This window comes from Kribbella sp. CA-245084 (genome assembly GCF_050942355.1).
Lineage (GTDB): Bacteria > Actinomycetota > Actinomycetes > Propionibacteriales > Kribbellaceae > Kribbella.
Window position 1 is genome coordinate 4,066,023 of sequence record NZ_CP192053.1, and the last position, 55,771, is coordinate 4,121,793.

At 67.8% G+C, this 55,771-nt stretch carries 51 protein-coding genes, 7 tRNA genes and 1 riboswitch (2 of these 59 only partly in view); of the genes, 28 read left to right on the forward strand and 30 right to left on the reverse strand.

Annotated elements, in window-relative coordinates; genetic code table 11:
* Together ACQPYH_RS19505 and ACQPYH_RS19510 are read right to left on the reverse strand one after the other, a co-directional pair.
* Positions 1-780, reverse strand: partial view of a carbohydrate ABC transporter permease gene (locus ACQPYH_RS19505; RefSeq protein WP_432893214.1) — the 5' portion only. Its footprint begins 183 nt before the window's first position; the window shows 780 of its 963 coding nt (coding positions 1-780); the start codon lies at positions 778-780; the stop codon falls past the left edge of the window.
* A gap of 4 nt (positions 781-784) precedes the next feature.
* Positions 785-2,095, reverse strand: a complete 1,311-nt coding sequence (locus ACQPYH_RS19510; RefSeq protein ID WP_432893216.1) for an ABC transporter substrate-binding protein — start codon at positions 2,093-2,095, stop codon at positions 785-787.
* A 105-nt stretch (positions 2,096-2,200) separates the two neighbouring features.
* On the opposite strand from ACQPYH_RS19510, the gene zapE reads away from it, so the two are divergent.
* Genes zapE through ACQPYH_RS19525 form a run of 3 tightly spaced genes read left to right on the forward strand, consistent with a single transcriptional unit; the run spans position 2,201 to position 4,777 of the window.
* Entirely contained in the window at positions 2,201-3,211 is a 1,011-nt protein-coding gene (gene zapE / locus ACQPYH_RS19515) for a cell division protein ZapE (RefSeq protein WP_432893218.1), read from the forward strand.
* Positions 3,212-3,236: 25 nt separating this feature from the next.
* Entirely contained in the window at positions 3,237-3,893 is a 657-nt protein-coding gene (locus tag ACQPYH_RS19520; RefSeq protein WP_432893220.1) for a hypothetical protein, read from the forward strand.
* Between the two features lie 14 nt (positions 3,894-3,907).
* Complete coding sequence (locus tag ACQPYH_RS19525; protein WP_432893222.1) at positions 3,908-4,777, forward strand: PPK2 family polyphosphate kinase; 870 nt, start codon at positions 3,908-3,910, stop codon at positions 4,775-4,777.
* Positions 4,778-4,780: 3 nt separating this feature from the next.
* Here the strand turns inward: ACQPYH_RS19525 and ACQPYH_RS19530 are convergent, their stop codons facing one another.
* On the reverse strand, positions 4,781-5,869 hold the full coding sequence (locus ACQPYH_RS19530) for a Clp protease N-terminal domain-containing protein (RefSeq protein WP_432893224.1): 1,089 nt from the start codon (positions 5,867-5,869) through the stop codon (positions 4,781-4,783).
* Positions 5,869-6,096: a ribbon-helix-helix protein, CopG family gene (locus tag ACQPYH_RS19535; RefSeq protein ID WP_198681390.1), complete on the reverse strand. Its 228-nt coding sequence runs from the start codon at positions 6,094-6,096 to the stop codon at positions 5,869-5,871. Before ACQPYH_RS19535 ends, ACQPYH_RS19530 begins: the two co-directional genes overlap by 1 nt.
* 50 nt (positions 6,097-6,146) lie before the next feature.
* On the opposite strand from ACQPYH_RS19535, the gene solA reads away from it, so the two are divergent.
* Entirely contained in the window at positions 6,147-7,274 is a 1,128-nt protein-coding gene (gene solA / locus ACQPYH_RS19540) for an N-methyl-L-tryptophan oxidase (protein ID WP_432893227.1), read from the forward strand.
* A 70-nt stretch (positions 7,275-7,344) separates the two neighbouring features.
* Here solA and ACQPYH_RS19545 read toward each other — a convergent pair whose 3' ends face one another.
* From ACQPYH_RS19545 to ACQPYH_RS19565, 5 genes are all read right to left on the reverse strand, one after another.
* Entirely contained in the window at positions 7,345-8,139 is a 795-nt protein-coding gene (locus ACQPYH_RS19545) for a sirohydrochlorin chelatase (protein WP_432893229.1), read from the reverse strand.
* Positions 8,136-9,422 (reverse strand): sulfate adenylyltransferase subunit 1, encoded by a 1,287-nt coding sequence (locus ACQPYH_RS19550; RefSeq protein WP_432893230.1) that lies wholly within the window; start codon positions 9,420-9,422, stop codon positions 8,136-8,138. Before ACQPYH_RS19550 ends, ACQPYH_RS19545 begins: the two co-directional genes overlap by 4 nt.
* The gene (gene cysD, locus ACQPYH_RS19555; RefSeq protein ID WP_432893232.1) at positions 9,422-10,321 is read right to left on the reverse strand and encodes a sulfate adenylyltransferase subunit CysD; all 900 of its coding nucleotides are present in this window, start codon (positions 10,319-10,321) and stop codon (positions 9,422-9,424) included. Before cysD ends, ACQPYH_RS19550 begins: the two co-directional genes overlap by 1 nt.
* Positions 10,318-11,001 carry a phosphoadenylyl-sulfate reductase gene (locus ACQPYH_RS19560; protein ID WP_432893234.1) on the reverse strand — a complete coding sequence of 228 codons (684 nt, stop codon included), beginning with the start codon at positions 10,999-11,001 and terminating at the stop codon, positions 10,318-10,320. The genes cysD and ACQPYH_RS19560 overlap by 4 nt, the downstream gene beginning before the upstream one ends.
* Positions 11,002-11,143: 142 nt before the next feature.
* Positions 11,144-12,835, reverse strand: a complete 1,692-nt coding sequence (locus tag ACQPYH_RS19565) for a nitrite/sulfite reductase (RefSeq protein ID WP_432893236.1) — start codon at positions 12,833-12,835, stop codon at positions 11,144-11,146.
* A gap of 412 nt (positions 12,836-13,247) precedes the next feature.
* On the opposite strand from ACQPYH_RS19565, the gene ACQPYH_RS19570 reads away from it, so the two are divergent.
* The 5 genes from ACQPYH_RS19570 (at position 13,248) to ACQPYH_RS19590 (ending at position 18,709) form a co-directional block, all read left to right on the forward strand.
* Positions 13,248-13,814: an ArsR/SmtB family transcription factor gene (locus ACQPYH_RS19570; RefSeq protein ID WP_432893237.1), complete on the forward strand. Its 567-nt coding sequence runs from the start codon at positions 13,248-13,250 to the stop codon at positions 13,812-13,814.
* Positions 13,811-15,010, forward strand: coding sequence for an MFS transporter (locus ACQPYH_RS19575; protein WP_432893239.1), 1,200 nt, complete (start codon positions 13,811-13,813; stop codon positions 15,008-15,010). Before ACQPYH_RS19570 ends, ACQPYH_RS19575 begins: the two co-directional genes overlap by 4 nt.
* Before the next feature lie 144 nt (positions 15,011-15,154).
* Positions 15,155-16,879: a glycoside hydrolase family 9 protein gene (locus ACQPYH_RS19580; protein ID WP_432893242.1), complete on the forward strand. Its 1,725-nt coding sequence runs from the start codon at positions 15,155-15,157 to the stop codon at positions 16,877-16,879.
* A 10-nt stretch (positions 16,880-16,889) separates the two neighbouring features.
* Entirely contained in the window at positions 16,890-17,483 is a 594-nt protein-coding gene (locus tag ACQPYH_RS19585; protein WP_432893243.1) for a hypothetical protein, read from the forward strand.
* A gap of 50 nt (positions 17,484-17,533) precedes the next feature.
* Positions 17,534-18,709 carry an amidase family protein gene (locus ACQPYH_RS19590; protein ID WP_432893244.1) on the forward strand — a complete coding sequence of 392 codons (1,176 nt, stop codon included), beginning with the start codon at positions 17,534-17,536 and terminating at the stop codon, positions 18,707-18,709.
* Positions 18,710-19,609: 900 nt separating this feature from the next.
* Here the strand turns inward: ACQPYH_RS19590 and ACQPYH_RS19595 are convergent.
* On the reverse strand, positions 19,610-20,080 hold the full coding sequence (locus ACQPYH_RS19595) for a GbsR/MarR family transcriptional regulator (protein WP_130438491.1): 471 nt from the start codon (positions 20,078-20,080) through the stop codon (positions 19,610-19,612).
* A 62-nt stretch (positions 20,081-20,142) separates the two neighbouring features.
* On the opposite strand from ACQPYH_RS19595, the gene ACQPYH_RS19600 reads away from it, so the two are divergent.
* Positions 20,143-21,696 carry a DHA2 family efflux MFS transporter permease subunit gene (locus tag ACQPYH_RS19600; RefSeq protein WP_432893246.1) on the forward strand — a complete coding sequence of 518 codons (1,554 nt, stop codon included), beginning with the start codon at positions 20,143-20,145 and terminating at the stop codon, positions 21,694-21,696.
* A gap of 54 nt (positions 21,697-21,750) precedes the next feature.
* On the opposite strand, the gene ACQPYH_RS19605 is transcribed toward ACQPYH_RS19600, so the two are convergent.
* Entirely contained in the window at positions 21,751-23,199 is a 1,449-nt protein-coding gene (locus ACQPYH_RS19605; protein ID WP_432893248.1) for a glycine hydroxymethyltransferase, read from the reverse strand.
* A 28-nt stretch (positions 23,200-23,227) separates the two neighbouring features.
* A riboswitch (ZMP/ZTP riboswitch) is annotated at positions 23,228-23,310 on the reverse strand.
* Positions 23,308-24,915 (reverse strand): acyl-CoA dehydrogenase family protein, encoded by a 1,608-nt coding sequence (locus ACQPYH_RS19610; protein ID WP_432893250.1) that lies wholly within the window; start codon positions 24,913-24,915, stop codon positions 23,308-23,310. Its footprint overlaps the riboswitch before it by 3 nt.
* An 18-nt stretch (positions 24,916-24,933) precedes the next feature.
* Between ACQPYH_RS19610 and ACQPYH_RS19615 the strand changes: the two genes are divergently transcribed.
* The 4 genes from ACQPYH_RS19615 (at position 24,934) to ACQPYH_RS19630 (ending at position 29,183) form a co-directional block, all read left to right on the forward strand.
* Positions 24,934-26,205 (forward strand): YihY/virulence factor BrkB family protein, encoded by a 1,272-nt coding sequence (locus tag ACQPYH_RS19615; RefSeq protein ID WP_432893252.1) that lies wholly within the window; start codon positions 24,934-24,936, stop codon positions 26,203-26,205.
* Between the two features lie 148 nt (positions 26,206-26,353).
* Positions 26,354-27,421: a ribosome small subunit-dependent GTPase A gene (rsgA, locus tag ACQPYH_RS19620; RefSeq protein WP_432893254.1), complete on the forward strand. Its 1,068-nt coding sequence runs from the start codon at positions 26,354-26,356 to the stop codon at positions 27,419-27,421.
* A 16-nt stretch (positions 27,422-27,437) separates the two neighbouring features.
* Positions 27,438-28,181: an SDR family NAD(P)-dependent oxidoreductase gene (locus ACQPYH_RS19625; RefSeq protein ID WP_432893255.1), complete on the forward strand. Its 744-nt coding sequence runs from the start codon at positions 27,438-27,440 to the stop codon at positions 28,179-28,181.
* 216 nt (positions 28,182-28,397) lie between these two features.
* Positions 28,398-29,183: an EamA family transporter gene (locus ACQPYH_RS19630; protein WP_432893256.1), complete on the forward strand. Its 786-nt coding sequence runs from the start codon at positions 28,398-28,400 to the stop codon at positions 29,181-29,183.
* 492 nt (positions 29,184-29,675) lie between these two features.
* On the opposite strand, the gene ACQPYH_RS19635 is transcribed toward ACQPYH_RS19630, so the two are convergent.
* From ACQPYH_RS19635 to ACQPYH_RS19650, 4 genes are all read right to left on the reverse strand, one after another.
* Positions 29,676-29,747 (reverse strand) — tRNA-Val (locus ACQPYH_RS19635).
* Positions 29,748-29,774: 27 nt separating this feature from the next.
* Positions 29,775-29,845 (reverse strand) — tRNA-Cys (locus tag ACQPYH_RS19640).
* Between the two features lie 30 nt (positions 29,846-29,875).
* A tRNA-Gly gene (locus ACQPYH_RS19645) sits at positions 29,876-29,948 on the reverse strand.
* 178 nt (positions 29,949-30,126) lie between these two features.
* Positions 30,127-31,002 (reverse strand): sigma-70 family RNA polymerase sigma factor, encoded by an 876-nt coding sequence (locus ACQPYH_RS19650; protein ID WP_432893258.1) that lies wholly within the window; start codon positions 31,000-31,002, stop codon positions 30,127-30,129.
* A 96-nt stretch (positions 31,003-31,098) separates the two neighbouring features.
* Between ACQPYH_RS19650 and ACQPYH_RS19655 the strand changes: the two genes are divergently transcribed.
* Positions 31,099-31,539: a pyridoxamine 5'-phosphate oxidase family protein gene (locus ACQPYH_RS19655; protein WP_432893260.1), complete on the forward strand. Its 441-nt coding sequence runs from the start codon at positions 31,099-31,101 to the stop codon at positions 31,537-31,539.
* 1 nt (position 31,540) lies between these two features.
* On the opposite strand, the gene ACQPYH_RS19660 is transcribed toward ACQPYH_RS19655, so the two are convergent.
* Entirely contained in the window at positions 31,541-32,467 is a 927-nt protein-coding gene (locus ACQPYH_RS19660; RefSeq protein ID WP_432893262.1) for a hypothetical protein, read from the reverse strand.
* A 116-nt stretch (positions 32,468-32,583) separates the two neighbouring features.
* On the opposite strand from ACQPYH_RS19660, the gene ACQPYH_RS19665 reads away from it, so the two are divergent.
* Positions 32,584-33,492 carry an aldo/keto reductase gene (locus tag ACQPYH_RS19665; RefSeq protein ID WP_432893264.1) on the forward strand — a complete coding sequence of 303 codons (909 nt, stop codon included), beginning with the start codon at positions 32,584-32,586 and terminating at the stop codon, positions 33,490-33,492.
* 103 nt (positions 33,493-33,595) lie between these two features.
* Here the strand turns inward: ACQPYH_RS19665 and ACQPYH_RS19670 are convergent, their stop codons facing one another.
* The 3 genes from ACQPYH_RS19670 to ACQPYH_RS19680 all read right to left on the reverse strand — a co-directional run bounded on the left by ACQPYH_RS19670 (position 33,596) and on the right by ACQPYH_RS19680 (position 38,295).
* Positions 33,596-34,738: a M20/M25/M40 family metallo-hydrolase gene (locus ACQPYH_RS19670; protein WP_432893265.1), complete on the reverse strand. Its 1,143-nt coding sequence runs from the start codon at positions 34,736-34,738 to the stop codon at positions 33,596-33,598.
* Positions 34,739-35,281: 543 nt separating this feature from the next.
* Positions 35,282-37,396, reverse strand: coding sequence for a hypothetical protein (locus tag ACQPYH_RS19675; protein ID WP_432893266.1), 2,115 nt, complete (start codon positions 37,394-37,396; stop codon positions 35,282-35,284).
* Positions 37,397-38,223: 827 nt separating this feature from the next.
* Positions 38,224-38,295 (reverse strand) — tRNA-Val (locus tag ACQPYH_RS19680).
* Positions 38,296-38,419: 124 nt separating this feature from the next.
* On the opposite strand from ACQPYH_RS19680, the gene ACQPYH_RS19685 reads away from it, so the two are divergent.
* Complete coding sequence (locus ACQPYH_RS19685; RefSeq protein ID WP_432893267.1) at positions 38,420-38,986, forward strand: CGNR zinc finger domain-containing protein; 567 nt, start codon at positions 38,420-38,422, stop codon at positions 38,984-38,986.
* Positions 38,987-39,188: 202 nt separating this feature from the next.
* On the opposite strand, the gene ACQPYH_RS19690 is transcribed toward ACQPYH_RS19685, so the two are convergent.
* Complete coding sequence (locus ACQPYH_RS19690; RefSeq protein ID WP_432893269.1) at positions 39,189-40,001, reverse strand: aminotransferase class IV; 813 nt, start codon at positions 39,999-40,001, stop codon at positions 39,189-39,191.
* Between the two features lie 166 nt (positions 40,002-40,167).
* On the opposite strand from ACQPYH_RS19690, the gene ACQPYH_RS19695 reads away from it, so the two are divergent.
* From ACQPYH_RS19695 to ACQPYH_RS19710, 4 genes are all read left to right on the forward strand, one after another.
* A tRNA-Gly gene (locus tag ACQPYH_RS19695) sits at positions 40,168-40,240 on the forward strand.
* Between the two features lie 61 nt (positions 40,241-40,301).
* Positions 40,302-40,372: transfer RNA gene (locus tag ACQPYH_RS19700), tRNA-Cys, on the forward strand.
* Positions 40,373-40,399: 27 nt separating this feature from the next.
* Positions 40,400-40,471, forward strand: a tRNA-Val gene (locus ACQPYH_RS19705).
* Between the two features lie 403 nt (positions 40,472-40,874).
* Positions 40,875-41,456, forward strand: coding sequence for a hypothetical protein (locus ACQPYH_RS19710; protein ID WP_432893270.1), 582 nt, complete (start codon positions 40,875-40,877; stop codon positions 41,454-41,456).
* Here ACQPYH_RS19710 and ACQPYH_RS19715 read toward each other — a convergent pair.
* Together ACQPYH_RS19715 and ACQPYH_RS19720 are read right to left on the reverse strand one after the other, a co-directional pair.
* Positions 41,434-41,823, reverse strand: coding sequence for a GNAT family N-acetyltransferase (locus tag ACQPYH_RS19715; RefSeq protein WP_432894433.1), 390 nt, complete (start codon positions 41,821-41,823; stop codon positions 41,434-41,436). The genes ACQPYH_RS19710 and ACQPYH_RS19715 overlap by 23 nt on opposite strands.
* Positions 41,742-41,969 carry a GNAT family N-acetyltransferase gene (locus tag ACQPYH_RS19720; RefSeq protein ID WP_432893272.1) on the reverse strand — a complete coding sequence of 76 codons (228 nt, stop codon included), beginning with the start codon at positions 41,967-41,969 and terminating at the stop codon, positions 41,742-41,744. Before ACQPYH_RS19720 ends, ACQPYH_RS19715 begins: the two co-directional genes overlap by 82 nt.
* Before the next feature lie 138 nt (positions 41,970-42,107).
* Here ACQPYH_RS19720 and ACQPYH_RS19725 point away from each other — a divergent pair, with 138 nt between their 5' ends.
* Positions 42,108-43,055, forward strand: a complete 948-nt coding sequence (locus ACQPYH_RS19725) for a zinc-binding dehydrogenase (protein ID WP_432893274.1) — start codon at positions 42,108-42,110, stop codon at positions 43,053-43,055.
* On the opposite strand, the gene ACQPYH_RS19730 is transcribed toward ACQPYH_RS19725, so the two are convergent.
* Genes ACQPYH_RS19730 through ACQPYH_RS19740 form a run of 3 tightly spaced genes read right to left on the reverse strand, consistent with a single transcriptional unit; the run spans position 43,045 to position 45,833 of the window.
* A complete protein-coding gene (locus tag ACQPYH_RS19730) occupies positions 43,045-43,647 on the reverse strand; it encodes a formylglycine-generating enzyme family protein (protein WP_432893276.1) in 603 nt (200 codons plus the stop codon). The genes ACQPYH_RS19725 and ACQPYH_RS19730 overlap by 11 nt on opposite strands.
* Positions 43,647-45,098, reverse strand: coding sequence for an ArnT family glycosyltransferase (locus tag ACQPYH_RS19735; RefSeq protein ID WP_432893277.1), 1,452 nt, complete (start codon positions 45,096-45,098; stop codon positions 43,647-43,649). Before ACQPYH_RS19735 ends, ACQPYH_RS19730 begins: the two co-directional genes overlap by 1 nt.
* A 12-nt stretch (positions 45,099-45,110) precedes the next feature.
* Entirely contained in the window at positions 45,111-45,833 is a 723-nt protein-coding gene (locus ACQPYH_RS19740; protein WP_432893279.1) for an SDR family NAD(P)-dependent oxidoreductase, read from the reverse strand.
* 79 nt (positions 45,834-45,912) lie between these two features.
* Here ACQPYH_RS19740 and ACQPYH_RS19745 point away from each other — a divergent pair, with 79 nt between their 5' ends.
* From ACQPYH_RS19745 to ACQPYH_RS19760, 4 genes are all read left to right on the forward strand, one after another.
* A complete protein-coding gene (locus ACQPYH_RS19745) occupies positions 45,913-46,995 on the forward strand; it encodes a GntR family transcriptional regulator (protein WP_432893281.1) in 1,083 nt (360 codons plus the stop codon).
* Positions 46,996-47,029: 34 nt separating this feature from the next.
* The gene (locus tag ACQPYH_RS19750; RefSeq protein WP_432893282.1) at positions 47,030-48,586 is read left to right on the forward strand and encodes a sensor histidine kinase; all 1,557 of its coding nucleotides are present in this window, start codon (positions 47,030-47,032) and stop codon (positions 48,584-48,586) included.
* Positions 48,583-49,248 carry a response regulator gene (locus ACQPYH_RS19755; protein ID WP_432893284.1) on the forward strand — a complete coding sequence of 222 codons (666 nt, stop codon included), beginning with the start codon at positions 48,583-48,585 and terminating at the stop codon, positions 49,246-49,248. The genes ACQPYH_RS19750 and ACQPYH_RS19755 overlap by 4 nt, the downstream gene beginning before the upstream one ends.
* Positions 49,249-49,437: 189 nt before the next feature.
* On the forward strand, positions 49,438-50,991 hold the full coding sequence (locus ACQPYH_RS19760) for an AAA family ATPase (RefSeq protein WP_432893286.1): 1,554 nt from the start codon (positions 49,438-49,440) through the stop codon (positions 50,989-50,991).
* Here the strand turns inward: ACQPYH_RS19760 and ACQPYH_RS19765 are convergent.
* Positions 50,975-51,835, reverse strand: a complete 861-nt coding sequence (locus ACQPYH_RS19765; RefSeq protein WP_432893288.1) for a sigma-70 family RNA polymerase sigma factor — start codon at positions 51,833-51,835, stop codon at positions 50,975-50,977. The two genes, ACQPYH_RS19760 and ACQPYH_RS19765, sit on opposite strands and share 17 nt — an antisense overlap.
* A gap of 65 nt (positions 51,836-51,900) precedes the next feature.
* On the opposite strand from ACQPYH_RS19765, the gene ACQPYH_RS19770 reads away from it, so the two are divergent.
* Entirely contained in the window at positions 51,901-52,563 is a 663-nt protein-coding gene (locus ACQPYH_RS19770; RefSeq protein ID WP_432893289.1) for an FMN-dependent NADH-azoreductase, read from the forward strand.
* Here ACQPYH_RS19770 and ACQPYH_RS19775 read toward each other — a convergent pair.
* The 3 genes from ACQPYH_RS19775 to ACQPYH_RS19785 are packed head-to-tail and all read right to left on the reverse strand — an operon-like array spanning position 52,522 to position 54,811.
* Positions 52,522-53,265, reverse strand: a complete 744-nt coding sequence (locus ACQPYH_RS19775; RefSeq protein WP_432893291.1) for an ABC transporter permease — start codon at positions 53,263-53,265, stop codon at positions 52,522-52,524. The two genes, ACQPYH_RS19770 and ACQPYH_RS19775, sit on opposite strands and share 42 nt — an antisense overlap.
* Positions 53,262-53,903 (reverse strand): DedA family protein, encoded by a 642-nt coding sequence (locus ACQPYH_RS19780; RefSeq protein WP_432893292.1) that lies wholly within the window; start codon positions 53,901-53,903, stop codon positions 53,262-53,264. The genes ACQPYH_RS19775 and ACQPYH_RS19780 overlap by 4 nt, the downstream gene beginning before the upstream one ends.
* Positions 53,900-54,811, reverse strand: a complete 912-nt coding sequence (locus ACQPYH_RS19785; protein ID WP_432893293.1) for an ATP-binding cassette domain-containing protein — start codon at positions 54,809-54,811, stop codon at positions 53,900-53,902. Before ACQPYH_RS19785 ends, ACQPYH_RS19780 begins: the two co-directional genes overlap by 4 nt.
* A gap of 178 nt (positions 54,812-54,989) precedes the next feature.
* Between ACQPYH_RS19785 and thrS the strand changes: the two genes are divergently transcribed.
* Positions 54,990-55,771 carry the 5' end (the start) of a threonine--tRNA ligase gene (thrS, locus tag ACQPYH_RS19790; RefSeq protein WP_432893295.1) on the forward strand. It continues 1,240 nt past the right edge of the window, so the window shows 782 of its 2,022 coding nt (coding positions 1-782); its start codon is at positions 54,990-54,992; its stop codon lies beyond the right edge, outside the window.

A 55,771-nucleotide genomic window follows, 5' to 3' on the forward strand; every position in this document is an offset into this window, starting at 1 on the left:
CGTCATCACGAAGATCACGTCGAACGCCTTGAACCCGTTGAGCAGACCGAGGCTGACGATCAGACCGGTCACGATCCTCAGGCTCGGCACCGTGATGTGGCGGAACTGCTGCACAGTGTTGGCGCCGTCCATCTCCGCGGCCTCGTACAGGTTCGGGTCGATGCTCTGCAGGCCGGCGAAGTAGATCAGCATGTTGAAGCCGAGCCCGCTCCAGACAGTCACGACGACGATCGCCGGCAGCACGGTCTTGTGGTCGGCCAGCCACGGATGCTGCAGGCTGTCCAGACCGATTGCCCCGAGCAACCGATTGAGCGTGCCGATGTTCGGGTCGTAGATCAGCTTCCAGAGCACTGCGGACACGACGAACGACACGATGCCCGGGATGAACAGGATGGTCCGTACGACGACGCCGACCTTCGACCAGATCACGTTCACCAGCACCGCGGTGACGAGGCCGAGGAACGTCAGGATCGCGGTCGTCACGCCGGTCAGCACCAGCGTGACGATCAGTGCCCGGCGCGCGACCGGGTCGTGCAGCATCCGGCTGTAGTTGTCGAAGTGCACGAACCGCGGCGACCCGAACCCGCCCCACGAGGTCAGGCTCAGGTACGCCGTGTAGAGGATCGGCCAGAGGACGAACGCCAGGAACAACGCGAACGTCGGCAGCACGAACAGATAGCCAGCGACCCGTTGCGACTTCCGCAGCGGCGATCCGAACCGGTACGACGTGCGCGCGCCGGCGCGCTCGACGACGCGCTGGCGGGAGAGCGCTGTCGCCATCCGATCAGCCGCCCTTGGCGTTCTGGACCGCCTGCTGCATCGCCTTCGCGACCGCGGCCGGCTCGCCGCTGCCGTCGAAGATCTTCGCGAGCGGATCGCCCGCCGCGACCGAACCGGGACCGAACGGGATGTGCGGGCATCCGTCGCCGTCGAGCAGCCAGGACGTCATCTGCTTCATGATCGGCAGCTCGATTCGGGCCGCGGCGCTCTTGGTGGCCGGCATCGAGTTCGAGTCGTTCATCGTGGGGGAGTACTGCTCCGCGGAGTACATGAACTTCAGGAACTCCAGCGCGGCGTCCTTGTTCTTGCTGTTCGCCGCGACCGCCCAGCCGGCGCCGGCCTGGTTCGCGGTCCAGTGCCGCTTGCCCGGCGCGATCGCCGGGGTCTTCATCACCTTGTAGAGCTTGTTGAACGCGGGCGTCGCGTCCTTGGTCAGGCCCTGCGGCGTCCAGCTGCCGTTGAACAGCATCGCGGCCTTGCCGGTGTAGAAGATCTGCGGTGCCTGGTCGCCGCTGGTGCCCGTCGTACCGGGCTGGAAGACGCCGCCCTTGACGATCTTCTGCTGCAGCTCGATCGCCTGGATCACCTTCGGATCCTCGTACGTCGCGCCGTCCTTGAGCTGGTCGAGCTTCAGGTAGTACGTCGGGTCGTCGGCGACCTGCGTGATCAGCGGCAGGAAGAAGTCGAGCGAACTCGTCGTCGGGTTGCAGCTCAGCGCGACGGGGAACTTGCCGGTCGCCTTGATCTTCTGCGACGCCGCGATCAGGTCGTCCCAGGTCTCGATCCCGTCTTCCTCGACGCCGGCCTTCTTCAGCATGTCCGGGTTGTAGAAGATGCCGAACGTCTGCGCCATCCAGCCGACCGCGTACTGCTTGCCGTCCAGGGTGTACTCCTGGTTGGCCGAGTCGAAGAAGTCCTTCAGGAAGTCGTCGCCGAGCTCCTGCTTCAGGTCGGCCGAGATGCCGCCGGTGCCGTAGGTCAGCGCGCGCGTGTGCGGCGCGAAGATCTCCGGTACGTCGCCGCCCGCGACCGCGGCCTGCAACGCCGGCAGGTACTGGTCCGGGGTGCCGAAGATCCGGTTCTCGATCTTGATGTTGCTGTGCGCGGCCTCGAACGCGCTGATCAGCTTGGGGAACTGGTCCTCCTGGTCGTTGTACCACGACCACATCCGGACCACGGCCTTCCCGCCGCTGGTGGTCCCGCCACTGTCGCTTCCCCCGCACGCGGCCAGCGTGGATCCAAGGGCGGACCCGAGGCCGAGCGCACCCACCGCCCCTTTGAGAACTGTCCGCCGCCGCACGTGCTGTTCGCCCATCGGAGACTCCTCATCGATCGCCTACCAACTTCCTAACTGAAAGTAAGAAAGCGGTCAAGGCCACAGCTGAGTTTCCGGAGATTTCCCTGATCTAGGGTTGGCCGCATGGTGATCCGGCTGAGCGAGCAATGGCCGGAGGTGAGCCCCGACCGCCTGTTGTCGGAGTGCGTCCCTCCGCCGAGATTCGCCGACGCACGCTTCACCACCTACACGCCGAACCCGGACGAGCCCTCGCAGTCCGAGGCCCTGGCCGCACTGACAGACCGTGCCGCCAAACTGGCTCAGCCCCGCCAGACTGCCTCGCTCTGGGCAAGGCTTCGCCGTAAGGCGCCAGCCCCGGACAAACAAGGCGTCTACCTGGACGGCGGATTCGGGGTCGGCAAGACCCACCTCCTTGCCTCGCTGTGGCACGAGTCCGCCGGCCCGAAGATGTACTGCACCTTTGTCGAGCTCACCAACCTGGTCGGCGCCCTCGGTCTACGCACAGCGGTCGACGAACTCTCGTCGTACCGCCTGATCTGCATCGACGAGTTCGAGCTCGACGACCCCGGCGACACGATGCTGATCTCGCGACTGATCGGTCAGCTGGTCGACGCCGGCGTCGAGTTCGCCGCCACGTCCAACACGCTCCCCGACAAACTCGGCGAGGGTCGCTTCCAGGCGGTCGACTTCCTCCGCGAGATCCAGGCCCTGGCAGCGCACTTCGACGTACGCCGGATCGACGGCCCGGACTATCGCCACCGCGGCGTCCCTGTCGCGCCCGACCCGTGGCCCGACGAGAAGGTCGAGCAGGAAGCCGGGGAGCGCCCCAACGCCTCCTGTGACCATTTCGTCGACCTCCACCGCCACCTCGCGGAGCTGCACCCGAGCAAGTACGGCGCTCTCCTCGACGGCATCGGGACGGTCGCGATCACCGACCTACGCCCGCTGACCGACGAGAACGTCGCCCTCCGCCTGGTGGTTCTCGCGGACCGGATGTACGACCGCAACCTCCCGCTCCTGGCCGGCGGCGTACCGCTCGACCAGCTCTTCTCGCCCGAGATGCTCAAGGGCGGCTATCGCAAGAAGTACCTCCGCGCGCTTTCGCGACTCGTCGCGTTGGCTCGCGCTGCCTGATCCCCGGACGTGCTTCCCTGAGGGGATGAGTCGTCGGACGGTCTCGCTGGTGCTGCTCGTGGTCGCCCTCGGGCTGCTGTTCGCCGGCGGCTTCGTCCAGTTCGACGACACGTCCGGCTTCGGTGCCGAGCAATGGATCTTGCCGCTCGGCGGGCTCGCGTTCGTCCCGGCCCTCGTGTCGGTCGTGGTCGCCTGGCCGGACCCGAAGGCGCGGCTGTGGCTGGGCATCGCCCTGGCTCTCCTGACCGGCCTCGTGATCTGGGAGAGCATCTCGAACGACGGATTCCGGTTCATTTACAACCGGAGCGAGGGTGAGCTCGCCCTGCTGGAGTTCGCGACCGGCCTGGTTGCCTTCGTGCTGATCGCGAACGGCGTGCAGCCCGCGCCGGCGAGCGAAACGACGGTGGAATCAGGGGTCGCCCAGCCTGGAGCGGGCAGATGGCTGGTCCGTACGGCGGCGTACCTGTCCGGGACGATCGTCGTGGTGCTCGTGGCCATTGTTGCCGGAGCGGACTACTACACGAGAACCGAGTGCCGCGAAGACGGAGACTGCTTGGCCGTGCTCGGCGGGTTCGTGTGGGGCGCGGTCGCCGTACTTGCCTGCGGCCTGGCCGTCCTCGCCATCGAGATCGTGTTCTGGCGGCGTCGGCGGCGCAAAACCGCTGAAGTCGGGGGTGGATGAGGCAGGATGTGGAGATGGCGAAGCAGAAGAAGGGCGAGAAGGCTGCTGCTGGGGGACTGCGGGAACAGTTGCGGGTTCCGGCCGGGCCGGTCGATCTGACGACGTACGACACGCGTGCGACGCCGGGCTTCGACGGCTCCAAGGACGACGGCAAGGAGGCGCTGGAAGGGCTCGGCGCCGAGGTCTCGGACTGGCAGGAGCGGCTGTTCGCCGAGGGGCGCAAGGACGGCGACCGCAGCGTGCTGCTGGTGCTGCAGGGGATGGACACGTCAGGCAAGGGCGGTGTGATCCGGCACGGTGCGGGGCTGATGGACCCGCAGGGCCTGAAGATCACGTCGTTCAAGGCGCCGACGCCGGCCGAGAAGCGGCGCGGGTTCCTGTGGCGGATCAAGCAGGCGCTGCCGGCTGAGGGGATGATCGGGATCTTCGACCGGTCGCACTACGAGGACGTGCTGATCGCCCGGGTGCGCAACCTGGTCACGCCGAACGTGTGGGACCGGCGCTACGACCAGATCAACGACTTCGAGGCGGAGCTGGCCGCGCACGGTACGACGATCCTGAAGTGCTACCTGCACATCTCGCCGGAGGAGCAGCGCACCCGGCTGGAGGCGCGGCTCGACGACCCGACGAAGTACTGGAAGTACAACCCGGGCGACGTCGACGAGCGCCAGCTCTGGCCGGACTACATGGACGCGTACCACGCGGCGATCGAGCGCTGCAACACGCCTGAGGCGCCGTGGTACGTGATCCCGAGCGATCGCAAGTGGTACCGCAACTGGGCCGTCACCACTCTCCTCCTCGAGACGCTGCGCGAGCTGAATCCGGAGTGGCCGGTCCCGGACTTCGACGTGGAGAAGGAAAAGAAACGCCTGGCAGCAACCTGAGGGTCAGCTGTCCGGGTCGATCTCGTGCCGGCGGAGCAGGTCGCGCAGATTCGCGACCTGCTCGTGCAGGCGCTCGTTCTCGTCGAGCAGCGCGGTGAGCTCGTGGATCAGGTGGTGGCGCCGTCCGTACGTCGTCCATGAGGCGCCTTCGGCAAGCATGCCGGTGACGAGCGACTCGGAGCGCTCGCGCCAGGTCATCCGCTCCTCGAGCTTGCGGCGTACCTGATCGATGTCGGCGGCAAGCTTCGTGATGATCTGGCCGCCGACGCCGTCACGATCATTGAGTACGCCGAGCAGCAGGTGCTCCGGCCGGACCTGCTCCGCCCCGCGCGCCTTCGACTCGCCCCACGCGTACTCGAACGTGCTCTTCGCGCGCGGCGTGAACGGGATCGACCCCTCGGCCGCGCCGTTGCCGCGGCCGATGATCTCCACCACCAGTTCCTTCACGGCCGGCGCAGTGATCCCGACAGCGTTGAGGACCCGCGCGGCGATGCTCTGCCCCTCGGTGATCAGTCCGAGCAGGAGGTGCTCGGTGCCGACGTACGCGTGGTCGAAACCGCGCGCCTCTTCCTGCGCGAGGACGATGACCCGCCTCGCCGGGTCGCTGAACTGCTCGTACATCCGGACTCCCCTCCACCATTCCTGCTCGACATCGAACGTCAGCGTCTCCTCGCTGAGCAGCAGCTCGAGCCGCAGGTCGTCCTGCAAGTCCTCGGGCTTCACCGGCCGGTGTTCGAGCCGGCTCCGGATGAAGGCCCCGGCCTCGCGATAGCTGGCCTCGCCGGCCGCAATCCGGTCGAGCAGGTCGTCGACGTCCGCGACCGGCTCCAGCTGCAACTCGGCCCGATTCAGCGAGACGAACTGCAGCACCACCGCGACGGCGACCACCCGGTTGGCCGCGTCGAAGGGCCGCGCCCGCACGAGGCCGGCGAGCATCACGCCCGCCGATTCGGCCAACCCGCTCGTCAGCCGGACGCTGTCCAGCACCCGCTCGACCGCGTTCAGGTCGGTCCGCAGTACGGCGTCCGCCGAGCTGCACCGCAACACCCGGGCCGCGACCGCGAGCACGTCGTACGGACCGAGGTAACGCATCAGTCGTCGCTCCGCAGCCGCCGCAGGGACTCCTCGTGCCGGCTGAGGTTCTCCTCGAGCAGCCGACTGAATTGGGTGTCCTGCCGCCGCTGATCGACGAGCGCCGCGATCGCCTCCCGCGCCACGTCGGACACCGACCGCCCCTCCACCGATGCCACCGTCTGCAGCCGCTCAGCCAGCTCGGGATCGAGCCGCAGCAGGATGTTCTTGGTCGCGTCCTTCGCCATAGCTATCAAGATATCACGCTATCGCTCCTGAGCTGTGAAAGGGTTGGCGCATGCGAACCGATGTCGTGGTGGTGGGACTGGGTGCGTTCGGGTCGGCGGCGTTGTGGCGGCTGGCGGCGCGTGGGGTGGACGTGGTCGGGATCGAGCGGCAGGGGATCGGGCATTCGTTCGGTTCGTCGCACGGGGCGACGCGGTTGTTCCGGGTGGCTTGTATGGAGCATCCGGGGCTGACCGAGATTGCGCGGAAGTCGCTGGCGTTGTGGACCGAGCTGGGGGAGCGGACCGGTGAGACGTACGTCCGCCAGACCGGCTCGTTGAACGTGGGTGGTCCGGGCAGCCGTCCCGTGAAGGGCGCGCGGCAGGCGGCGGCCGACGCGGGCGCGCCGACGACGGATCTGGCGCATGACGAGCTGCACAGCCGGTTTCCGCAGTACAACCTGGCGGCCGAGGACGTTGCGGTGTGGGATCCGGGCGCGGGGATCTGTTACGCCGAGCCGACCGTACGGGCGCAGGTCGCTGAGGCGCAGCGGTTGGGCGCCACGGTCTACGAGCACACGATGGTGACCGCCGTCGAGGTCGGTCGCGACGAGGTGACCGTCCGGACGCCGACGCTCGACATCACCGCGGACCAGGTCGTCATCAGCACCGGCGCGTGGTTGAGCAAGCTCGTGCCGACGGTCAGCTTGTCACCGCGGCGTACGCCGTTGTTCTGGTTCCAGCCGAAGGACCCGGTGTCAGACGCGTTCCGGCTGCGGAACTTCCCGTCGTTCATCTGGGAGTTTGCCGACGGCAAGGGATTGTGGGGACACGGCTCCGACGAGAACTTCCTCGTCAAGGTCGGCCTCGACGGAGCCGAACGCGAGCGCGACGTCGACCCGGACGAACTCGACCGCTACATCCACCCGCGCAAGGACATCGCCGAGCTGTCGGAGGCGATCGCCAAGTCGTTCCCGGAGCTCGATCCGGAGCCGGTGAAGCTGATGCCGTGCATGGTGACGGACTCGCTCGACGGGCAGTTCCTGGTCGGGCGGTACGACGAGCGCGTGGTGATCGCCGGCGGCGACAGCGGCCACGGGTTCAAACACTGCGCCGGCGTAGGCGAGCTGCTGGCCCAGGCAGCAACCAACGAGACGCCGTACACCGACGTCACGTTCCTGAACCCGCACCGGTTTGGCTGACACAGGAAACCGGGGGTCGACACAGGCAATAACCTGTGTCGACCCCCGGCCTTGTGTGTCGACCCCAGCGTCAGGCGGTGCGGACGAGCTCGGCGCGGGCGATGACCGGGCGCGGAGCGGGCTCCAGCGTGAGCAGGTCGAGGCCGGCCACGCCGTAGCGCAGCAGGACCAGGCGAGCCACCTCGGCACTCACACCGAGCGGTGCTGATACCGCGACAGCGCCGGCCCGACGAGACGTGGACTCGGCACGGTCCGGCAGTACGCCGGGGGCCAGGAACAGCGACCCGACCGCGACGTGCCGACGGCCCTCGAGCCGGTACTTGAGGACTGCTTCGGCGGGCGACGGCGATGCGGCGCAGACGAACGCGGCCGTCACCGGGAGCTTGTGCCGCTGACCCCACAGGCGCGCGAGTCGCGTGACGCTCGCATTCGCGTGCGAGTCGCTCGAACCGGCGCACGCCAGCACCAGCGCGTCCAGTTCGCGTACGCGCCCGTCCTTGAGCTCGGCCCGCATCCGCCGGTCCAGTACGTCGAGCAGCGTGTCGTCGTACCCGAGCACGTCGGACGCGATGATCCGCAGACTCGGGAACCGCGAACGCGCCTCGTCGACGACGGCCGGTACGTCGATCTTCGCGTGGTACGCCGACGACAGCAGCAACGGCAGGACGACGACCTCCTCCACACCCTCGGCGGCGAGCTTGCCGATCACCTGGTACGGCGTGGGCGGGCAGTGGTCGAGGAAGGAGGCTTCGATCCGCAGGTCGTCACGCGTCTCGCGCAGGCACTTCACGAGCGAGTGGACGGTGGCGGCCGAGCGCGGGTCGCGGCTGCCGTGGGCGAGGATCACGAGCGCTGGAGCAGTCACAGCAGTTCCCCTTCTTCGTCGTCGATCATGCCGGCCGCGAGCGTCCACCCGTCGTGGGCGTCGATCAGCAGGAACGATCCGGTGATGGTGTTGCTGGAGTACGGGTCGGCGGCCAGCGGTGCGGCGATCTTCAGTTGCACCTTGCCGATGTCGTTCAGTGCGAGCTCGGTGGCGTCGATGACTCCGAGCGTGTCGAGGTCCAGCGCGCCGGTGATCTTGGTGACGATCGCCTGCGCGGTGGTGGTGGTGTGCTTGATCAGCACCCGGGCCCCGACGGTCAGCGGCCGGTCGGACAACCAGCTCACGGTCGCGGCCAGTTCCCGGCGGGTGCCGGGGGAGGCTTCGGCCGCGACGATGACCGAGCCGCGGGCAACGTCGAGGTCGTCGGCGAGGCGGACCGTGACCGCTTCACCAGCCACCGCCGACGGCCGCTCGACCACCGCGGTCGAGGTGGCCGTGACGACGGCGCGGTCGATACCGGCGACCGATGTACGACGGCCGGCCGGCAGCACGATCACCTGGTCGCCGACCGAAACGGTGCCGGAGGCAACGGTTCCGGTGTAGCCGCGGTAGTCGCGGTACTGGTCGTCGGTCTGCGGCCGGATCACGTACTGCACCGGGAACCGCAGCGGCTGCTGGGAGTTGTCGATCCGCCCGGTGGCGTTCTCCAGGTACTCGAGCAGCGTCGGGCCGTCGTACCAGTCCGTCTCGGCGGACTTGTCGACCACGTTGTCGCCGACGAGCGCGGAGACCGGGATCGCCTGGATGTCCGCGATGCCGAGCTGGTCGGCGACCTCGTTGACGTCCTTGGCGATCTTGGTGAACCCGGCCTCGTCGTAGCCGACCAGGTCGATCTTGTTCACCGCGAGGACGACGTGCGGCACCCGGAGCAGGCCGGCCACGGCCAGATGCCGCCGGGTCTGCTCGAGTACGCCGTGCCGCGCGTCGACGAGGATGATCACAACGTCGGCGGTCGATGCGCCGGTCACGGTGTTCCGCGTGTACTGCACATGCCCGGGGCAGTCGGCCAGGATGAACGAGCGCTTGTCGGTCGCGAAGTACCGGTAGGCGACGTCGATCGTGATGCCCTGCTCGCGCTCGGCCCGCAGGCCGTCGGTGAGCAGCGCGAAGTCGAAGTCGCCGCCGCGTGCCTCGGAGACCGTCTTCACATGCGCGATCTGGTCGGCCAGGATCGCCTTGCAGTCGTGCAGCAGCCGCCCGACCAGCGTGGACTTGCCGTCGTCCACCGATCCGGCTGTTGCCAGCCGCAACAGGGTGCTCATCAGAAGTACCCCTCTCGCTTGCGGTCTTCCATCGCGGCCTCGCTGGCCCGGTCGTCGGCGCGGGTTGCGCCGCGCTCGGTGATCTCGCTGGCCGCGACCTCGACGACGACCTCGGCCGCCGTCGTCGCATCGCTGGCCACCGCGCCGGTGCAGGACATGTCGCCGACGGTCCGGTACCTAACGGTGCGCTCGGCAACTGTCTCACCGTCGCGCGGCTGCGAGTACGGGCCGACGGCAAGCAACATGCCGTCGCGCTCGAACACGTCTCGCTCGTGCGCGTAGTAGATGCTCGGCAGCGGGATCTGCTCGCGCTCGATGTAGTGCCAGATGTCCAGCTCGGTCCAGTTGGACAGCGGGAACACCCGCACGTGCTCGCCCGGCCGGTGCTTGCCGTTGTACAACGACCACAGCTCGGGCCGCTGGTTCCGCGGGTCCCACTGGCCGAACTCGTCGCGCAGGCTGAAGATGCGCTCCTTCGCCCGGGCCCGCTCCTCATCGCGCCGGCCGCCGCCGAACACCGCGTCGAAGCGGTGCCCGTTGATTGCGTCCAGCAACGGGATGGTCTGCAGCTGGTTCCGCGTGCCATCGGTGCGCTCGCGCAGCCGGCCGTCGGCGATGTACTCCTCGACCCGGGCCACCTCGAGCCGCAGCCCGAGCTGCTCGACGACAGCGTCCCGGTACGCGAGTACCTCGGGGAAGTTGTGCCCAGTGTCGACGTGCAGCAGCGTGAACGGCACCGCGGCCGGCGAGAACGCCTTCCGCGCCAGGTGCAGCATCACGATCGAGTCCTTGCCGCCGGAGAACAGGATCACCGGCCGCTCGAACTCCGCCGCCACCTCGCGGAACACGAAGATCGATTCGCTCTCGAGAGCATCGAGCTCCGTCACGGTGGCGGTCATGTGTGCAACCCGCATTCAACCTTGCCGGTGCCCGCCCAGCGGCCGCTTCTCGGGTCTTCGCCCGGGGCAACGCGCTGCGTGCACGGCTCACAGCCGATCGAGGGGTAGCCGTCGTACTGCAGCAGGTTCACGAGCACGCCGTTGTCCTGGATGTAGTTGTCCAGGTCATCCTGTGTCCACGGCGCGATCGGGTTCAGCTTCACCATGTCGCGCTTCTCGTCGTACTCGACGACGGGCGTGTTGGCGCGGGTCGGCGCCTCCTCGCGGCGGATGCCGGTGACCCAGGCCTTGTAGCCGGACAGGTACCGGTTCAGCGGCTCGACCTTGCGCATCGCGCAGCACTTGTTCGGGTCGCGATCGTGCAGCTTCTCGCCGTACTCCGCGTCCTGCTCCGCGACCGTCTGCTTCGGAAGAGCGTTGACCAGGTGGATCGGCAGCGTCGCCGCGACCGCGTCCCGGGTCCCGATCGTCTCGGCGAAGTGGTAACCGGTGTCGAGGAACAGTACGTCGACACCGGGAGCCGCCTGCGCCGCGAGATGGGGGAGTGCGCCATCGGCCATCGAGGCGGTCACCACCAGCTCGTCACCGAAGGTCTCTCGCGCCCACGCGAGCACCTCGACCGCCGACGCGTCGGCGAGCCGTTCGTTCGCCTCCTCGGCGATCGTCTTCAAGTCACTCATTCCACCGTCACCCGCAACCCGATCATCTTGAGCTGGAACACCCGTGCACACGGCCGGCACTCCCAGGCGCCATGGCCCTCTTCAGAAGGACGAAGGTCCTCGTCCCCGCAGTACGGGCAGTACAGAGGTGCCGCACGGTCGCTCACTGGAGTGCCTCCTGGTCCGCTCGGGTGACCCACTGCGCGAAGCGCTCGCCTTCGTTGCGCTCCTTCAGGTAGTTCTGGGTGACGCGCTCGACGTAGTCGGTCAGGTCGTCCGCGGTGACCTTGTGGCCGCGGAGCTTCCGGCCGAAGCCGGCGTCCAGGCCGAGGCCGCCGCCGAGATGCACCTGGTAGCCCGGCACCTGGTTGCCATCGGCATCCATCACCAGCTGGCCCTTCAGGCCGATGTCCGCGACCTGGATCCGGGCGCACGAGTTCGGGCAGCCGTTCACGTTCACGGTGATCGGTACGTCGAGGTCGGGGATCCGCATCTCGAGCTCGTCGATCAGCTGGGCTGCCTTCGCCTTGGTCTCGACGATCGCCAGCTTGCAGAACTCGATGCCGGTGCAGGCCATCGTGTTCCGCCGCCAGGCCGACGGCCGCGCCTGGAACCCGAGCGCGCCCAGGTCGGCCACCAGGGACTCGACCTGCGCCTCCTCGACGTCCAGCACGAGCAGCTTCTGCTGCGCGGTGGTGCGGATCCGGTTCGACCCGTGTGCGGCGACCACATCCGCGACCTGCGCCAGCTTGGCGCCGGACACCCGGCCGACGACCGGCGCGACGCCGACGAAGTACTTGCCGTCCTTCTGCTTGTGCACGCCGACGTGATCGCCCTGTACGGCGGGAACCTCGGGCGCAGGCCCGTCGATCAGCTTCCGCTTGAGGTACTTGTCCTCGAGCACCTCACGGAACTTCTCCACACCCCAGTCCGCGAGCAGGAACTTCAGCCGCGCCCGCGTCCGCAGCCGGCGGTAGCCGTAGTCGCGGAAGATGCTGGTCACGCCCCACCAGGCCTCGGCGACCTCGTCCAGCGGGATCCAGGTGCCGAGCCGCTGCGCGAGCATCGGGTTCGTCGACAGGCCGCCGCCGACCCACAGGTCGAAGCCGGGGCCGTGCTCGGGGTGCACGACGCCGACGAACGCGATGTCGTTCACCTCCGGTACGACGTCGTGCGACGGGTGACCGGTCAGCGCGGTCTTGAACTTCCGCGGCAGGTTCGAGAACTCGTCCGACCCGATGTACTTCGAGACGATCTCGTCGATGGCCGGCGTCGGGTCGATGATCTCGTCCGCGGCGATCCCGGCGACCGGGCTGGCGATCACGACGCGCGGTACGTCACCGCAAGCCTCGGTGGTGTACAGCCCGACCGCCTCGAGCCGCTCCCAGATGGCCGGCACGTCCTCGATCCGGATCCAGTGCAGCTGGATGTTCTGCCGGTCGGTGATGTCGGCGGTGTCGCGCGCGTACGTCGTGGAGATCTCGGCGATCACGCGCAACTGCTCCGCGGTCAGCTGCCCGCCCTCGACCCGGACCCGCATCATGAAGTAGCGGTCGTCCAGCTCTTCGGGCTCCAGCGTCGCGGTCTTGCCGCCGTCGATCCCGGGCTTGCGCTGGGTGTACAGCCCCCACCAGCGGAACCGGCCACGCAGGTCGGCGGGGTCGATCGAGTCGAAGCCGCGGTGCGCGTAGACGTTCTCGATCCGGGCCCGGACGTTCAGGCCGTCGTCGTTCTTCTTGTTCTCCTCGTTCTTGTTCAGCGGCTCGCGGTAGCCGAGGGCCCATTGGCCTTCGCCCTTGCCCTTGCGCGGGCGGGCGGGTTTGCGGGCAGCCGGAGAGGTGACGCCAGCAGTCATCGGGGGCGTGTCCTTGTCCTAGTGACAGGTGCTCACCGAGGTGCGGCAGGATCGAAGCGTCGTCGGTTCGATGCGTTCCGCGCGGTGCGCACCCAGCGGTGATCGGGAGGGATCAGGGGCCGTCATTGGCCCGGGCATGGGTCGCTGTCAGAACATCGAAGGACAACAGATGGCGCTGCGCATCCGCCCGAGGTCGACATGAATGCGACCTACGAGGTGGGTGGATCGGGCAGCGAGCATGTCCACAAGCGTCAGCGTCAGCGCCCGACTTTGCAACTGTCAATCCTGCATCCTGAGACCCGATCTCACGATGTGGCTAACTCTAGCAGTCTGGTCGAGATTGATTCCGGCATAATCGCCGTTCCACAAGAACTCTTGCACAAGAGGTCTTGTGGAAGCTACGGTACGGCGCATGGCACCCGCGAACCGGCGCTCGGCGACCTCGTCGATGATCGCCGCGATCCATCACCCGCTGCGCCGGCGGCTGATCGACCTGCTCGGCGTCGAAGGTCCCGCCACCGCCTCGCAACTGGCCGCGCGGACCGGCGAGCTGGTCGGCAACATCAGTCACCACCTGAAGGTGCTGGCGGCCGCCGAGGTGATCGAGGAAGCGCCCGAGCTGGCGAAGAACCGGCGCGAGCGCTGGTGGCGCAGTGCCCACCAGTCGTACAGCTGGTCGGTCGCCGACGCCGGTGGAGAGCCCGCCGGAGAGCTGATCGCAACCGTGTCCGAGGAGAGGAACGTCACACATCACCTCGACAAGGTTCGACAGTGGTTCGAGCAGCGCTCGGAGTACGGCGAGGAGTGGGACCGGGCCGCGTTCGCGACCGACAGCTGGCTGCGGCTGACGCCGGAACGGCTGTCCGAGTTGAGTGAGCGCATCGGCGACCTGATCCAGGAGTACTACGAGAACCCGTCGACCGAGGCGTCAGCGACACCGATCTACGTCTTCGCGCACGGCGTGCCGGCGCGGCCATGAGCGCGTCGACCGCAGTTCTGCCGCCGTTGCGACGGGACCGGCGGGTGCAGGCCTGGATCGTGTCCGGCGCAGTCTCGGAGGCCGGAGATGTCGCGTGGTACGTCGGTCTCGCCTGGAGCGCGGCGCAGGTCGCCTCGCCCGCCGCGGCTGGTCTGGTGATGGGGATCGGCGCGCTGCCGCGGGCGTTGTTCCTGCTGTTCGGCGGCGCGCTCGCGGACCGCCTGGACGGCCGGCGCACGATGATCGTCGCGAACCTCGGGCGCATCGCCGTACTGGTCGTCGCGGCGTTCGTGGTTGCGGCCGGTCAGGTGACGCTCCCGTTGCTGCTGACCGTCGCGGTCGTTTTCGGGGCGGTCGACGCGCTCTACAACCCGGCGGCAGGCACGCTTCCGCGTCGGATGGTGCAGTCCGACGACCTGGTCGCGCTGGCGGCTGGGCGCCAGTTGGCGAACCGGCTGGCGGTGTTCGTCGGCGCGCCGTTGGGCGGTCTGCTGGTTGCGCACGGCGGCCTGCTGACGGTGATGGTCGTGGACGCGGCGACGTTCGGAGTCATCGCGCTGGTTCTGGCGTTCGTGGTCCGGCCGCGGTTCCCGCAGCCTCACGCGAGCGGGCACTCGATCCGGCGGGACCTGTCGGCCGGCTTTGGCTACCTCCGCCGGGACGAGGTGGCGCGCACGCTGGTGATCGCATTCTTCGGGCTCAACCTGTGCGTCGGTCCGGTGCTGTCGGTCGGTCTGGTGCAGCGGGTTCACCTCGACGGTTGGGGTCCGGCGGCGCTCGGCTGGTTCCAGGCGTGCTCGGGCATCTGCGCGGCGGCCGGGGCGATCGTGGCGATGCGCTGGAAGCCTCACCGGCCCGCGCGGGCCGGGTTGCTCCTGCTGATCATCCAGGCCGCCGGCTGTGTGATGATCGGCTCGGTTCCGCGGCTGGCGGTGTTCGTCGCGATGGGCATGATCGGCGCCACCGCGGGCCTCGCCTCGGCCCTGCTGTCCGGCGCCTTCCAGCAGACGATCGATCCCGCCTTCCTCGGGCGGACCTCGAGCATCGTGAGCCTCTCCGACGAGGGACTGATGCCGCTCGCGATGACCGGCTTCGGCGCGCTGATCTCGCTGACCAGCGTCCCGGCCGCCTGTGCGTTGCTCGGCGCGGCGTTCGCGGCGCTGATGGTGTGGTCGGCGTCGCGATTGCGTACCTGAAACCTGTACTCCGGCGTCGGCGTGCGCTAGCGTCCCGATCAGCAATAGGAAACTTTCCTAACGATTGGCCGGAGGGAGACAATCGTGAGGTCCTGGCGTCGGTTCGGAGCCCTGGTGGCGGCAGCGGGTTTGGTGGTGGGACCGGTGACTACGGCAGAGGCCGCACCGGGTGGAGCGGTGCGGGTCAATCAGCTCGGGTACGGCGCCTTCGACAGCAAGGCGGCGTACGTCCTGAGTCGCGGGGTTGCGACGCATTTCTCCGTCGTGGACAGGTATGGGCGGCGGGTGTTGAGCGGTGCGGTCGGCAAGGACGTGGGGGAGTGGAATGCGACGTACCCGCACGTCTATCAGCTGGATCTGTCGGCGCTGAAGGTGCCGGGGCACTACCGGGTCGAGGTGCCCGGGGTCGCGTCCGCCGGGTTCGACGTGCGGGCTTCCTCGGACCGCCTGCAGGCGAGCGCCAAGGACAAGGTCGTGCAGTTCTTCACGGCTCAGCGGGACAACGTTCATCGCAATGATTCGAAGGCGCTCGTCTACGAGATCCCCGAGTTCGTGGATCCGGACAGCGACCAGACAATCGGTGAGCTGAAGCGCATCGGCGGTCCCGTCGATGTCACCGGCGGTTGGTACGACGCCGGCGACTACCTCAAGTTCACCCACATCGCGGCGTACTCGGAATCGTTGCTGTGGGCATCGGTTCGGGACAAGCCGGACAGCAAGGTCCTCGCCGAGGCGCGGCACGGGCTGGACTGGCTGGACAAGATGTGGGACCAGAAGACCCGGACGCTGTACATCCAGGTCGGCGTCGGTGCGGGCAACGACACCGAGACGTACATCGGTGACCACGACATCTGGCGGCTACCGGGCGTCGACGACCACCTGACCGATCCGTCCGAGCGCTTCCTGCGCAACCGGCCCGTGTTCCGGGCCGCCGCGCCGGGCAAGCCGATCAGCCCCAACCTGGCCGGACGTACTGCGGCGGCGTTCGCGCTGGCCGCACAGGTCGAGCCGAACCGCGCGGACGCGCGCCGGCATCTCGAGACGGCCGCGCAGATCTTCGCGCAGGCCAAGACGACGAACGTCGGGCAGTTGGTGACGTCGTTGCCGTTCGCGTTCTATCCGGAGACGGCATGGCGCGACGACCTCGAGCTGGGCGCGACCGAGTTGGCGTTGGCGGCCAAGCGGTTGGGCGATCCGCGCGCCGGCGCCTGGTTGAAGCAGGCCGGATATTGGGCTTCGCAGTACATCGCGCACGAGGCCGGCGGGGACACGTTGAACCTGTACGACGTGAGTGCGTTGGCGCATGCGGATCTGATCCGGGCCGCGCGGACCGATCGGCCGCTAGTCCGCGAGTTGGCCGGTGATCTGCGGGCTCAGTTGGAGATCGGGGCGTCGCGTTCGGCGGCGGATCCGTTCCGGGCCGGCGCGCAGTACGCCGAGTTCGACGCCGTACCGCACACGTTCGGCTTGGCTACGACCGCCCGTCTCTATGCACGCGCAACTGGCGATCGAAGCTACAACGCATTCGGTCAACAGCAACTCGACTGGGCCTTCGGCGCGAACGCCTGGGGCGTCTCCTTCGTCATCGGCGTGGGGCAGACCTTCGAACGCTGTCCCCATCACCAGATCGCGAACATCACCGGCCATCAGCTGACCGGCGCGGTGGTCAACGGGCCCAACTCCGCCGACCTGTTCACGGACGGGTTGGACGACTACCTCGACGGGATGACACATTGCCCGGCGGATGCGTCCGACGCGTATGCGCAGTACACCGGTCATGATTCGCGGTACGTGGACGACGTACGGTCCTGGCAGACGGCCGAACCGGCGGACGACTTCGCGGCGATCGCGGTCTACGCGCTGACGTAAACTCACGCGGGTGGCTGGCTGGAAAGACGTCCGGGAATTCACCCTCGGCAACATCTCCCGCCCGGCCACCCGCACCGGCAACCGGCTCGAGTTCGGCCCGAACGCTATCCGCGCCGTCCAGGACTCGGACGATGACGGCGTCCTCGAGCCCTACGTGTACGTCGGTGCCAACCGCTCGCTCTATCTCGACGCCGACCTGACCCAACTCCTGTGCCGCGTCGAGGCGACTGGCGAGCATTCCTGGTCGGTGCAAGATGCCGACTCTGAAATCGGCACCATCACCCGCCCCCCGTCGCATCGCCCCGTCCTCCGCCCCAACTGGCGAATCGACCAGCCCGGCCGACCGGTCATCACCGGCCGCACCGAATGGCTGTCCGGCAGCCCCGGCCGCCTGGCCGCCAAGGCCGCGACCCGCCTCATAGCCGGCGTACTCGACGGCCTCACCGGCATCGGCGACGAGGGCGGCGACCAGCCCACCAAGTCCCGCACCCTCGAATGGCGCACCTCCGACGAACTGGTGATGATCTCGGATTCCTCCATCCGCATCACCGCAGACTGGCTGGACCGCCGCCTAGCCTTCGCCTACACCCTCCTAGCCAAATGACCCACCGGCGAACCGCGTCCGAGATCGCGCTTGCTGTTCGGTCCAGGGCTGTGAGTGCGGTGGAGGTCGTCGAAGAGGCAATCGCGGCGGCCGAGCGGTTGGATCCGGTGCTGCATTTCTTGGACGAGCTGGATGCTGCGGCGGCGCGGGCGGCGGCGGGGCGGTTGCAGCCGGACGGGTTGCTGGCCGGCGTACCGTTCCTGATCAAGTCGCGTACGCCGCCGGACGCGCCGCTCATCGCCCGGCTGGTTGCCGCCGGTGCGATCCCGATCGGATGGTCGACTCGCGCCCGGCCCGGCGCTCAGTCCCTGACCTTCGGCTGGAACGGCGCCGACTACACGCGCAATCCGTGGGACCTGTCGCGATCACCGGGCGGTTCGACTGCAGGTGGCGCGGCGGCTGTTGCGGCGGGCGTCGTACCCCTGGCAACCGGCGGCGACAGCGGTGGCTCGCTCCGCATCCCCGCCTCGTTCTCCGGCGTCATCGGCTTCAAAGGCACCCACGGCCGCATCCCACGCCCCGGCGGTCGTCCGCTCGGCGGCCTCACCACAGCCGGCCTGATCGGCGCCGACCTCGACGACGTGATCCTGGCCACCAGCATCGCCAGCGGCCCCCACCGCCTGGACCCCACTGCTCTCCCACCGTGGCCGCACCGCGACGTCCTTGAGCACCCACCAACCAGAAACGACCGCGATAAATGGTCGATCGGCGCACAAAGAACCTGGCGGGTGGCGTACCGGTCGACGCTCGGGACGTGCGCGGCGGAGGTTGGGGTGGATGCGGTGGTGCGAGAGCGGGTCGCGAGGGTTGGGGTGGAGTTGATCGACGTACCGCTGGAGTTGGCGCCTACGGACGAAGCGTGGGGAGTGTTGTCCGACCTGGACAACGGGCGCGGAGCGGACGCGGCGGCGGCGCGGCGGGCGCGGGAGGTTCGGGACTTCAACAACACGGCGCTTGCTGATCTGTTCGCTGAGGTGGATGCGCTCGTCACGCCGACCACGCTGACTGTTGCCCACGGCTACGATCAGCACGAGGAGAGCATCGTCACCGGCGATCCGTGCTGGGTGTTCAACGTGACCGGTCATCCCGCGGTGAGTGTCCCGGTCGGAATGTCGCAGGGATTGCCGGTGGGCGCGCAGGTTGTCGCGCCGCATGGGGCGGACGACGTTGCGCTGGCGGTGGCTCGCCGGCTCCTGGTTGAGCTTCCCCTTCCGCCCGTCCACTGACCGGCGGCGGAAGAGCCTTTGCCACAGCGTCGATTGCCGATGCTTGCTTGCGGTCGGGCGTGGTTTCGCCGCGGGCGGTGGGGGAGCGTAGCGACTCGGGCTTGGTGAAGTCGGAGACTGCGGCAACGACCGGCTGCGTGTAGACATCACGGCGCATGGCGGTGGCCTGCGTGGTGAGGGGCGCCGGTGGGTGGACGGCTTCCGTCAGCTCGGTGCGGAGGAACTTGACGAGTTCCTTCGCTCGAAGGACTCGGCTGCGGCGGAGGACGTGCTGCTCGCCGGACAGCGACGCTTTCTCGCGCCAGCTGACGTCGAACATGATCCGGCCCAGCCGGAAGCCGGCATTCGTCTCGCCACCGGGGTAGCCCCGTGCGCCCCCGTCGGTGAAGAACTCGCTGTAGAACGCGCCCTCGTCCTCGAACTTCAGCACGTTCCAGGCCCGGAACTGATCCGTCGGCAGCTCGCCCCGCACCCACGCCTCGTCCATCAACGCATGCGACTCGGCGTTCAGCGGCCGATGTCCGACATACCGGTACTGCGGACGCTCACCCCGCCGGCGCCGTTCGTACTCCGTGATGATCTGCGGCCACTCGTCCGCGGAGATCGCCCGCGCCAGCCGCGACGCGAACGACGTGCGCGCTCGCAGTTCGGCCCGTGAGGTGACCGGATGATCGGTCCGCCCGGTCATCGTCTCGAGCTTGTCCATCACGAACGTCTCGCCGTTCGGCCCGACCCGCTCCCACTGGGTGACCCTCAGCGAGGGTCCGCCCGACCTGGCGTTGAGCGCACGGAGTACGGCGATCCCCGCGCGATAGACCGGGACGCGTCGGCGCATGATGCGCGTCTCCCAGCGAGTTCGCTCGTCGCTGTCGAGCCACGCAGTACCGACGAGGTCGCGGCTCATCCCGGGTGGTCCGCGCGCCAGTTCTTGATCATCTGTTCCATGTCGGTGTGGATGAAGGCGAAGAAGTCCGCGGCCTCGGTCAGCCGGCGCGCGACGGGGGAGTCCGCCGGGAAGAGACCGGCGCCGGAGCGGCTGGTCGCCTCCCACTCGCTCAGCGCGAGGTTGCGGCGCTCGAGGATCGCGGCGAAGACGTCCTCGCGGATCCGGTAATGATCCTTGCGTGAACCGGGCAGCCGCTCGCGCGAGATGAACGACACCTGCAACAACTGCCGGACGGCGCCCGACACCGCCGGCTGGCTGATCTTCAACGACTCGGCCAGCTCGGCTGCCGTCATCGTGCCGGTCGGGCTGACCAGCATCGCGCCCATCACCCGAGCCGACATCGTCGGTACGCCGCTGTTCGCCAGCACGCCTGCGAACCGCTCGACGAACTGGCTCACGGCTTCCCGGCTCGGTTCCTCCGCCATGGTTGAAGCTTACAGTAATTTGATTGATCGCAACTATCACAAAGTTCTGATAATTTGAATCCATGACCTCGACCACCGACACCGCAGCGCCGACGCTCACCGGCGGCCGCCGCTTCGGCGTACTCATCGCACTCTGTCTCGCCGTCCTCGTGCTCGGCCTCGACACGACCGTGCTCAACGTCGCCTTGCCGACGCTCGCGCAGGACCTGGACGCGTCGACCAGCCAGCTGCAATGGATGGCGAACAGCTACAACCTCGTCCTCGCCGCGCTGCTGCTGCCGGCCGGTCTGCTCGGCGACCGGTACGGGCGGCGCAAGATCATCGCGATCGCGCTCACGCTGTTCGGTCTCGCATCGCTGGCCTGTGCGCTGGCCGATTCCGCGGGTCAGCTGATCGCAGCCCGGGCATTCCTCGGGATCGGTGCGGCGATGATCGTCCCGGTCGCGCTGTCGCTGATCACCGTGCTGTTCCGCACCGCGGAGGACCGGAAGAAGGCGATCGGGTTCTTCGTCGTTGCCAACAGCATCGGTATGCCGCTCGGCCCGATCATCGGCGGACTGCTCCTCGATCACGCCGGCTGGCAGTGGATCTTCCTGATGAACGTGCCGATCGCCTTGATCGCAGCCCTCGCGGTCACGTTGCTCGTCCCGGAGACGCGCAGCTCGAACCGGCCGGCGATCGACTGGCTCGGCATCGTGTTGTCGAGCACCGGCCTCGCGGCCCTCGTGTACGGCGTGACCAAGGCCGGCGAATCATCCTGGACCGACGCTGTCACGATCGTGTTCCTCGGACTGGCCGTCGTCCTGATCGCCGGGTTCCTGCTCTGGCAACGGCGCAACCGTGAGCCGCTGATCGAGCTCCGGCTGTTCAGCGAGCGGGTGTTCACCGGCGGCGCCGTGCTGCTGACGGTGTCGGTGTTCGCGATCTTCGGATTGCTGTTCACGATGCCGCAGTACTTCCAGGGCATCAACGGATCCGATGCGCTGCACACCGGGCTGAAGTTGCTGCCGTTCATCGGCGGGATGACGATCGGCGCGAAGCTGGCCGAGCCGGTGGAGGCCCGCATCGGCACGCGGCTGGTGGTGATGACCGGGTTCGTGGTGATGGCGGTCGGGTTCGCGCTCGGCGCCTTCACCGATCTCGGGACCGGGTACGGGTACACGGCGATCTGGTTCGTCGTGGTCGGATTCGGGCTCGGGTGCTCGATGCCGCAGGCAATGAACGCGGCACTCGGCGTACTCGATCCGGAGCGGGCCGGGACGGGATCCGGCCTGCTGCAGGCGTTCCGTCAGGTCGGCGGCACGGTCGGTGTCGCCGTACTCGGCACCGTGCTGAACTCGGTCTACCGCCACAACATCGACACGAGTGCGCTGCCCGCGCAGCTCGCCGACGCGGTCGAGAAGAGCCTTGGAGGTGGCCTGGCGGCCGCCGCGAAGGCAGGCTCACCGGACCTGCTCGCCAACGTCCGCGACGCCTTCATGAGCAGCCTGAACACCACCATGTGGGTGTCGGCAGCCATCGCCGCCGTCGGCGCGATCCTCGCGGCGGTGCTGATGCCGAAGCGGGCCGCGAAGGCCTCGCGGGACGCGCTGATGGGCGTCCAGCAGGACGCCTGACCGCAAACGACAGCGCCCGCTCCAGCGGGGGAGCGGGCGCTGTTCTGTTCTGGATCAGTTGAGCTCGAGGCCCGGGTAGAGCGGGTGCTTGTCGAGGATCTCGGCCGAGGCGGCGCGGGTCTTGTCGGCGACGCCGTCGGCGAGGACGTACTTCGCCTTGGACGGAGCGCCCGCGGACGTGGTCGTCGGGGTGGTTGCGGACAGCACGTCCACGATCAGCTCGGCGACCCGGTCGAACTCGTCGGCGCCGAACCCGCGCGTGGTGAGTGCCGGCGTACCGATCCGGACGCCCGAGGTGTACCAGGCGCCGTTCGGGTCGCGCGGTACCGCGTTGCGGTTGGTGACGATGCCCGCGTCGAGCAGCGCGGACTCCGCCTGCCGGCCGGTGATGCCGTACGACGAGACGTCGAGCAGGACGAGGTGGTTCTCGGTGCCGTCCGTCACGAGCTTCACGCCGCGCTTCATCAGGCCCTCGGCCAGTACGACGGCGTTGTCGGCGACGGCCTGCGCGTAGTCACGGAACGACGGCTGACGCGCCTCGGCCAGCGCGACCGCCTTCGCGGCCATCGTCTGGCTCAGCGGACCGCCCAGCACCATCGGGCAGCCGCGGTCGACCGACTCGGCGTACTCCGGCTGGCACAGCACCATGCCGCCGCGCGGACCACGCAGCGACTTGTGCGTCGTCGTCGTGGTGACGTGCGCGTGCGGGACCGGGTCGAAGTCGCCGGTGAAGACCTTGCCCGCGACCAAGCCGGCGAAATGCGCCATGTCGACCATCAGCGTCGCGCCGACCTCGTCGGCGATCTCGCGCATCTTGGCGAAGTTCACCTTGCGCGGGTACGCCGAGTAGCCGGCGATCAGGATCAGCGGCTTGAACTCGCGGGCCTTGCGGGCGACCTCGTCGTAGTCGAGCAGGCCCGTCTCCGGGTCGGTGCCGTAGGAGTGCTGGTTGAACATCTTGCCGGAGATGTTCGGCCGGAAGCCGTGGGTCAGGTGACCGCCGGCGTCCAGCGACATACCGAGCATCTTCTGGTCGCCGAGCGCCTTGCGGAGCTTGGTCCAGTCCTCGTCGGACAGGTCGTTGACGTGCTTGGCGCCGGCCTCGGCCAGCGCGGGGGATTCGATCCGCTGCGCCAGGATCGCCCAGAACGCGACCAGGTTCGCGTCGATGCCGGAGTGCGGCTGGACGTAGGCGTGCGGGGCGTCGAACAGGGCCGTGGCGTGGTCGGCCGCGGTCTGCTCGACGGTGTCGACGTTCTGGCAGCCGGCGTAGAAGCGGTGCCCGATCGTGCCCTCGGCGTACTTGTCCGAGAGCCAGTTACCCATCGTCAGCAGGGTGGCGGGGGAGGCGTAGTTCTCGCTGGCGATCAGCTTCAGCGAGGACCGCTGGTCGGCCAGCTCGGCCTTGATCGCGCCGGCGATCGTCGGTTCGACCGCGGCGATCACCTGCAGCGCGTTGTTGTACGCGGCCGACGCCGCGGCGGCATCGAAGGATTGAGTCATCGTTGTCTCTCCTGCGGTTGCAGTGGGTCGAAGGCACCCAGGCGCACGGTGCCGACGGGTTTCGCTCCCCGGTGGTTCTCCACCTTCAGCGCGCCAGTCGCGACGGCGTCAGCCTATCGTGCGTTCGACGATCCGATCGAACGGCGTCGTCCGCGGCAGCGTCCCGAACACGCCGCCCCAGTCCTGCGCCAATCGCGACGCCACGAACGCGTCGGCCACCTCGGGCGTCGACTGCCGGATCAACAAGGATGCCTGCAGGCACAGGGCCATCTGCGCAGCGAGCCTACGGGCGCCGGCTTCGGCATTCTCGACGTCAGCAAGCGCTTGCAGGACGTCGTTCACCGCCGTGTCGAGCCGTCCGTCCGCACCCTGTACGGCGGCCAGCTCCGTCAGCCAGGCATCGAGCGACTCGGGCCTTCGCAGCGCCCGCAGTACGTCGAGCGCATTGACGTTGCCCGACCCTTCCCAGATCGAGTTCAACGGCGACTCCCGGTACAGCAACGGCAGCCCGGACTCCTCGACATACCCGTTGCCCCCAAGACACTCCAACGCCTCGGCAACCATGAACGGAGTCCGCTTACAAACCCAGAACTTGGCCAACGGAAGCGCGATCCGCCGGAACGCGGAGTCGCCGGCGTCGACCGCTGCGGCCAGGCGCATCCCCAGCGCGGTCGCCGACTCACTCTCGATCGCGAGGTCCGCCAGCACATTCTGCATCGCGGGCTTGTCCGCCAGCAGGCCACCGAAGGCGGAGCGGTGCCTCGTGTGCCAGATCGCCTCCACGAGAGCTCTCCGCTGCAGCGCCGCCGACCCTAGTACGCAGTCCAGGCGGGTGGCGGCGACCATCTCGATGATGGTGCGGACGCCGGCGCCCTCGTCGCCGAGGCGGTAGCCGATCGTCCCGTGGAACTCGACCTCGGACGACGCGTTCGACCGGTTCCCCAGCTTGTCCTTCAGCCGCTGCAGCGCGAACGGGTTCCGGTTGCCATCGGCAAGCACCCGCGGTACGACGAAGCAGCTCAGCCCGTCCGGCGCCTGCGCCAGCACCAGGAACACATCCACCTGCGGCGCCGAGCAGAACCACTTGTGCCCGTTCAGCTGGTACTCACCGTCGCCCACAGCCGTCGCGGTCGTGAGGTTCGCCCGTACGTCGGACCCGCCCTGCTTCTCGGTCATCCCCATCCCGGCGAGCACACCGCTCTTCGCGGCGACCGGCAACCGCCGTACGTCGTAGTCCGTCGACGCCAGCTGCGGGACCCACTCCTTCGCGAGGCGCTCGTCCGCGCGCAGCGCCGGCACAGCGGCGTACGTCATCGAGATCGGACAACCGTGCCCCGGCTCGACCTGGGACCACACGTAGAACCCGGCCGCTCGGGTCAGATGCGGCGACGGCCGATCGCTGGTCCAGGGCGCGGCTTGCAGCCCGAATCCGACGGCCTGCTCCATCAGCCAGTGCCACGACGGGTGGAACTCGACCTCGTCGATGCGGTTCCCGTAGCGGTCGTGCGTGCGCAGTACCGGCGGGTTCTGGTTCGCCGGGAGGGCGTGTGCGCGGGCCTCGTCCGACCCCGCCAGCTCGCCGATCCGGTGCAGACCGGGGTCGTCCGCCAGGTCGGCGTACGGACGCAGAGCGTCACCGAGAGCCGCATCCTGGGTGAAGAAGTTCACGCCCCGCAGTGGGGGAGCCTGATTCGTTACCGCGAATGGGTCCGCCATGTCAGTACGGTAAGCGGTATGGCACGTTCTGGGGCAGGACCCACTGGTGGGAGCTCCCTCTCATTGGCATGGGTTCGCCGGATCCCCGCGACGACCTGGAGTCTGCTGACGCAGACCGTCGGGGTGTGCTTGCGGTACCGCGTCACCGGGCTCGCAGCCGAAGGAGCGTTCTTCGCGATCCTCTCGCTGCCGCCGCTGATCTTCGGACTCGCCGGATCGCTCGGTTACATCGCGAGCAAATGGTTCGAGGTCGAGACCATCAACGACATCAAGCAGCAGATCGTCGACCTGGCCGCCCGGGCGCTGACCGACGACTCGATCAAGAGCGTCATCTCGCCGACCCTCGACCAAGTGCTGAACGGCGGCCGTCCGGACGTCATCTCGATCGGTTTCGTGCTGTCACTGTGGTCCGGCAGCCGCGCGCTCAACGTCTTCGTCGACACGATCACGATCATGTACGGGATGGGCGGCAAGCGCGGCATCGTCCGGACCCGCGCGCTGTCCTTCAGCCTGTACTGCGCGGCGCTGATCATCGGCGTGATCGTCCTGCCGCTGGTGCTGGCCGGTCCGGACGCGGTCCAGGCGCTCCTGCCGCACCGGCTCGACTTCCTGAACCAGCTGTACTGGCCGGTCGTCACCATCCTGTCCGCAGGCTTCTTGAACACGCTGTACCACCTGTCCGTGCCGATCCGGACGCCCTGGGTCTCCGACCTGCCCGGCTCGTTCCTGGCGCTGTCGATCTGGATCCTGGGCAGCTTCGTACTGCGCTGGGTCCTGCAGAGCACCGTCGGCGGTACGTCGATCTACGGTCCGCTGGCCGCGCCGATCGCCGTACTGATGTGGCTGTATATGACAGCTATCGCGGTGCTGATAGGTGCAGCCCTGAACGCTGTGGTGGACCGGCTGTGGCCGCACAAGCAGCATGTCGTCGAGGTCAAGGCTCAGGCCGCCGAAGAGGACGAGGTCGAGCCGGTGATGAAGGCGCAGGCTGAGCCTCACCACGACCACACGCTGACGCCGGTGGAGTCCGACGAACGTCCGGAGGCCGAGGTGGCGCGCAAGGTGGAGGAGCTCGCGGAGCGACCGCTGAAGTCTGCTCCTGCCGCGGAGGTGCCTGGGAAGCCTGCGCCTGAGAAGCTGGCACCTGCGAAACCAGCACCTGCGAAACCAGCACCTGCGACACCGGCGCCTGCGAAGCCTGCTGCTGAGGAGCCTGCCGCTGAGCCGGTGCGGAGGCCTGCGTCAGTCGGAAAATCCGGTGCGCAGGGTGACACCGACGACCTAGTCTGACCACATCAGACGGTCCCCGGCTCGGGACCGACCGGACCGGAGGGAGGCAGCTGCCATGAGCTATTACCAGGCCCAACGGCCTGCTGTCTCCGACATTGTCCGTCCGCTGAGCTGAGCTCGCGGCCGGGCCCTCTGAAAGGTTCGCCGCATGTCAGCCACACTCCAGGCCCTGGGACTCGACAGCTCCACGGCCGAATTCCTGCAATCCGTCCCGGAAGAGCTGGTCCCGGGACGCGTCGCCCGGGTCGACAAGGGCCTGGCGACGGTCTTCACCACGGACGGCCCGGTCCGCGCGAGCTGGTCCGGCGCACTGCTCGCCGAGATCGCTTCCGACCCCCAGGCCGGCCCGTGTACGGGGGACTGGGTCGTACTGCGTTTCTGGCCGGACGACCGCATCACCATCGAGTCGGTGCTCCCACGCCGTACTGCGATTGTCCGGGCGGAGGTCGGCGGGTCGTCGCGCGGGCAGGTGCTCGCGTCGAACGTCGACGTGATCGCCATCGTCGTCGGTCTGGTCCCGGAGCCGAACATCGTCCGCATCGAGCGCTTCATGGCGCTGGCGTGGGAGAGCGGCGCGCGGCCGGTCGTCGTACTCACCAAGTCCGACCTGGTCGGTGACGCCGATTCAGTGGCTGAGGACGTGGCGCTGGCTGCGCCGGGTGCCGACGTACTGGTGTGCAGCGCGACCACCGGCGCGGGGATGGACGACGTACGCGCATTGCTGGACGGGGACGCCACTGTGGCGTTGCTGGGGTCCAGTGGGGCGGGCAAGTCGTCACTGGTGAACGCACTGGCCGGTGTGGAGCTGCTGGACGTGCAGGACATCCGCGAGGACGGCAAGGGGCGTCACACCTCGGTGCGGCGCGAGCTGATCGTGCTGCCGACCGGCGGGGTCGTCATCGACACGCCTGGGCTGCGGGGGATCGGTCTGCAGGAGTCCGGGGAGGGGTTGGCTGCAGCGTTCCCGGACATCACTGCGCTGGCCGGGCAGTGCAAGTTCAAGGACTGCTCGCACGTGATGGAGCCTGACTGTGCAGTGCGGGCTGCTCTGGACGATGGGTCCCTGCCGTACCGCCGCTATGACAGCTGGGTGAAGCTGCAGCGCGAGGCGGCGTACATGGCACGTCGGGCAGACATCCGGCTCCGCAACGAGGCGAAGAAGGAGTGGGTCCGCGCCAGCAAGTCGTACCGCCGCGACCACAAGCCTCGACCCTGATGAAAAGATCGCCTGCATGAACCGCTCAGTGCTGGTGACAGGAGCATCCCGGGGGATCGGAGCAGCAACAGCCCGCGCGTTCGCCGCTGCGGGGGACCGGGTGGCGGTGCATTACAGCGCCTCGGCGGATGCGGCTGCCCAGGTGCTGAAGGAACTACCAGGCACAGGCCATGTGATGGTGCAGGCCGATCTGGCTGATCCGGCGGCGATCGAGTCGATGGTCGAGGACGCTGCGCGAGCGCTGGGCAGCATCGACGTACTGGTGAACAACGCCGGCCTCTACGTCCCACACCGGATCCGCGAGACGACGTACGCCGAGTGGCAGCAGGCGTGGACCGACACCCTCGCGGTCAACCTCGTCGGCCCGTCCAACGTGACCTGGTGCGCGGTCCGGCACATGGGCCGCGGCGGCCGCATCATCAACGTCTCCTCCCGAGGCGCCTTCCGCGGCGAACCCAACCAACCCGCCTACGGCGCCTCAAAGGCCGCCATCGTTTCCTTCACCCAGTCGCTTGCACGAGCCCTCGGACCCGAAGGCATCGCCGTCACCGCCATCGCCCCAGGCTGGACGGTCACCGACATGGCCGCCGTGAACCTGGCCGGCGACGGGTACAACCGCCGCAGCCTGGAAAGCCCTCTGGAACGAGTAGCCGACCCCTCCGAGGTAGCCGCCGCAATCCTCTACCTGGCCTCACCAGAAGCCGAGTTCGCCACCGGCACCGTCCTGGACTTCAACGGCGGCTCCTACCTCCGCATGTAAACCAGTCGCCCGAGGGCCCGCCGGCTGACTATGGTCCACCTCATGCATCGCATCATCACTCCGCCGACCGCCGCCGCTTAGCGGACGGCGTCCTCACGCTCAGGTCCCTCCGACCTGAGCTCCTTCGGCCTGTTCGCAGACGCGCCCTTTGACCTTGCGAACACACCGGAGCACCTGATGCACTCCCGTCTCTCGACCCGACGCGCCCTGATCTTCATGACCCTGGCAGGCCTGGCCTGGGGCACCGGCGGCCCAACCGGCGCCCTCCTCGGGCACACCGGCCTGACCCCCACAGCGACGTCCTTCTGGCGCCTAGCGACGGCAGCCCTCTGGCTGGCAATAGCCCGCCGCATCACCCGCAGAGGCCCAGCCCGCCCCGTCTTCGCCGCAACCCCACTCCGCCACCTGGCAAGCGGCGCCGGCCTAGCCCTCTGCCAACTCGGCTACTTCGCTGCCATCCCTCGCGTAGGCGTAGGCATAGCCACAGTCATAGCCCTGGGCGCCGCCCCCATCCTCATCACCCTCGCAGCCCGAGAGCGACTAACCCCCTCAGTCCTCGCCGCAATCACCGGCCTGACCCTCCTGACCGCCACCACCGGCACCACAAACCTCACAGGCATAGCCGCCGCCCTGGCATCGGCGGTCGGCTACTCAGCCACAACAATCCTCAACCGCAACACCCCAGACCCCCTAACCACGGCGTACCTAGGCTTCGCAACAGGCGCCGCGTTCCTCCTACCGTTCGCCGCCCTACCAACAACCCGCAGCGCCTGGCTCCTGATCGCCTACTTCGGCCTGATCCCCACAGCCCTCGCCTACACCCTGTTCTATAAGGCCCTAACAACCCTGAAAGCCTCAACAACAGCCCTAATAGCCCTTATAGAGCCAGTAGTAGCCACAGCCCTAGGCCTACTCCTCTTCCAAGAACACCTAACAACCACCAGCCTCATAGGCGCAGGAGTCCTACTAGCCGCAGTAGCAACCCACGCCTCCCACGAATAACCAACCCACCCCACGCTGGTGAGCGAACTGCGCAACCCACCCCAGCCCGCCGAACGAACCGCTCCACCCAGCCCCGCCGGTGAGCCGACCGCCCAACTCAACCCACGCCGGTGAGCGACCTGCCGAACCCAACCCCAGCTGGTGAGCGAAGTGCCGAACCCAACCCAAGCCGGTGAGCTGACTGCCCAACCCAGCCACGGAGCCGAGCCGCCCCGCAAACCCAACCCCAACTGGTGAGCCGACCGCTCAACCCAGCCCAAGCCGCCGAGCCGACCCGCAAACCCAACCCCAGCTGGTGAGCCGACCGCTCACCCCGGCCCAAGCTGGTGAGCGAACTGCCGGGCCCAGCCCAAGCCGCCGAGCGAAGCGAAGGCGCAGGGGGTGCGGGTGGCGAAGCCCCCGCAACGCGGCGAGCGAAGCGCAGCCGCACAAATGACGAAGGCGAGGCGGTCAGCGCAGGAACTGCGCGACACACCTCGCCCATCGCCTTCGTGGACGATACTGGGATCGAACCAGTGACCTCTTCCGTGTCAGGGAAGCGCGCTACCGCTGCGCCAATCGTCCGGGAAACTCAAGACTACTGAGGTTTCGAGGTGGAGACGGGATTCGAACCCGTGTACACGGCTTTGCAGGCCGTTGCCTCGCCTCTCGGCCACTCCACCAGGTGAGAAAGCTGGGCCGAACCCTCTCCGAGCGGACGACCGGGTTCGAACCGGCGACCTCAACCTTGGCAAGGTTGCGCTCTACCAACTGAGCTACGTCCGCATCACCCCGAGCAGTTTCCCTCGGTGCGAGAGCAGAACAGTAGCGCACTTTCCGCCCTGACAAAAACCGGATTCGACCCCGGATTCCAGGCTGTCGCCGTCCGGGTACGACGAGCGTGAATCACACCCCATCCGTCACACGAGTCACACCGAACATGTCTACTCGCCACGCCGTCTGATCACCCCTTCAACGACGCGAGATCGACCGTTTCCAGGTAGTCGGCATCGCCCCGGAGATCGATCGTCGCGACACGCCCGTCGACGACCGTGAAAGAGAACACAACGACCGGTTCGCCGCGCTGCATCCACACCAGCCCGGGCATCCCGTCGACCAGCACGAGTTTCGCCGCTTGCGCCCGTCCGGAGAACGCGGTCGCGACCCGGTCGTGCCCGGTGATGCTCGCGGCAATCCCGCGTTCCGCAGCGCTGGCGTCTGCCCGCAGTACGACTTCCGGATCGAGCACCTCGAGCAACGCCGAGAAGTCCGCGTTGCGTGCGGCGGCCAGGAACGCGCTGACGACTTCCTGCTGGCGGACCACATCCACGCTGGACGGTTCCGGCGTACCGCGGACTCTGCGTCGTGCGCGGCTCGCGATCTGCCGCGCGGCCGCCGGCGATTTGCCGATGATCGGCGCGATGTCTTCGAAGGGTACGGCGAACAGGTCGTGCAGTACGAACGCCAGCCGCTCGGCAGGCGACAGCGTCTCGAGTACGACGAGCAGCGCGAGCCCGACCGAATCCGCCTGGACCGCTTCCAGCTCGGGATCGGGTACGACGTTGTCCGCGAGCACGGGGGAGTGATCACTGACCGGCAGTTCGGGCCGGCCGCGGCGGGTGCGGAGCATGTCGAGGCAGATCCGCCCGACGACGGTGGTCAACCAGCCGCCCAGGTTGTCGATCGTGTCGGTGTCGCTGCGGCTGAGCCGGATCCAGGTCTCCTGGACCGCGTCCTCGGCCTCCGGTTCAGAGCCTAGGATCCGGTACGCGACAGCCCGCAGGCGGTCCCGGTTCTGCTCGAACCGCGTCGCGAGCCAGTCGTCCCCGTCCATGTCCATCACCATTCCACCTGTCACACCACCCGGCCCAGCGCCGTCATCCCGATGACGTAGGACTGGGACCACATGTGACATCGGACCGAACAGGAGCACGCCATGTCGGAACCACCCCGCCCGCTGCCCGTCCGCAAGCAGGACATGCTGCACCGCTTCGAAGACGACGTCGACGCCTGGGTATCCACCGCGTCGCTCGACGGTACGCCGTACCTGATGCCGCTGTCGTTCCTGTGGTCCAACGACACCCTGCTGCTCTCGACAAGCGTCACCAACCCCACCGCCCGCAACCTCCAGGCCAACCCTCAGGTGCAGCTGGCCATCGGCCAGGTCCGCGACGTCATCCACATCGCCGGAACCGCCGCAATCACAGACATCACCGAGACCGAAGGCGACTCGTTTGCCACCAAGGCCGGCTTCGACCCCCGCCCCCTGCCCAACTACCCCTTCTTCCGCATCACCCCCACCAAGATCCAAACCTGGCGCGAAGTCAACGAACTCAAAGACCGAGTCCTGATGGACAAAGGCATCTGGCTGGTCTGACTCACCAAAGGAAGGTCAACTCCGACAAGGTGACATGCGGTCGCTCGGCCAACCACGTGTCGAGGCAGCTCTGCAGGTCGGCTTCTGACCCGGCCAGGCCGAGTACTGCGGCGTCCGCCGCCACAGGTGCATGCTGGTGTGCTTCCGGCGATCCGTGGGAGCACTCCGAGCACATCAACCGAATCCCGGACCACTCGTCGACCCCAAGCCCCGCTGGGCCGGCGAGGTCGGCCAGAGCCTCCTTGTCGTCGGCGTCGGCGCCGACCACCTGCGCCTGCCAGGTCGGCAGACCGGACTCCTCCAGCCGTACAAGCTCGTCGAACACGGGTACGTCGTTCCGGTGCCCCTTCGGCTCGCCGTCGTGCAGTACCACGTCCCTGAAGCGATGACCGCTCTCCGGCAACGGCACGTTCGAGATCACCGCGTGTGCAGGGCTGCGTCGCCAGCACCAGACGACCTCGGTGTCGCCGTACGCCGGAACGACCTGATGCGTCAGACTCGGCCGGTCCGGATTGAGCCGGATCGGTGTCAGTCCGAAGTGTTGGTCGATCGGCTCGACGCCGGGCTCGATCGTGTCGATGCCGTACTCCGCCCAGGCCCACCGAGCGGTCGCCCAGTCGCCGAGCGCGGTCGCGGCGATCCCGAGATTCCACGCGGCCGGGTTGGCACCTCCGAACTCACGCCGCTCCTCGTCGGAGATCAGTTCCGCCGCCCGCCGATTCCGCGCCGCCGAATCGGCCCACTCCTGCCGCCGCGCCTTCGAGTACATCCCAGCCTCGAACCACGCACCGAACGAGTCCGGCAGGACCTCGGTCAGCTCCTGGGCCAGCCGACCGGCGCGTTCGGCGTCACCGGGCTGTACGGCCTCGGCAAACTCCTGCGCCACCTGACGAGGCTCGCGCCCGCCGACCCGCCTGAAGATCTTCATCGCGACATTGTGCCGTGTGGGTTGACCTTGAGCGCGCTCCAGGAGGGAGGGTGGAGGGCATGTTGTCTCGGACTCTTGGAAATGGACGGAATGTCAGTGCGCTGTGCCTGGGCGCGATGAATTTCGGTACGTCGACGCCGGCCGACACTGCGATCGCGATTCTGGATCGGTTTGTCGAGTCTGGTGGGACGTTCATCGATACGTCGAACAACTACAACCAGTGGCACGGGCACGGTGGTGACAGTGAGGAGTTGCTCGGGCGCTGGATGCGCGAGCGCGGCAATCGCGACGAGTTGTTCATCGCGACGAAGTGCGGTGCGCGGACCACGGTGCCCGGCGATCCCGCTGACGCGCACTGGGAAGGGCTCAGCTCGCCTGCGATCGACGATGCCGTCAAGGGCAGTCTCGCCAGGCTAGGTGTTGAGCAGATCGATTTGTACTACGCGCACATCGACGACCGCAGTACGCCGCTGGACGAGACCGTTGGCGCATTCGGGCGGCTGGCCGCGGATGGGGTCGTTGACCTGATCGGCTGCAGCAACACGGCGACGTGGCGTCTGGATCGGGCTCGGCAGACCGCAGCTGCCCAGGGCGTTGCGCAGTACTCCGTTATCCAACAGCAGTCGAGCTACCTCTGGCCGAACCCGCCTGAACTGCAGGGCCAACGTCGTCACGGCACTCCGCACTACCAGCACGCAGGTGTCGAGCACTTCGACTACCTGTCGGAGCACCCGGACATGACGTTGGTGGCGTACCAGCCTCTCCTCGCTGGTTCGTACACGCGCTCGGACCGACCGTTCGAGCCCCGCTATGCCCACCCGACGGCGTACGTGCGCTATGAGGTGCTTCGCCAGGCTGCGCGCGACCTCGGTGCAACGCCGAACCAGGTAGTACTGGCATGGCTGCTGCACCACAACGTGATCCCGCTGTTCGGTGCGTCCTCGCTCGAGCAGCTAGAGGAGGCGCTGGCGGCGGCCGAGCTCCACCTCGACGCGGACCTGGTCGACCAGCTGGACAACGCCTGATCGCGGACCTGGCTGACCACGGGAGATCTGCGAGCCATGGACCTGGTAGATGCCGCCGGCAACCAGCCCCAGCTGGAATCACACGGCGGCACCTGGTCAGGCACTAGGCCGCGGGCTGTGGGGCTGCGGCCGGGCTGCGGTTTCCGTTCCGATCCACGGCACGGATGGCCATCTGTACGTTGTCCTTGGAGATGTCGAGCGTGACCGTGCTGACGTTCCCGACGGGGATCGCGCTGGTCCAATCGGACTCCGTGGTCTCGCGCAGCACCACCTCGTACCCGGTCAGGTTCGTTTCGGGGTTGGGATCCCAGGACAGCGTGGTGAGGTTGGTGCCTGAGAGCGTACCGGGCGGCGTTGTGTGGATCTGGGCGTTCTTCGGCGTACTGGGCGAGGTCGCCAGCCCCCACAGCGCCGCGGCGTTCACCCTCGTCACCCGGGCGATGTAGTCGAAGTCCACGAAGTCGATCAGGTCGCCGAACTGGACGCCGTCGACCATCTGGACGTTCTGGTGCTCGTGATTGAAGTTCTCCCGAGGCTCGGTGAACCTGGCGGCCGGGAATCCCAGGGTCTGGAACGAGACATGATCGCTGGCACGAAGGAACCGGTCGCGCCGCCAGACCAGCCGGATGTTCATGCCGGTCAGGCTCTTCGGCGCGACCGAGTGTACGAAGCGGCCGAGCTGGCGGGCCTTCCCGTCGTTCTCACCGCCGGCCGACTGCAACAGCGAGATCTGCGCAGCCGTCACGTTGGTTGGGATCCCCTCGAGGAACATCCGCACCGTGAACGGGTCAGGCTTGTGCCCGTCGAACGACCGGCTGGCCCCGATGATGTCGTTGCTGAACATCCCCTGTACGTCGTTGCCGGCCGCGGCCATCTGCGCTGCCATGAACGCGGAGCCGTACAGCCCTTGTTCCTCGCCGGTGACCGTGGCGAACACGATCGTGCCGGGGAACTGATGCGCCGCGAACACCCTCGCCAGTTCGAGCACACACGCCACGCCGGACCCGTCATCGTCGGCCCCCGGCGCATCGCTGGTGAAGTCCATAACGTCAGTCACCCGCGAGTCGAGGTGACCGGTGACGACATAGAACCGCTCGGGCGACGCGGTCCCCTTCAGCGTGGCGATGACGTTCGTGATCTGGGTCGGCACAGGGATCCGACTGGAAACCGGCTGAATGAACGACTGCCGCTGCACCGTCATCCTGCCGCCCGACGTCGCAGCAATAGCCCCCATCTGCTCAGCCACCCAGTCAGTCGCCGCCCCAATCCCACGCACCGGATCCGTCTGCGTCGACAACGTATGCCGAGTCCCAAACTCCGTCAGCCGCCGAATCGTCGCCCCAACCCGCCCCGAATCAACCTCCCGCAACAACTTCCGCAACTCCGGATCAAACTTGGTCGACCCAAGCCCACTCGATGCCGCGACGGGCACAGCATGCGCTTCGCCCGCGGCCCCCACCAGCACCGCACCGACGGCCCCAGCCGCCACAGCACCAGAACCAGCTAGGAATACTCGCCGACTCGACCCCACCGTGGAAGCCGAGGGCGACGCAGAAACTGAAGTCGACGACGAAGATCGAGACGAACGGGAGCCAGACATGGCGCCTCCTGAGTGAGCGGTCAAATACGCCTCGCCCTCACTCTGGCACCCCCCACCCACCCCGTCAGCCGCTCACCAAACAGGTTTTCCCTACTCTTTCCACTGCCGCGTACTTCGTAACACCCGCCAACACGTATCACCCCACTCGGCGCCTACCGCAGCCGAGCGAAGCGCAGGTGGCGATATCAGTCAGACGACCTCTGCTGATGCGTTCCGACGCCAGCCGATGGCAGGGGTCAGCGTTGTGCCGTCGCCGCTTTGAATTGCTCCCACGACCGATGCAAACGTCGCCCAGGCGTTGCCAACGGAGCCTGGGGAGGATCGCTCGCCGTGGAACCTGGCCTCGAACACGGTGGCGTTTCTCGAAGCCCAGTCGAAGACGGTTCCTTCGCCAGTCGGGATACCTGCGTTGGCAGCCGCGATGAGCGCCGCTATAGCTGCGCGATAGACAGGCACCGCGTGCCGTCCGTCGTTGTCCGCGCCGATCATGGCGTGCACAAGAATCAGGGCCTGGTCATGCGCACGGTCACCCAGTGTTCCGTCAGTGGGCGATGGAATCGACGAGGGTCCGGCAGCCGATCGTTCCGCGATCAGGGAATCCGCGATCGCGATGGCGCCTCTGGAAGCAGGTCGGCTGCACCATCTCGGTGCTCGGTGGTCCCGCTGAAGCCGGGCGTCGCCGTTGACGAACGGCGTGCTCACCAGATCGACGGTTCGCGTTGAAAGATCGATGATCGTCGTGAGATATCGACCCCCGTGTCGCTGCTGGTGCTCCGCGGAAACGCCGAGAAGGGTTAGGCCGAGGGCGAGCTTCCCGTCGGGAGACACGTCGATATCCGCGACAATGCGGCGATCGTCGGGCAGTCCGGCAAATCCTGACAGTGGGCCGATGTCCTCCCGATGATCTATGGCTACATCGTAGGAGAAGATGTGCGGAAGGCAGTCGTTCCCCGGCGCAATCTGTAACAAGGTCGATATGCCTTGCGCTGTCCAGAAGGCTAGCGGTCCATCAGTGCCGATCGTGGCGACCGTGCCGTCGTCGAGACGAACGAGGCGATGCTTACTCCATCCCGAGAGCAGGGCCCAGCTGCCGTCGGGTGATATGTCGAGGGTCTCCGCTCCGCTGAGCGAGTCGAAGGTTCGCACGTATCGACGTACCCCGGCGACGGGATCAAGTGTGACCAGCGCGCCTCGGTCTCCGCCATGAGATTCCAGTAGGACCAGCTGCCCGTGCTGATCGGGGACAATAGCGATCACCGATGGGCCGAACTCCGCAGCAAAGACTTCTCCGTCGTCAGAGAATCGTCCTGCCTGCGACCATGGAAACGTCAGGCCGGCCGGCGCGGCATCGTCCCAGCGAGAGAGATTCCGCCCGTCGCGAGCACCGAGGTCGAGCCCGCCGGGCAGGTTGGCTGCGTGGTGGGAAGGCCAGCCCGCGAAAGCCGTGTCGGTCAGGTCGTGGCGGCGTGCAGCGTGGGTGATGACAAATTGCGAGGGACCGAGAAACCTGCCGGTATCGTCAACAACCGCATCCCCGAAGCCGCGACCGCGTCCGCTCCACAGTGCTTCCGACAGTGACTCCACGGTTCGGAAAGTGTCTTGGTCATCCGGAAGCAGTTGCTGCACGGACTCGATGTAGATGAATCTGGCCGACGCAGCTGCATCGGAAGGTTCGTGACGACCATGCTGCTGGCTTCTGAGCGGCGGAGGCGCGATTGTCGGAGGCGCGATTGTCGGAGGCGCGCTTGGTGGTGGCGCGCTTGGCGGTGGCGTGACCGCGGGTGTGACTGGTGGCGAGGGCGGCGTCGTACGAGGGGTCTCGTCATAGTTGATCGATGGTGACCGATCGAGAACGCTTTCGCCGGATGTCGTGGCTGGATGAGCAGTCTTGGCTGCGGCCTCCAGCGCTCGCATCTTTCTCCAGGCGAATTGAGCGTGCTCCATGACGCCGTAGCGGAAGTTCGCGTGACTGACCCAGGTCCTGATGGCCGCACCGCTTGGGCGCGGCTCGATGTCGACAGCGATAGTCGGGCCGTTGACCTTCATCCGATTCCGGGCGCGGAACTCGAGACCATCGCTGCCGAGTTCCCAGGTTCGTCCGGAGAACACCTTCCTGACAACAAATGCCGCTTGGGTGGGGGTCAAGGTGGTCGACAGGTAGGTCTGACGACGGATCACTATCTGAATATATGCATTCCACCCTGTGGCTCCGAGGATGAGTAGACCGAGCCACCAGACAGACGTGCCGAGCAGGCTCAGGCCGACCACTGCCAGGACGACGAAGAGTGCTATTGCGATGGGCATCCGTACTCCCGTATCCAGTCATTACACGCGTCTTCAGTTCGCAGCGACGCGTCGGCTTCGAGGCGGCACGATCGTGTGGCGGACCCGAATGTGAACTCCTGCATCGATGACCTTCCAGCTCGTCTGTGCGCGGCGGTCTGCGGTCGCGACACGACCTGACTACCTCAGGCGTGAGGGGAGCGCTGGCCCGTTTCGAACTCCCTGACGGACAGGGGCTCAGAACCATGCCTGCCACTGAAGTCTTGTTTCGCCTAACTACGGTGTAACTACGGGATGGCCGCAATGCTCGCAGTTGGACGGATGGCCCCATTTCACCCACGTCAATCTGCCGCAATGTCTATTGGGGCATTTCACCTTGACGTGTTCGCCGTACCTGGGATCCGTCGGCATGTTCCCCCCAATCCCCGCGAACCACAGCGTCCCCACGCCGAATCACGTCGCGAGAGTCCCTAATCCCCCCGGGCGAATGCCCGATTCGGCCTAGTGTGCTCTCGACCAGTCCGGTTCGCCAGCCCTTCGCAACAAAATTTCTCAACTGCCTTGCCCGCAGTTTCCGTGAATGATTGGCTTGCGCAGACGTTCTCGGTCCACGCGATGAGGAGAACCGGATAGGCCGCCGAGCAGGCGAGAGCATGTGCTGCCTTCGGCTCGTCGGGTGGAGGAGCCAGGCGCGCTTCCTGACGTCAGGCGACCCCAGCGGCTGAGGGGCGATCGTTCGACCTGTCGGCGATAGCCGGGCGTCGTGATCCCGATCCGCCCGACTGATGCGTGCGGACCCGAGTACGAAAAGGCCGGTCCCTGGGGGACCGGCCTCGGATGGATCCGGGTGGGCGATACTGGGTTCGAACCAGTGACCTCTTCGGTGTGAACGAAGCGCGCTACCACTGCGCCAATCGCCCGGATGGTGGTGCTGGTGTTTCGTATGGGGTGGTGCGGGTGAAACCTTAGCGCATCATTGCAGCGACGATCTAATCGGGCCGGGCTACTCTTGCTGCAGGACGGAGATCCCGTCGCGTTGGAGACGTGATTGTGACTTTCTCGCACGACACCGAGCAGGCGCTCGGGACGCTGGTCCGGCTCGTCAACACCATGCCCGGACCGAACAGCCAGGTCGACTCGCTGGAGACCCTCGAGGAACTGGAGAAGTTCGTCCAGGAGCGGGAGTTCAGCGCGGTCGACACGTTGTCGGACAAGGACCTGGCCGAGGTCCGCGATCTGCGGCCGCTGTTCGCGCCGGTGTTCACCACGGATTCCGACGCGTCCGCGGCGACGATGATCAACGCGATCATCGCGCGCGGTACGTCGACTCCGCGGCTGACCAACCACGACGGGCACCCGTGGCACATCCACTACTCCCGCGCCGGCGCGTCGCTGGCGTGCCGGATCACGGTGGAGTGCGGGATCGCGCTTGCCCAGGTGATCTCCGCCGGCGAACGCGAACGCCTCCGCCGCTGCGAGGCGCCGGACTGCGACGACGCCCTGATCGACCTGTCACGGAACCGCTCCAAGCGGTACTGCGACGCCCGCACCTGCGGCAACCGCTTGCATGTGGCGGCGTACCGCGAACGCCGCAAGGCGTCGGGGGAGTAGGCGCGCGGACCGCCACCACTCACCAAGCTCGCCATCACTGGCCGGCCGCCGCCTGGCGACCGGCCAGTCGGCTTCTTGGCGTGGGGTTGGTGAGTGGCTGAGGTCCGGGGCGGATCCCCAGGCCATCACAATTTCCTGACGCCGGCGCGCGCCCGCCGCGCATGACCGGGCCAGGCCGATTGTGATGGCCTGGGGATCCGGCCTACGGGTTGGGGTTCTCCGCCGATCGTTCCGCGAAGATCTTCGCGACCTGGGCGGTGATGGTGCCGGGCGCGGTGAGGTCGCGGTCGTCGACCCGGTGGATGCCTTGTACGTCGCGTGTCGTCGATGTGAGGAAGATCTCCTCGGCCTGGAACAACTGCTCCAGCGGTACGTCGCGCTCGACGCCGCCGAACCATTCGAGGATCAGGCCGCGCGTCACGCCCGCCAGCGCACCCGAATCCAGCGTCGGCGTGACGAGCTCACCGTCGTACACGCAGAAGATGTTCGAGCCGGTGCCCTCGGCAAGGTTGCCGATCGTGTTGGCGAAGATCGCCTCGCTGCCGCCGCGCTCCTTCGCGTAGGCGAGCGCGAGGACGTTCTCGGCGTACGACGTGGTCTTCAGGCCGGCGACCGCGCTGCGCTCGTTGCGGATCCACGGCACGGTGACGATCGCGGAGGTCGCGGACGGCCGCTTGATCTCCTGCGTCGCGATCAGGATCGTCGGCCCCGACGTACCGCGATCGGACGACAACGGTGAGACACCACCCGTGTACGTGATCCGCAGTCGAGCGAACTCCATGTCGGGATCGAGCACGGCCGCGATGCCGGTCTCGATCGCCGCGACATCGGGGGTCGGCAGGCCGAGTCCGACCGCGGAGCGGACGAGCCGCTCGAGATGCCGTCGTACTGCGAACGGGCGGCCGTTCTCGACCTTGATCGTCTCGAAGACGCCGTCGCCGGTGGTCAGCCCGTGGTCGAGCGGCGAGACGGTCGCCTCGTCGTCCAGCAAGGCGCCGTTGAGCCAGATACGCATGTGGTGCTCCTTCCGCGCAACACCTTAGTGCGCAGGGGATCCGGTACTGCGAGGTGACCAGCTGATGACGGTACGTCGACCTGCCGGCGGACCCCGATTTTTGATGTCGGCCCGGGATGGGCTAATGTTCTTTTCGCGCCGGGGGACACTGGAACCCGGTCGCACTGCGGACGTAGCTCAGTTGGTAGAGCGCAACCTTGCCAAGGTTGAGGTCGCCGGTTCGAACCCGGTCGTCCGCTCGGAGAGGGTTCGGCGGGCCTACTTCTCAGTGCCAGCTTTCTCAAAGCCAGCTTACTCAGTGGTGGAGTGGCCGAGAGGCGAGGCAACGGCCTGCAAAGCCGTGTACACGGGTTCGAATCCCGTCTCCACCTCGAAACCTCAGTAGTCTTGAGTTTCCCGGACGATTGGCGCAGCGGTAGCGCGCTTCCCTGACACGGAAGAGGTCACTGGTTCGATCCCAGTATCGTCCACGAAGGCGATGGGCGAGTCGTGCCGACGGAAAGCGTCGGCCGGCTCGCCTTCGTCATTTGTGCGGCTGCGCTTCGCTTGCCGCGAGCGGGGGCTTCGCCACCCGCACCCCCTGCGCTCGCTTCGCTCGGCGGCTTGGGCTGGGCTCGGCAGTCAGGTACCAGCTTGGGTTGGACTGGGGCGTAGCCCGGCCGCGTGGGTTGGGCTGGGCGGTCGGTTCACCGGCTGGGTTGGGTTTGCTGGTCGGCGCGGTCGCGGGACTTGGGGTCGGCAGGGGTTGCCTGCGGGAGGTGGGGGCGGCTCGCCGTTAGGTTGGGGTTGGCAGTCAGTTCAGCTGCGGGGCTCGGCCTCGCGCTCACTCGGCGGGACTCATCGCGCCGCGCAAGACGGGGAGACACAGTCACCATGTTCAGCAGGACCATCATCGGTACCTCAATTGCTGTTGCCGCACTCGGAGCGGCTGGCCTGCTCGCGGGCTGTGGCGGCGACAAGACCAAACCGGTCGGCGGCGCGCCAGGTCAGGCCAGCGGTACGACGTCGAGCGCGAAGCCGAGCGTGAGCGTAGCGACCACCGCCGCCCCGGAGACCAAGCCGGTGTCGGATGCGGCTGTGATTGCCAAGGCGCTTCAGGCGGCCAGTGGGGGGCACGTCAAGTCGCTGTGGACCTACACCGAGGACACGGATCCGAATAACCTGATCGGTCGGCCGGGCGGCTACACGTCGGCGACGTTCGTGTACGACAACCGTGTCTCCGGCTGCAAGGCCAAGCCCGACAGCATGTGCGGCGCGCAGGTGGAGCAGTTTGCGACGGCCGACGACGCCAAGCGGCGTCAGGACTACATCGCGGGTATCTACAAAGCCGCGCCGATCCTCGGGACGGAGTACCTGACGGTGGAAGAAACGACGCTTCTGCGCGTGACCGGGGAGCTCAAGCCGTCGATCAACCGGCAGTACGTCGCGGCCTTCAAGGCAGCGCTGACCAAGTAGTGGTTGGAGATTGTTGAGGTCGGTTGGTGTGGGGCGGGAAGACGAAGCGGGGGCTGCCGTTAGGGGACGGGGTTGTTTGGGTTAGGCCGGCGGAGTGCATTACGTGGGCTGAGGCGGTGTTGGTGGGGTGGCATTCGCCCCAGAGGGTGGGGATTGCTAGGTCTTGGTGGCAGTAGGTGAGGGCTGCTGTTAGGGCCTCGGTGGCGTAGCCGTGGAAGCGGTGGGTGGGGAGTACGGCGTAGCCGAAGCTCCAGTTGGCTAGGGGGTCGTCGCTGGCGCCTCGGCCTACCCAGCCGAGGACTTCTGCGGCGGTTCGGCGGTGATGATTAATTGGGCGTGGGTGCCGTTGGCGTGGGTGTTGACCCAGTCGCGGACGCCTTCGCGGTCTCGGGGGCCGTAGTCGTCCATGAAGCGGGCGACGCGAGGGTCGGTCCAGAGGGTGCACAGGGCGGGGTAGTCGGACTCGACCGGCCAACGGAGGGTCAGGCGGTTGGTCAGTACGGGCAGGGGCATCGCTCGACTCCTGGTGCTCGGAAGCTCCCCGGAAGTTACCCGGGGAGATTCGGCGGCTGCCATCGGTTAACCGGGTTGTATGGTCGGCATCAAACATATGTACGATGGCGATCTAACAACTGGGATGGGTGGTGGGTCGTGCGCGCATTGGAGCAGGCCTCGGCGGGTGGGCCAGGGGATATGCGGCTGGTCGAGGTGGAGGCGCCAACAGTTGCGGCGGGAGAAGTGTTGGTGCGGGTGGGCGCCGCCGGGGTGAACTTTGCGGATGTGATGCAGACGCGAGGGACGTACGACGGTGGGCCGCGCCCGCCCTACCTGGCCGGATTCGAGGCAGCAGGTGAGGTCGTGGCCGTGGGGAGTGGCGTGAGCGACGTGGCTGTGGGGGAGCACGTTGTCGGGACCGGGTATGGGGCGTTTGCGGAGTACATGGTGATGGCTGATTTCGTGGCGGTGCCGGCGGGGTGGGCTGATGAAGAGGCGCTTGGGATGGTGTTGAACTGGGGGACGGCGCTTGCTGCGCTCCGCCACCTGGGGCAACTGACGGCCGGTGACGCGGTGCTGATCCACGCGGCCGCGGGTGGGGTCGGGCAAGCGGCGGTGCGGATCGCTAAGTACTACGGGTCGACGGTGATCGCGACGGCGTCCGCGTCGAAGCATGACGTCGTACGGCGGCTTGGGGCGGATCGGGTGATCGAGATCGGGGAGTTGAAGGCCGAGGTGAGTGACGCCAGCGTTGATGTCGTTCTCGAGTCGGTGGGTGGTGAGACGTTCCGGCGGAGTATCGAGGTTGCGCGGCGGGTGACGGGGAAGGTCATCGTGATCGGTGCGGCCGCGGGGGAGTCCTCGATCAGCAACTGGGAGTTGAACTTCAAGCATCCGGTGCAGGTGATCGGGCATCACCTCACCACGTTCATCCAGCAAGCGCCGGAGCTGTTCGCCGACGTGATGGCCGAGCTGGGCAAACTCATCGACGCCGGTCTCTATCCGCCCGGCAAGCCGACCGTCTACGACCTGGCGGACGGCCCGAAGGCACTCGCGGAACTCGAGGCCGGCGTCACGATCGGCAAACTCGCCCTCAAGCCGTGACAACAGACTGCGCGACCCGAAACCCGAGATCCTCGATCGAGAAGGTCGGGTGCGAGCGGCGGCGGACTGTTGAGCCGACGGAGCGTTCCGGGTCGGCGTAGCCGCCGCCACGGAAGATGCGGTAGGAGCCGTAGGCCGAGGGATCGTACAGATCCCAGCACCACTCCCACACGTTGCCGAGCATGTCGTGCAGCCCCCACGCGTTGGCCGCCTTCCCGCCCACGGCATGCGTCCGCCCGTCGGAGTTCTCGGCGTACCAGGCGATCTCGTCGAGCTCCCCATAGCGGTACGCCGGTACGCCCGCCGTGCATGCCCATTGCCATTCCGCGTCGGTCGGCAACCGATAGCCCGGCGAAGCCCAATCGCAGCTCACGTCCGAGCCGGAGATCTCGTACGCGACCGGGAGCCCCGCATCCGCAGACATTTGGTTGCACAGGGCAACTGCGTCGTACCAGCTGACGCCTGTGAGCGGTACGTCGCCCACCGTCACGGGATAGCGCGCCAGCCGGAACGCGGGCACGTCGACGTGCCACCGACGGCCGACGCGATCATCGCGCAGGAAGACGAGGCCGGCGGGAATGTCAACCAGCATCAGTAGAACCGGCGGAGCTTCGGCCACAGCGTGGACCACGGCTCCGCGGGCGCCTCGCAGACGAACAGAGTGGCGCCGTCCTCGTCGTTCGAGACGATGGCGTCGATGGTCCCGACCTGTTTGCAGTCCCGGAAGTCCGACGTCGGCCAAACACCGACGAGCAGGACCGGGCCGGTGTTCGTGTCCGGCGGGCGTTCCCAGTCGGCGAAGCTCATGTGGCCGGAGTACGCCGTGGGCAGGCCGTGCGATGGCCCGTACCGCCGAAGGGCGCCGGCTTCGCCGTAGTTGCCGGTGAAGATCGTTGCCGTCGACTGCTCCGCCGGCGGGATCTGCGCCCACGCGGTCGCGACGGAGGCGGTGAATGCCGGCCAGCCGATCTGTTCGCCCTGCTCCTTGTTCACCGGGATGACGAAGTCCGCGGCGGACGCGGGCAGCACCGGCAAGGTGAAGACGGCCGAGGTCAACACCGTCAGCACCAGACCGATGACCGCCGGGATCCGATGCTGGTCGATCCATCGCAGCGCCGGCTCGCAACCGGCCGCGACGAGGACGAGCAGGAGTGGCAACGCGTAGTACGACTTCCCGCCGGCGATCAGGACCGCCACGCACAGCACCGGGTAGGCGAGCGCGACGGAGCGGGCCCATTGCAGCTTCTTCCACAGCCGAAGGAACCCGGCAATCCAGATCGGGACCAGGAACGGCGACAGCTGCAGGATCTGCAGCGGGATGAACATGATGCGGTTCTCGGTGCCGTCGTCCTCGCTGATCCCGCCGGCGACGGTGAGCTGCGGCCAGCCGTGCTGGAACTGCCACAGCACGTTCGGCAGCGCGACCACCCCGGCCACGGCGACGCCCGCGAGCAGCCACCACGAGCGCAGTACGCTGCGCGGTCCGACGATCAGCAGCGACACGAGCAGCGCGCCGACAGGCAGCACCACGAGGTACTTGTTCTCCAAGGCGATCCCGGCCGTCAGCCCGAGCGCGAGCCACCAGCGGCCGTCGCCCGTGCGCAGCAGCTTCACCGCGAACAGCCCGATCAACATCCAGGCGAGCAGGTCGTACGTCGCCGTGGACACCATGTGCCCGACGCCGAGCACGAACCCCGACGCGGCGGCACAGATCGCGGCGAGCACCTGACCGCGCCGAGCACTGCCGAACTCGCGGGCGAGCAGCGCGATCACGATGATCGTCGCGACGCAGCTCAGCGTCGACAGCACCCGCAGCCCCATCACGGTGTCGCCAAAGATCGCGGTCGAGACGCGGGCGATCAACGGCGTCAGCGGCGGCTGGTCGATATACCCCCAGCTGAGGTGCTTGCCGGCGACCATGAAGTAGAGCTCGTCGCGGTGGTAGCCGTAGCGCCCGGAGAGCGCGGTCAGCACGACACCGACGAGCACCGCGAGGCCCACCACGGGCCGCGCAGCGAACGGATGCACCGGAGGGCGGGTCATGGCCGCATGTTGTCAGTCCGATGGGGTCGCCGCTAGTAATTCAGGAGCGGCCGCGCGATTCAGTAGAAGCACGCGTCCGGCGAGGGTCTCGTCCTCGACGAAGCGGACCACGCCGTCGGTCACCTCCTCGAGCGGAACCAATGCTGCTCCTCGCTCCGCAGCAGGCAGTGCGTCGCGCTCGCGCACACCGCGTTCGGTCGCGACCCAGTCCGGCACGACGCAGTTCACCCGCACTCCTTCGAGCGGCGCCAGCGTCGTCGTCAGCCGGATCAGGGCCGCCTTGGCCGCGCTGTACTCCGGTGACACGTGCGGCCCGAATCCCAACCCAGCAGTCGATCCCACGTTCACCACCGCGCCGCCACCCGCCGCCCGCATCCCCGGCAGAGCCAGCTGAGTTGTCAGCATCGGCGCCCGGAGATTCACCAGCAGCGAGTCGGTCCACCGCTCGACCGATGCCTCCGGGAAGCACGGTCTGAGCACAGCACCTCCGCCTGCGTTGTTGACCAGGATCTGCGGTTGGCATGCCATCAGCTCACCGACCGCGTCGTCGTCCCGCATGTCCACCTGCACGAACCGCGCCGACGGTCCGATCAGCTCCGCCGTACGCTCGCCGCCCGCAGCGTCGATGTCCGCGACCACCACCGACGCACCCGCCGCAGAGAGGCGTTGAGCGATCGCGCGGCCGATGCCGACCGCGGCTCCGGTAACTATTGCGACCTTTCCGGTGATGTCCATGCCCGAAGGCTGCCACGGGCCGCCGACAGTCCGGGATGATTTGATATGTCAACCAGACAACGGGCGAGGGGACACGCAGGTGGCACTGCTGTACGAGCGGATCTGCGCTCACGTCCTGGAGCAGCTCCGGCGCGGCGCCCTCCGGCCGGGGGACCGGGTGCCGTCGGAGATGGAGCTGGCGGCCCAGTTCGGGGTCAGCCGGATCACCTCCAAGCGCGCCCTGGAGGTACTGCGTGAGGCCGGGCTGGTGGAGCGCATCCGCGGCAAGGGCACCTTCGTCGTACGGCGCCTGCCGGACCTCACCGACCTGACCATCCCGCTCCGTACGACCCCGCGGCGGGAGGCCCGCTCGATCGCGCTCATCGTCCCGGACATGTCCGAGGCGTACGGGCTGGACCTGCTCAACGCGATCGAGGAGCGCTGCGCGGAGTACAACGCCCACCTGGTCGTACGGCGAACCCATGGGCGTCAGTCCGATGAGGAGAAGGCGGTCGACTCGCTCGTAGCCACTGTGGACGGCCTGATCGTGTTCCCGGTGCACGGCGACTTCTACAACGCCAGTCTGCTGCGGCAGGTCCTCGACGGATTCCCGGTGGTTCTCGTGGACAGACATCTGGCCGGCATCCCCGTAGCCGCCGTACACACGGACAACGTGGCTGCCGCTCGCGCACTAACAGCCCGCCTGCTGGAGCAGGGCCATGAACACATTGCCTTCGTCTCGCCACCGCCAGTGAACACGTCCTCGATCGAGGACCGTCTGGACGGCTTTCGTGCGGCGTTCACCGGCCGCGGCCACGCGTACGAGCTGACCGACCTCCGCAGCACCTTGCCCGGATCGACGACCACTGAGAGCGTGCGCGCAGACCTGGACGTCATCCGCGCGTTCCGCGACCGCATGCCGCAGGTGACGGCGTACTTCGCCTGTGAGTACAACCTGGCCCGCATGGTCGACCGGGTCCTGGGCGATCGGGTCGTCGCGTGCTTCGACTCACCGGGCGACTCCATCGGCGGACCGCCGTACCTGCACATCCGGCAGAACCAGACCGAGATGGGGCGTCGCGCCGTCGACCTCCTGCTCGCCCAGCTCCGCGGCGAAGCGGTGCCGAACCTCTCGCTGGTCCCGTTCGAGATTGTCGAGGCAGCACCTGACTTTCGGCAGTAGGGGCAGCCTCTCGCGACTGTGTAGCGTCTACGGCATGAAGTGGCGGCGCCTGGGGGACGTGGGTCTGTGGGCCGCGTTCAGCCTCCTCGTCCTCGCCGAGAGCGGCGCCCGGCACGATCCGTACTGGTTCCGCGCAGCGTGCATCGCCGTACTGGCGTTTGCCGTCTATGGCCGGCGCAGGTGGCCGCTGGCAGCGTTAGCCGCGGTGGCGTGGGCAGAGATCGTCATACTGGCTCTCGCACTCGGTACCACGAATGGTGTGCAGATCTCACTCGTGCCAGCGATCAGCCTGCTGAGTTATCTGGCCGGTCGGCGCGAGACACAGCTCAAGCACTTCGTCCTGCTGTGCAGCTGGTCGCTGCTCGGCATGCTCATCCTCGCTCTGACCGTACGACGGGGTGCGCAGGCGACCGAAGCCGTTCTGACGTGGCTGTTGATGCTGCTGCTCGCTCTGCTGCTCGTCGTACTGCCGTGGTTGATCGGGCGGTACCGCGCTCAGCAGGCGCTACTGGCAACCGCCGGCTGGGAGCGGGCCGAGCGGATCGAGCGCGAGCAGCAGATGGAGATCGACCAGGAACGGCTGCGTGAACGGTCGCGGATCGCCGAGGACATGCACGACTCGGTCGGCCACGAGCTCAGCCTGATCGCACTGCGCGCCGCGGCGCTCGAGCTTGACCCGTCGCTTCCCGACGTACACCGGCGGGCAGCGGGGGAGTTGCGTGAGTCAGCAGCCACGGCGACAGAACGGCTCGGAGAGATCGTCGGCGTACTGCGTGATCAGGACGCACCGACGATGCCGCACGACGAAACCGTGCGAGCGCTGGTTGAGCGCGCCGCAGCCTCCGGACTGTCCGTCCAGCTGACCGAGGACGTCGAGGGCGAGTTGTCGCCGATGGTGGATCGCGCAGTACACCGCGTGGTCCAGGAGTCGCTGACCAACGCGAGCAAACACGCCCCCGGCGCATCCGTGGCAGTCAACGTGACCACCGACAACCATGACGTCCAAGTCGAGGTCGTAGACACCGGAGCGGCGAGGCCTGTGGCTGGACCATCGGGCGGACGAGGACTGGACGGCCTACGAGAGCGAGTCCGCCTCGCCGGGGGCTCACTGACAGCCGGTCCGCGACCAGACGGCGGCTTTGAAGTCAGAGCGACGATGCCCAGAGCAGGCGGTCGACCAGAGCCCCAGACAGCTGCAGTAGAGCGAGCCACGGTACGACGCAGCGCACAGCGCGGGTTGATCACCGCCATAGCCGCACCGCTGCTGCTCGGTGCAGTAGTAGGTGCGGTTGCCCTCGGCTACTACCTCGTCGCCGGCTACAGCGCGATCCTGCGACCAGCGCAGTACGACGGACTCACCATCGGCCAGTCTGAGGCAGATGTAGAGAGGGTGCTGCCACGGATGCAGATGATCGATGCACCCTCGGAGGGCTACGTCCCGCCGGCCGACTGGAGTTGCCGGTACTACCGTCCGGCCGCTCCGTTCTCCAGCAACTACGTCTACCGGCTGTGCTTCACCGACGGCGCGCTGGTCGCCAAAGCGGTCGTGGCGAGCGGCTCCGTCGCACCAACTCCGGAGGGGAACGGATGATCAGGGTCATGCTCGCCGACGACGAGGCGATGGTGCGGGCCGGAGTCCGCGCGATCCTCGGCACCGACGACGAGATCGAGGTAGTTGCCGAGGCAGCCGATGGCGTCGAGGCCGTTGACGCGGTACGACGGCACCGGCCGGACGTCGCCGTACTGGACATCCGGATGCCGCGGATGGACGGACTCGTTGCGGGCGCAGAGATCCGGAAGACCGTGCCGGAGACCGCAGTCGTCATCCTCACCACCTTCTCGGAGGACGCCTACATCGCCCGTGCGCTCGGCGACGGTGCGAGCGGGTTCCTGCTCAAGTCAGGGGACCCGCGCGAGCTCATCGCTGGGTTGAAGGCAGTGGCCGACGGTGCGGCGTACCTGTCGCCCAAAGTGGCGCAGCGAGTGATCGCCGAGCTGAGCGCCGGATCCGGTGGCGGTGCGATGGCGCGGGCGGCCGCCGCGAAGGAGCAGGTCGCCGTACTGAGCCCACGGGAGTTGGACGTGCTCGGACTGGTCGGTGCGGGGCTGTCGAACGCCGAGATCGCGGCCCGGTTGTACCTGGTCGAGGGGACCGTGAAGGCCTACGTCAGCGCCGTACTGCTGCGGCTCGGCGTGAAGAACCGGGTCCAGGCCGCGATCGTCGCCCACGAGGCCGGACTGGTCACCTCCTGACCTGTTCGGGTCAGGCCGATGCATGCTCCCCGCCGGTCGGGATACTGGTCTCGGAACGCTCCGGGTGGTGACGTGGTGAGGACACCCGGTCATGGGATAGTGGTGCCTCCCGGAGCCCTCACCCTCCGGGGACAACCCAGCAAGCCTCCAGGGGCCACCCGCCCCCTCACAGAATCGGGGATCCAGGTCGTGACCGACTCGCACAACTCCGGACAGCACAAGGACCGGGAAGCGGCGGCGGCCGAGGTCCGGAGAATGTGGCAGCCGACCCCCTCCTGGACCCAGCCGGACCCTAACGAGACCGAGCCGGCCGAGGAGAAGGACGAGCAGCAGCCCGACGCTCTGTCCCAGGAGTTCGCAGACGACTCCTGGTCCACACCGGCCGCCGACGAGCCGGTCGACCAGCCCGCCCCGTGGACGCAGCCGCAGGCCACCGCGCCCGCACCGTCCTGGACGCAGCCGGTCGCGGAGTCCGCCGCAGCGTCGTGGACGCAGCCCGAGGAGTTCGACGAGGAGCCCGTCGTCGAGCCGCACGCTCCCGACGCAACCGAGCCCGCAGCTGAGAGCCCGGACCAGACCCCGGCCGGCCCGAACAGCCCGGTCTTCGGCGGTTCCTCGTTCCACGGCTCAGGTTCCGGCCCGGAGCAGAGCGCCGCGGGTCAGCCCCAGGCCGGTCAGCCCGGCGTACCAGGGCAGGCTGGTCAACCAGGGCCGCAGCGTGGTCAGGGCGGTCAGCCGCTGTCCCCGGCTGCGCAGCACTTCTTCCCGCAAGGCATTCCCGGCCAGCAGCCGCCGCAGCCCCCGCAGAACCTGTCGTTCCGCACGGACGACCTGATCCAGGCTCTGCCGTTGCCACGTGAGGCTCCGGCCGAGCGCGGCGTCCGCAGCATGCTGAAGCTCCGTCCTGGCGGCTCTGAGCGGTCTGAGCGGCTTGCACGTGCGACGGCGGCGACGGCCTTCCGGCGTCCGGTCACGATCGTCGTGGCCAACCCGAAGGGCGGCTCCGGCAAGACGCCGACCACACTGCTGCTGTCCGGTGCGCTCGGTCAGGCCCGTGGTGGCGGTGTCGTGGCGTGGGACAACAACGAGTTGCGCGGCAACATGCACCTGCGGACCCACGACACGAACTCCCGGTCCACGGTCACGGACATGCTGCAGGCCATGCCGATGCTGACGCAGCCGGACGCCCGGCTCGGCGACGTCGCGGCGTACCTGCGGCACCAGGTGTCCGGTCAGTACGACGTGCTGACATCGGCGACCACGACGTACGCGCAGATCGAGGCCAACGACTTCGATCTGATCCACCGGTTGATGAGCCGGTTCTACAAGGTTCTCGTGATCGACACCGGGAACAATGAGGGCTCCAGTAACTGGCGGGAGGCGATGAAGGCAGCGGACGCCCTCGTTATCCCGATCAAGTGGAAGAGCCTGTCCTGCGCGGCAGCCGTCCAGATGCTCGAAGAACTCGACAACCAGGGCCCCGAGGCGCAGCGGCTGATCCGCCGTGCCGTGATCGCGGTCTCGAACGGACCCGGCGACGTCAACAAGGAGGTCGAGAAGCAGCTCCGGCCCTATTTCGAGTCGCGCGCGGCCGCCGTTGTCGACATCCCCACCGACATGCACATTGCGGCCGAGGGTCCGATGGACCACGCCGCGCTGCAGCCCGCCACCCGGCGCGCTGCCTTGGAGCTGGCAGCCCGGGTGTCGGAGCAGGTGACGATCGCCCTCAACGCTCCGCGCTGAGGACAGCAAGACTCAACTGGCTGAGGCGGTCCGGATCGGCAACGACGTCGTACGACGTGATCCGGTCCGCCTCGCTGGTGAAGGTGATCGCGAGCATCAGCCGCCCGCGAGGTGCCAGGACCAGTCCGACCTCGCCGTTGACCAGAGCGAGTTCGGCCAGGTCAGAGCGGCGCGACAGCAGGACAGTGCCCTCAGCCACGGCCCTCGCACCGCGTAGCTCGGCAGCCATGCCGGGGGACAGCACCGTGGCGTCGACGCGGCGGACGACGTCCGGGTCCAGCACCGCCAGAATCGCGTGCAGATCACCTGCTCGGGCTGCGTCGAGGAACGCGGACACCACGCGGCGCTGTCGGGCCAACTCGACCGCGGGCACCGATGGCGTGCCCTGCACCTTCTGGCGTGCACGGCTGGCCAGCTTCTTCGTCGTCACCGGGTTCCGCTCGACGATGGGCGCGATCTGCGCGAACGGTACGGCGAACATGTCGTGCAGCACGAACGCGATCCGCTCCGCCGGCTCCAGCGTGTCCAGTACGACGAGCAGCGCCCGGCTGACCGAGTCCGCGACGAGCGCCTCGTCCTCAGGGGTTCGGCGGACCGCCGGCAACTGCTCCAGCTCGTCGGGATCCTCAGGCGGGGCCTTGCGACCGCGCAGCATGTCCAAGCAGATCCGTGTCACCACCGTGCGGAGCCAACCGCCCAGATTGTCGATGCCGTCCGTGCGGTCGAGCCGGATCCACGCCTCCTGCACTGCGTCCTCGGCCTCACTGCGCGAGCCCAGCAGGCGGTACGCGACCGCCTCCAGCTTGCTGCGCTCTGCCTCGAAGGCCTCGGTCAGCTCGTCCACTTGGTCACCTTTCCGCGCTACCCGCCGTCACCCAGTCTGACGACCACGAGACGACGAAGGTGACCATGCTGTTGCATCTGGATTCCAGTGCCAATCGCTCCGACGAGTCGGTGTCCAGGAGGCTGACCAGACTGTTCGCGGACCGCTGGCGGTCCGACCACGGCTCGACCGAGTACCGCTACCGCGACCTCGCCGCGGACCCGGTGCCGCCCATCGACACGGCGTACTGCCAGCTCGGTCGGCGCTCCGAGCGGGAGGGCGTCGTACCGCTGGAGCTGGTCGGAGCTCTGGTCGAGAACACCGCAGAAGCCGATGCCTGGGCGTTGACCGAGCCGCTGATCAACGAGGTGCTGGCGAGCAGCACGATCCTGATCGGGGCGCCGCTGTACAACTTCTCGCTGCCGGCCGCGCTGAAGGCCTGGATCGACCGCATCACCTTCCCCGGTGCGCTGGCCCTGGGCGACACCGAGGTAGTAGTGATCACCAGCCGTGGTGGTGCGTACGGTCCTGGGACGCCGCGGGACGGCTGGGACTACGAGGTGCCCTACCTGCGCGCGTACTTCACCAACTACGGCGTCCAGGACGACAACATCCGGTTCATCACTGCGGAGTTCTGTCTGGCCGGGCTGGTCCCGCGCCTCGCGCACCTGCGTCCGTTGGCGGAGCAGTCCCTGGCCGAGGCGATCTCAAGCATCGCGCCGGGACAGCACGCGACTGCCGAGCGCTAGTCCACCCACTGCCCACAGAACCAGGACGGTCGCACTCAGAGTGGGGGAGAGCGGGTCTGTGGTGCCGGTCAGATAGTTCTGGCCGGCACCACCGGGCAACAGCGCAGCAATCCAGACCAGTGCGCGCAGTGAGCTCTGGCTGAGCATGAGCGGCACGACGAGGAGCAGCAGGAACGCAACGGTCAGCGTGCCTGCCGTACTGCGAACCACCCAGGCGATCCCGGCGACGAACAAGCCGGCCACGGTCGCGTAGAAGCCGACCGACAGCAGGTCGACAACGAGCCCGCTCGCATCCCACTCAGCCCACGAGCCCGCGGCCAGACCTCCTGTCACGGAAGCGATCGCAGCCACCACGAGTCCGTAGCAGAACAGGGCGGGTGCCAGCACGGCCGCCTTGGCTAGTACGACGTTCCGCCGTACGGGAGTCCACTGGAGGGTCGAGCGGATGCTGCCGGTGGCGTACTCCGACGTCACAGTCAGCAGTGCGAAGGCGGCCAAGACCACCTGGACGATGAGGATCACCGAGGAGCCGAACTGGCCGACGGGCTGCGACTCGGCGTGCGCGCGATGGGAGTTGTCGTACGCGAGGCTGAACCCGTACTGCACCCCGAGCAGCGCTGTCAGCAGAACAGCCGCCACGATGTTCAGCCAGCTCGACCGGACCGTCCACAGCTTCGTCCACTCCGACCGCACCGCGTTCATCGCCTGCCTGCTTCCACGGGTTGAGGGTCTACTTGAGCTTGAGGCTTGCGCAGTCGGTGGCGGACCAGTTCGACGACGAGGGTGACGGCGAGCGCCAGGCCGATTCCGAGGACGACGCCCTTGAGCGGGTTGTCCTCGAAGGCCTTGCCGCCGATGAAGCCCACCAGCGTGCAGTACGCGCCCCAGCTGACCGCGGCGAGCGCTGCGAACGGCGTGAAGCTCCGCAGCGGGTAGCGCACCGAGCCCATGGTCAGCGTGACCGCGGTGCGGCCGCCGGGCACGTAGCGAGCGACGACGAGGACCAGACCGCCGCGTTCCTCCAGCGAGCGCCGGGCCCACTGGATGGCCGCGTGCCGCTTGGTACCTGGCTTGACCCGGTCGAGTAGCCGCCCGCCGGCGCCGCGGCCGAGGGCGTACGAGACGTGGTCGCCGATGAACGCGCCGATCGCCGCGACCACGATCACGGCGTACAGGTTGGGCTCACCGGTCGATGCGGCGAACACACCGGCCGTGACGACCAGGGTCTCGCTCGGGATCGCCGGGAAGAAGCCGTCCAGGGCTGCGAAGCCCCACAGCGCCAGATAGATCCACCACGAGGACATCAGCTCGTCAGCGAAGTGCAGGATCGCATCGCTCACGACGCCACCCCGTATTCGACGCTGTCGGCGGTGAGCTCCATGTACGCGTCCTCGAGCGACGCCTGCTCGGTGTGCAGCTCATGCAGCCGTACGCCGAGCTCGTGCGCGAGATCACCGACCCGCTCCACCGGTACGCCGGTCACGATCAACCGGTCGTCGGCCGAGTCCACACGCTCCGCCTCGGCCGTCAGCCGTTCCCGCAGTACTGCGTGGTGCCGGCGATCGGGGACGCGGACGGCGACCGTGCTGCGCGACGAGCCCGCGATCACCTCCGCGACCGGGGCGTCGGCGATCAGCCGGCCGCGCCCGATCACGACCAGCTGGTCGGCGGTCAGCTGCATCTCGCTCATCAGGTGGCTGGAGACGAACACCGTCCGGCCCTCGGCTGCCAGTGAACGCATCAGCTCGCGGACCCAGCGGACGCCGTCCGGGTCGAGACCGTTGACCGGCTCGTCGAACATCAGCACCTCGGGATCCCCGAGCAGCGCGCCGGCGATCCCGAGGCGCTGGCCCATGCCGAGCGAGAACTGTCCGGCCCGCTTCCGGGTGACCGGGTCCAGGCCGACGATCGACAGCACGGCATCGACCCGGCTGACCGGGATGCCATTGCTGTGCGCCATCGCGATCAGGTGGTTCCGCGCGGTCCGCCGCGGGTGCAGCGCCTTGGCGTCGAGCAGGGCGCCGACCTTGGTCAGCGGCGCCGGCCAGTCGGCGTACGGGCGGCCGTCGACGAGCGCGACCCCTGCGGTCGGGGCGTCGAGGCCGAGGATCATCCGCATCGTCGTGGACTTGCCGGCGCCGTTCGGGCCGAGGAAGCCGGTCACCCGGCCGGGCGCGACGGTGAGGTCGAGCGAGTCCACGGCGCGGGTGTCGCCATAGGTCTTGGTGAGTCCTTCAAGGGTGATCACGCTGTCGAAACTACGAATCCGGGCATCCCCGGCACATCGGACCAACGGCTGGACCGACCCCCGACTTTCGTCAGGTACGGCGGGCCTGTGGATACGCCGTCGGGTCGGCGTCGCGATGTCGATACCATCTGTGGCGTGACCGGCAATCGGCCGGTGACGCGCAACCGAGGAGTGCACTGTGTCGGAAGTCAAGGTCCATCTGGTCGGCGTCGAGGGCGAGGCTGAGCGGAGTGTGACCGAGACGACGACGATCGGGGAGCTGTTCGCCGAGATCTTCGGTCAGGACCGCTCCGCCATCGCCGCCCGCGTCAACGGCGAGCTGCGCGACCTGTCCCGGGTCGTCGCCGACGGCGACGAGATCGAGCCGGTCAAGGCAGCCTCCGCGGACGGCCGCGCGATCATCCGGCACTCGACCGCGCACGTGCTCGCGCAGGCGGTGCAGGACCTGTTCCCGGACGCCAAGCTCGGCATCGGCCCGCCGGTGGAGAACGGGTTCTACTACGACTTCGACGTCGCGACGCCGTTCACGCCGGAGGACCTCGGCAAGCTCGAGAAGAAGATGCAGCAGATCATCAAGGAGCGGCAGCGGTTCAGCCGACGGGTGGTCACCGACGACGACGCCCGCGAAGAGCTCGCGACCGAGCCGTACAAGCTCGAGCTGATCGGCATCAAGGGCTCCGCGGCCGACGCCGCCGAGGGCGCGAGTGTCGAGGTCGGCGGCGGCGAGCTGACGATCTACGACAACGTCCGCCGCGACGACAGCGTCGCGTGGAAGGACCTGTGCCGCGGCCCGCACGTCCCGGCCACCGGATACCTCGGCAACTTCAAGCTGATGCGCACGGCGGCGGCGTACTGGCGGGGCAGCGAGAAGAACCCGCAGCTCCAGCGCATCTACGGCACCGCCTGGGAGTCCCGCGACGAGCTGAAGGCCTACCTGACCAGGCTGGAGGAGGCCGCCAA

What these genes read in the sequence shown, in the direction of transcription:
- ACQPYH_RS19665 (WP_432893264.1), top strand. Translation starts at nt 32,584, where the DNA reads ATGAATTTCGGTACGTCGACGCCGGCCGACACTGCGATCGCGATTCTG.
- ACQPYH_RS19520 (WP_432893220.1), top strand. Translation starts at nt 3,237, where the DNA reads ATGAGTCGTCGGACGGTCTCGCTGGTGCTGCTCGTGGTCGCCCTCGGG.
- ACQPYH_RS19775 (WP_432893291.1), bottom strand. Translation starts at nt 53,265, where the DNA reads ATGAACGCGGTGCGGTCGGAGTGGACGAAGCTGTGGACGGTCCGGTCG.
- solA (WP_432893227.1), top strand. Translation starts at nt 6,147, where the DNA reads ATGCGAACCGATGTCGTGGTGGTGGGACTGGGTGCGTTCGGGTCGGCG.
- ACQPYH_RS19510 (WP_432893216.1), bottom strand. Translation starts at nt 2,095, where the DNA reads ATGGGCGAACAGCACGTGCGGCGGCGGACAGTTCTCAAAGGGGCGGTG.
- ACQPYH_RS19625 (WP_432893255.1), top strand. Translation starts at nt 27,438, where the DNA reads ATGAACCGCTCAGTGCTGGTGACAGGAGCATCCCGGGGGATCGGAGCA.
- ACQPYH_RS19565 (WP_432893236.1), bottom strand. Translation starts at nt 12,835, where the DNA reads ATGACTGCTGGCGTCACCTCTCCGGCTGCCCGCAAACCCGCCCGCCCG.
- ACQPYH_RS19740 (WP_432893279.1), bottom strand. Translation starts at nt 45,833, where the DNA reads ATGGACATCACCGGAAAGGTCGCAATAGTTACCGGAGCCGCGGTCGGC.
- ACQPYH_RS19720 (WP_432893272.1), bottom strand. Translation starts at nt 41,969, where the DNA reads ATGCCCCTGCCCGTACTGACCAACCGCCTGACCCTCCGTTGGCCGGTC.
- ACQPYH_RS19550 (WP_432893230.1), bottom strand. Translation starts at nt 9,422, where the DNA reads ATGAGCACCCTGTTGCGGCTGGCAACAGCCGGATCGGTGGACGACGGC.
- ACQPYH_RS19710 (WP_432893270.1), top strand. Translation starts at nt 40,875, where the DNA reads ATGTTCAGCAGGACCATCATCGGTACCTCAATTGCTGTTGCCGCACTC.
- ACQPYH_RS19570 (WP_432893237.1), top strand. Translation starts at nt 13,248, where the DNA reads ATGGCACCCGCGAACCGGCGCTCGGCGACCTCGTCGATGATCGCCGCG.
- ACQPYH_RS19735 (WP_432893277.1), bottom strand. Translation starts at nt 45,098, where the DNA reads ATGACCCGCCCTCCGGTGCATCCGTTCGCTGCGCGGCCCGTGGTGGGC.
- ACQPYH_RS19530 (WP_432893224.1), bottom strand. Translation starts at nt 5,869, where the DNA reads ATGCGTTACCTCGGTCCGTACGACGTGCTCGCGGTCGCGGCCCGGGTG.
- ACQPYH_RS19615 (WP_432893252.1), top strand. Translation starts at nt 24,934, where the DNA reads ATGGCACGTTCTGGGGCAGGACCCACTGGTGGGAGCTCCCTCTCATTG.
- ACQPYH_RS19650 (WP_432893258.1), bottom strand. Translation starts at nt 31,002, where the DNA reads ATGGACATGGACGGGGACGACTGGCTCGCGACGCGGTTCGAGCAGAAC.
- ACQPYH_RS19755 (WP_432893284.1), top strand. Translation starts at nt 48,583, where the DNA reads ATGATCAGGGTCATGCTCGCCGACGACGAGGCGATGGTGCGGGCCGGA.
- ACQPYH_RS19605 (WP_432893248.1), bottom strand. Translation starts at nt 23,199, where the DNA reads ATGACTCAATCCTTCGATGCCGCCGCGGCGTCGGCCGCGTACAACAAC.
- ACQPYH_RS19595 (WP_130438491.1), bottom strand. Translation starts at nt 20,080, where the DNA reads ATGGCGGAGGAACCGAGCCGGGAAGCCGTGAGCCAGTTCGTCGAGCGG.
- ACQPYH_RS19770 (WP_432893289.1), top strand. Translation starts at nt 51,901, where the DNA reads ATGCTGTTGCATCTGGATTCCAGTGCCAATCGCTCCGACGAGTCGGTG.
- ACQPYH_RS19600 (WP_432893246.1), top strand. Translation starts at nt 20,143, where the DNA reads ATGACCTCGACCACCGACACCGCAGCGCCGACGCTCACCGGCGGCCGC.
- ACQPYH_RS19730 (WP_432893276.1), bottom strand. Translation starts at nt 43,647, where the DNA reads ATGCTGGTTGACATTCCCGCCGGCCTCGTCTTCCTGCGCGATGATCGC.
- ACQPYH_RS19575 (WP_432893239.1), top strand. Translation starts at nt 13,811, where the DNA reads ATGAGCGCGTCGACCGCAGTTCTGCCGCCGTTGCGACGGGACCGGCGG.
- ACQPYH_RS19750 (WP_432893282.1), top strand. Translation starts at nt 47,030, where the DNA reads ATGAAGTGGCGGCGCCTGGGGGACGTGGGTCTGTGGGCCGCGTTCAGC.
- ACQPYH_RS19675 (WP_432893266.1), bottom strand. Translation starts at nt 37,396, where the DNA reads ATGCCCATCGCAATAGCACTCTTCGTCGTCCTGGCAGTGGTCGGCCTG.
- rsgA (WP_432893254.1), top strand. Translation starts at nt 26,354, where the DNA reads ATGTCAGCCACACTCCAGGCCCTGGGACTCGACAGCTCCACGGCCGAA.
- ACQPYH_RS19630 (WP_432893256.1), top strand. Translation starts at nt 28,398, where the DNA reads ATGACCCTGGCAGGCCTGGCCTGGGGCACCGGCGGCCCAACCGGCGCC.
- zapE (WP_432893218.1), top strand. Translation starts at nt 2,201, where the DNA reads ATGGTGATCCGGCTGAGCGAGCAATGGCCGGAGGTGAGCCCCGACCGC.
- ACQPYH_RS19610 (WP_432893250.1), bottom strand. Translation starts at nt 24,915, where the DNA reads ATGGCGGACCCATTCGCGGTAACGAATCAGGCTCCCCCACTGCGGGGC.
- ACQPYH_RS19535 (WP_198681390.1), bottom strand. Translation starts at nt 6,096, where the DNA reads ATGGCGAAGGACGCGACCAAGAACATCCTGCTGCGGCTCGATCCCGAG.
- ACQPYH_RS19655 (WP_432893260.1), top strand. Translation starts at nt 31,099, where the DNA reads ATGTCGGAACCACCCCGCCCGCTGCCCGTCCGCAAGCAGGACATGCTG.
- ACQPYH_RS19690 (WP_432893269.1), bottom strand. Translation starts at nt 40,001, where the DNA reads ATGCGTATCTGGCTCAACGGCGCCTTGCTGGACGACGAGGCGACCGTC.
- cysD (WP_432893232.1), bottom strand. Translation starts at nt 10,321, where the DNA reads ATGACCGCCACCGTGACGGAGCTCGATGCTCTCGAGAGCGAATCGATC.
- ACQPYH_RS19660 (WP_432893262.1), bottom strand. Translation starts at nt 32,467, where the DNA reads ATGAAGATCTTCAGGCGGGTCGGCGGGCGCGAGCCTCGTCAGGTGGCG.
- ACQPYH_RS19525 (WP_432893222.1), top strand. Translation starts at nt 3,908, where the DNA reads ATGGCGAAGCAGAAGAAGGGCGAGAAGGCTGCTGCTGGGGGACTGCGG.
- ACQPYH_RS19560 (WP_432893234.1), bottom strand. Translation starts at nt 11,001, where the DNA reads ATGAGTGACTTGAAGACGATCGCCGAGGAGGCGAACGAACGGCTCGCC.